Here is a 57671-nt window from a genome sequence, read left to right on the forward strand (position 1 = left end):
GGGACTGGGAGCGGCTGTTCGGGCGCGAACTGGCCGAGGCGCACTGGCGCGACGTCCTGGCCCGCTGGTGGCCGCGGCTGCTGCCGGGCCTGTTCTCCGGCCTGACCCACGGCCTCATCCGCACCGCCCACGCGGTGCGCGGCCTGTACGCGGCCGGGGACGCGCCGACGCGGCTCCAGCTGAACGAGCTGGCCCGGGGGCTGGCCTACTGGGCCGCCCGCTACACGGAACTGCCCGGCACGCCGGCACTGCGCGGCAGCCACGGGCTGTCCACGGCGGTTTCGACGCTGCCCCGCACGGTGCCGGACGGCCCGATGGGTCCGGACACCGTGCTCCGGCGCCTGGCGACGCTCGACGAAGTCCCGGTCTACGGCGAAGCCTTGGGCTGGCTCGCCCCGGAGCAGGCGCCGCGGCTGCTGAGCGAGATGACGCTGCAGTTCGCCGACGTCTATCTGGGCCACCCGGAGGTCTACCCGGTGCCGCTGGTCCACGGCGTCACCGCGCCCGCCGCCGTACGCATCGTGCTGCCGCACCTGCCGCAGGCGCTGCACGAGCCGACGCTGGCCCGGATCTGGCAGGTGCAGACGGCGTTCCTGCTGGCCTTCACGGTCGACCGGCGCGGGGAGGGCACGACGGCCTGGCGGTCGGAGGTGGCGGACCTGCCGCCCGTGGACGAACTCGGCGCACGGGCCGCCGAACACGGCGACGAGCACGTCATCAAGTTCACCGAGGCGTGCCTGCGCGAGTACGCCCTGCGGCCCGACCCCCGCTACCCCGCCGCCGCGTTCGCCGCGCAGCGACGCATCCTCCCTCTGGACGCCGGCGGGGGCGTGGCCAACGTGACCACCGGCCCCCGGGCGCCTCTGGCCGCCAAGCGCCCCTAGGCGCCTCTGCCTCTAGTCGTCGGCCGTCAGCACCGGCGTCGACCGCGTCAGCACCTCGCCCCGGAAGAACGCCGGGCTGCGCCGCCGCATCAGCTCCATGAGCACCGCACCCGCGACCAGCAGGCCCACGCCGATGACGAAGACCGAGCCGACCCCGAACACCGCGCTGCCGCTGCCGTACTCCGGGTCCCACATGTCGTAGAGGGTCTTGCAGAAGACGGCCGCCAGCAGCAGGCCGCCTATCAGTGGGAAGACGCCCTTGAAACATGCGTCGCGCAGGGACGTGCGCAGCTCGCCGCGGAAGAACCACGCACATGCGAACGCCGTGATCGAGTAGTAGAAGCAGATCATCAGGCCGAGCGCGTAGACCGTGTCGATGAGCACGTTCTCGCTGAGGAAGCTCATCACGGCGTAGAAGACGCCGGTGGCCGCTCCGGCCGCGATCGTGGCCCGGCCGGGGGACTTGAAGCGCGGGTGGATGCGGGCGAACGACGGCGGCAGTGCCTGGTACGCGCTCATCGCCAGGACCGTGCGCGCCACCGGCAGGAAGGTGGTCTGCAGGCTCGCGGCGGCCGAGGCGAGCACCGCCACGAACAGCAGGACGCCCAGAGCCGTGCCCATGACGGGGTCGGCGAGAGCGGCGAAGACGTTGCCGGAGGTGTCGGGGTTGCCCAGGCCGGTGCCCTTGTCGCCGACGCCGGAGTACATCTGCGCGGCGACCGCGGTCAGCAGGTAGGAGCCGACGAGCACGACCATGGCGAGGAGGGCGGCGCGGCCGGGGGTCTTCGCGCTGCCCTCGGTCTCCTCGTTGACGGTCAGACAGGCGTCCCAGCCCCAGTACATGAAGATCGACAGGCTCAGCCCGGCGGTGAAGGCGCTGAAGGACTCCACGCCGAAGGGGTTCAGCCAGGTCCAGGAGAAGTCGATGGAGCCGGACAGTTCGCCGGAGCGGGCCTTGCCGATGGCCATCGCGACGAACACCGCCAGCACGGCCAGCTGCAGGCCGACGAGCGCGTACTGCACACCCTTGGTCGCGGTCATGCCGCGGTAGCTGACGGCGGTGGCGACGGCGATGAAGGCCAGGCAGGTCCCGACGTGGGCGAGCCGGTTGCCGTCGAGGGCCGCCACCGCGTCGCTGCCGGTGATCTCGCCCAGCAGGAGATAGAAGAAGGAGGTCGCCACGCCCGCGAGATTGGACAGCACGATGATGGTGGCGATGACGAGGCCCCAGCCGCACATCCAGCCGATCCGGGGCCCGAAGGCCCGTACGGTCCAGGTGAAGGACGTGCCGCAGTCGGGCAGCGCGCCGTTCAGCTCGCGGTAGGCGAAGGCGACCAGCAGCATCGGGAGGAAGCCCGCGAGGAAGACGGCGGGCATCTGCACCCCGACCTGGCCGACGGTCGGACCGAGGGTGGAGGTCAGGCAATAGACGGGCGCGACGGTGGAGATCCCGATGACGGCGCTGCCCAGCAGGCCGACGGAATTGCCGCTGAGCCCCTTGGCGCGCACTTCTCCGCCGTCGCCGCCCGCGACGCTCATTACCGTGTCTCCGGCCTGTGGCCGCGGATGCACCTGAACCATGGCGAGGACGTTAAGCGCTGCTGTTTCCGCATCCGGAGGTTCTGCCTCCGAGCCCCACACCTTGAACATGCCCACCAATGCCACCAGTTGACCTTGCAAAGAAAGTCACCCAAGGAGTTACGGCCGGTAACACCAAGGCGTATTCGACTCTGCCGCCCCTGCGGCATCCGCAGCGGCATCCCTTTTGTCCCGGTTCAAAAATTTCCCGTCGTCACCGTCTCCGTGTCCCGCCCCGACCGCAGCACCCGCCCCGGCACCGCCCCGGTGACCACGTCGTGCCGGACCGTCTCCACGCCGTTCACGCGCACGCTCACCACCCCCACCGCCCGGGAATCCAGGCGCGCCCCGTCCCCCGGCAGGTCGTGCACCAAGGTCGCCGGGGCCGCCTCGATCCGCTCCGGGTCGAAGAGCACCAGGTCCGCGCACCAGCCCTCGGCGATGCGTCCCCTGCCGCGCAGTCCGAACAGCCGCGCCGGCTCGTCGCTCAGCATCCGCACCGCCCGCTCCAGCGGCACCAGCTTGCGGCCCCGCAGGCAGTCCCCGATGAAGCGCGTCGTGTACGGCGCCCCGCACATCCGGTCCAGGTGGGCGCCGGCGTCCGAGCCGCCGAGCAGGACGTCCTCGTGGTCCCAGGCGCGGCGGCGCAGCTCCCAGCTGGCGGGGTCGTTGTCCGTGGGCATCGGCCACAGGACCGTGCGCAGTTCGTCGGCGGCGCAGACGTCGACGAGCGTGGCGAAGGGATCGGTGCCGCGCTCGGCGGCGATGTCGTTCACGACGCGGCCGGTGAGGCCGTCGTTCTCCTTGGCGTAGGTGTCGCCGATGACGTACCGGCCGAAGTCGGTGAGCCGGCGGAAGCCGGCGGCCGCCGGGCTCGCGGCGCCGCGCAGCAGGGCCGCCCGGACGGCCGGCTCGCGCAGCCGGCCGATGCGCTCGGGCACCGGCAGGGAGAGGACCTCGCCCCAGCCGGGGAGGAGGTTCAGGGCGCAGAAGGTGCCCAGCGACATGTTCATGGGCGTGAGGATCGGCATGGTCAGCGCGACGATGCGGCCGCCCGCCGCGCGGGCGCGCTCGCTCGCGGCCAGCTGGTGCGGGACCCGTTCCGGGGCGGCGGACTCGATGGTCAGGACGTTCCAGTTCAGCGGGCGCCCGGCGGCGGCCGTCAGCTCCACCAGGAGGTCGGCCTCCTCCCGGCTGAAGCGGTCCAGACAGCCGGCCACGATGGCCTCGAGCTGGGTGCCCTCGTGCTCGCCGACCGCGCGGGCGAGGGCGAGGAGCTCCCCGGGGAGGGCGTGGCGGGAGGGGACGGGATTGCCGTCGCCGTCGGAGTGGGTGGTGGAGCGGGTGGTGGACAGTCCCCAGGCGCCGGCGTCCATGGCGTCGTGGAGCAGGGCGGTCATCTGCCGCAGCCGGCCCTCGTCGGGCGTGCCGCCGACGGCGTCCGGTCCCATCGCGTACCGCCGCAGGGCGCAGTGCCCCACCATGAATCCGGCGTTGACGGCGATGCGGCCGTCCAGCGCGTCGAGGTAGTCGCCGAAGGACGACCAGGTCCAGGGCGCGCCTTCCTCCAGGGCGGTCAGCGACATGCCCTCGACCTTGCTCATCATCCGGCGCGTGTAGTCGGCGTCGGCCGGCCGCGCGGGGTTCAGCGGGGCGAGGGTGAAGCCGCAGTTGCCGCCGACGACGGTGGTGACGCCGTGGCTCATGGAGGGAGCGGCGTAGGGGTCCCAGAAGAGCTGGGCGTCGTAGTGCGTGTGCGGGTCGACGAAGCCGGGGGCGAGGACGAGCCCGGCGCCGTCCTCCTCGGTGCGGGCCCGCTCGCCCAGCCGGCCGCCCGCCTTGACCGTGGCCCTGCCGCGGTCGATCAGGGCGATCCGCCCGTCCCGTATGCCGACGTCGGCGACGTAGGAGGGTGCTCCGGTGCCGTCGACGACGGTGGCGCGGCGGATGAGGTGGTCCAGCACGGTCGCTTCCTCTCACTCGACGTTCCGGCGGTACGGGCCTGGGGACGTGCGGCGAGCGGGGCCGGGGCGGCGGCCCGGGAGGCGCCGCCCCGGTGTGCGGGGGCGCCGGCTCAGGCCCTGGCGGCGGCCTGGCGGTAGCGCGTGGTGCGGTGGACCGGGTCCGTGTCTATCTTCGGGATGACGTGCTCGCCGATCAGCCGGATCGTCCTCAGGGTGTCCTCGCGGGGCATGCCGATCGGCAGCCCGAAGGAGAGCTGGTCGGCGCCCGCCTGCTCCCAGCGCTTGCACTGCCGGAAGACCTCGTCCGGGTCGCCGCAGATCATCAGTTCCTCGGCGATGAGCAGCTCGATGATCTCCTCGGTGTACTCGGGCAGCAGCTCCGGCCACTCGGGGATGCCGTCGGGGCGCGGGAAGGTGTCGTGGTAGCGGAAGAGCAGCGACTGCAGGTAGTGCAGCCCGCCGTTCACAGCGACCTCGACGGCCTTCTGGTGCGTCTCCGCGCAGATGGCGGTCGAGGTGACCATCACGTTGTCGTTGACGAAGTCGCCGACGGCCCGCGCCTGCTCGACGGCCGTCTTGTACGAGTCGACGACCCACTCCATGTCGGCGACCTTCTGCACGCTGAAACCGAGGACGCCCAGCCCCTTGCGGGCCGCCATCGCGTACGAGGAGGGCGACCCGGCCGCGTACCACATGGCGGGGTGGGAGGGGCCGTACGGCTTGGGCAGGACGGTGCGCGGGGGCAGCGACCAGTGCTTGCCCGTGAAGCCCGGGTACTCGCCCCGGCGCCACATCCTGGGGAACTCGGCGATCGTCTCTTCCCAGATCTCCTTGGTGGCGTCCATGTCGGTGACGCCCGGCAGGAAGCCGAGGATCTCGTGGCTGCCGGCGCCCCGTCCGGTGCCGAACTCGAAGCGGCCGCCGGAGAGGTGGTCGAGCATGGCGGCCTTCTCGGCGACCTTGACGGGGTGGTTGACCTGGGGCAGCGGATTGAAGATGCCGGAGCCGAGGTGGATGCGCTCGGTGGCGTGGGCGAGGTAGCCGAGGAAGACGTCGTTGGCGGACAGGTGCGAGTACTCGTCCAGGAAGTGGTGCTCGGAGGCCCAGGCGTACTTGAAGCCCGACCGGTCGGCCTGGATGACGTATTCGGTCTCCTCCATCAGCGCGTGGTGCTCGGCCTCGGGGTCGGTGCGCGAGCGACTCGCCGGCACATAGCCCTGCACGAAGATCCCGAATTCCACGGAGGTCACCGCCCGTCTTCGAGGTTTCTGACGATGCGTCAGATGATGAGGCGACTCTGGCACCGGCCCCCGGGGCCGTCAAGGGCCCCGAAGGGCCGTCACGTGCGCACCTGGCCCACCGCGAGCCAGCCGCCGTCCACGACGACCGGCTGTCCGGTGATGTAGGAGGAGTCGTCGCAGGACAGGAACAGCGCCACCCGCGCCATCTCCTCCGGCCGTCCGACCCTGCCCAGGGGCACGAGCGTGCCGAAGTACGCGTCCATCTCCTCCCGGGACGCCCGCCCACCGGGGTTGATCATGGCGGTGTCCACGCCGCCGGGACACAGGGCGTTGACCCGGATGCCCTGCCCGGCCAGCTCCAGCGCCGCCACCCGGGTCATCGCCACGATCGCGCCCTTGGTCGCCGCGTACGCGGCACACAGAGGCAGGCCCGACAGGGCGACGTACGAGGCGGTGTTGACGATCGTGCCGCCGCCGGCCGCCGCCAGCTCGGGCGCCGCCGCGCGCATGCCCAGGAAGGCGCCGGTCTGGTTGACCCGGACCACCTCTTCGTACTGGGCCAGCGAGGTGTTCACGAGGTCGCTGCGGGGCGCGATCCCGGCATTGTTGACGAGCCCGTCGAGTTTGCCGAAGACCCTCTTGGTGAAGGCGACAGCCTCGTCCCAGCCGTCTTCCTCGCCCACATCCAGAGGGAAGTAGCGTGCCGTGGCGTCCCCGAGCTCCTTGGCGAGGGCCTCCCCCGCCTCGTCCAGCACGTCGGTCAGGACGACCTTCGCGCCCTCGGCGGCGAAGAGCCGCGCCTCCTGTTCGCCCTGTCCGCGGGCCGCGCCCGTGATGAGCACGACCCGGCCGTCCAGCTTGCCCATGCCCCTCCTCCTCGCCTGCCGATCTCTCCCGTGCGTTTCCTACGCGCGTGTGTCTCCTACGCGCCCAGCCCCGGCGCCACGTCGGCGGCGAACGCGGCCATCTGGTCGAGCAGCTCGTCCACTCCCCGGCAGCGGAAGCGCACCTGTATCTGGTCCACTCCCATGTCCCGGTACGCGCGCAGCGACGCGGCGAGCGCGTCCGGATCGCCGGTGAGCGTGCGCGGGCCGGTGTCCCAGGAGGGCGTGCCGACGTACAGCGCCTCGGTGATGGCCCCGACCGCGAACGGGCCGCGGAGCCCGGCCTCCTCGCGCAGCTGTCTGAGGTCCGCGATCCGCCGCGGCAGCCTCTCGCGCGCGTCGCCCTGCGACAGCCAGCCGTCCCCGCGCTGCGCCGCCCGGCGCAGCGCGGCGGGCGAGGAGCCGCCCACCCACAGGGGCGGGCGGGGCGTGCGGACGGGACGCGGCGCCTGGCCCAGGTCGCGGAAGGCGAACCGCTCCCCCTGGAACGCGGGGAACTCCTCCGGCCCGAGGGCCGCCTTCAGGGCGTCGACCGTCTCGTCCAGGATCGCCCCGCGCCGCCCGAAGTCCACGCCCAGCGCCTCGAACTCCTCCCGTACGTGCCCGGCGCCGACCCCCAGGACCAGCCGCCCGCCCGCGAGCCGGTCCACCGTCGCGTACTGCTTCGCCGTGAGCAGCGGGTGGCGCAGCGCGGCCACGGCCACATGGCTGAGCAGCAGGACGCGCTCGGTGACGGCCGCGAGGTGGGCGAGCGTGGCCACCGGGTCGTACCAGACGGTGCCCATCGCGGCCGCCAGCCGGCCCGGGACGGCCACGTGGTCGCAGGTGGCGACGTAGGCGAAGCCGAGCCGGTCGGCGGCCCGGGCCGTCCGGCGCAGCTCGGCGGGGCCGGCCGCGGCCTCCCAGGGCTCCGCGTAGAGGGTGCTCTGCGACTGGACGGGCAGCTGGAGCCCGTAGGACAGCCGCCCCTCCGGCAGGACCCTCAGGCCCCGCGGCGGCCCGCTCTCACGCACCGGGCCAGAGCCCTTCCGGCGTCAGGCCGAGCAGCTCGATGGCGTTGCCGCGCACGACGCGCTCGACGGTCGCCGGCTCCAGATGGGCCATCTGCTCCTCGGCGACCTGCCGGGACCTGGGCCAGGTGGAGTCGGAGTGCGGGTAGTCGGTCTCGTACAGGACGTTGCCCGCTCCGATGGCGTCGAGGTTGCGCAGGCCGGTGGCGTCGTCGAAGAAGCAGCCGTGGACGTGCCGGGCGAAGAGCTCGGAGGGCGGGGTGCGCACCTTGTCCGCGATGCCGCCCCAGCCGCGGTTCTCCTCCCACACCACGTCCGCCCGCTCCAGGACGTACGGGATCCAGCCGATCTGTCCCTCCGCGTACATGATGCGCAGCCGGGGGAAGCGGTCGAACTTGCCCGACATCAGCCAGTCGGCCAGGGAGAAGCAGCAGTTGGCGAAGGTGAGCACGGAACCGACGGCGGGCGGCGCGTCGGCGGAGGTCGACGGCATCCGGGACGAGGAGCCGATGTGCATGGCGATCACGGTCCCGGTCTCCTCGCAGGCGGCCAGGAAGGGGTCCCAGTCGTCGCTGTGGACCGACGGCAGGCCCAGGTGCGGCGGTATCTCGGAGAAGCACACCGCCCGCACGCCCCGCGCCGCGTTGCGCCGCACCTCGTCGGCTGCCAGGCGGGCGTCCCACAGCGGGACGATGATGAGCGGGATCAGCCGGCCCTGCGCGCTGGGCCCGCACCATTCCTCGACCATCCAGTCGTTGTAGGCGCGCACGCACAGCAGGGCCAGTTCGCGGTCGGCGGCCTCGGTGAAGGTCTGGCCGCAGAAGCGCGGGAACGTGGGGAAGCAGAGCGCGGACTGGACGTGGTTGAGGTCCATGTCGGCCAATCGCTCGGGAACGCTGTACGAACCCGGCCGCATCCGTTCGTAGGTGATTCCTTCGAGCCGGATCTCGTCCCTGGAGCATCCGACGGCGGTATCAAGCCGCGTGAGAGGGCGGAACAAATCCTCATAGACCCACCAGTCCGCCACCGGACCGTCGTCCCCGGGGGCGCCCATGACGGGCGCGAAGCGTCCGCCGGCGAACGTCATGTCCTTCACGGGAGCCCTGACGATCCGCGGTCCGACATCGTGGAATTTCGCCGGAAGCCGGTTCCGCCAGACGTCGGAGGGCTCGACCGTGTGGTCGTCCACCGAGATTATCTTGGGGAAGCTCACCATGGCCGACACGGTAGCGCCGATCTGACGAGTCGTCAGCAAACTGGTGGAGCGGCCCCCGAAAGGCCCTTGCGAGAGGCCGGACCCCTGCTGACGCAGAGGCCCTGGACAAGGCAGACTGGCCGGTGCGACCGAGCAGGACAGGCAGGGGGTCACGATGGCCGGCGACACAGGGCACGGGCAGCAGCTGCGCTTCACCGTGCTCGGCCCCGTCCGCGCCTGGCGCGGAGACGAACCGCTCCACACCGGATCGCCCCAGCAGCGGGCACTGCTCGCCGCCCTGCTGCTGCGCGGCGGACGCACCGCCACCGCGCCCGAACTGGTCGACGCCCTCTGGGGCGAGGAACCCCCGCACGCGGCGCTGGCCGCGCTGCGCACCTACGCCAGCCGGCTGCGCAAGGCCTTCGGCCCCGACGCCGACGCCTTGGTCAGCGAGTCGGGCGGCTATGCCATACGGGTCGGGCTCGACGGACTCGACATCGACACCGCCGAGCGGCTGGCCGCCGAGGCCGACAAGGCCCGCGGCGCGGGCGACCGCGGCCGCGCCCGTGACCTGACCAACCAGGCGCTGGGCCTGTGGGACGGCGAGCCGCTGGCGGGCCTGTCCGGCCCGTACGCCGACACCCAGCGCGCCCGCCTGGAGGAGTGGCGCCTGAGCCTGCTGGAGACCCGGCTCGACCTCGACCTCGAGGTCGGCTGCCACGCCGAGGCCGTCTCCGAGCTCACCGCGCTGACCGCCGCCCACCCGCTGCGCGAGCGGCTGCGCGAGCTGCTGATGCTCGCCCTGTACCGCAGCGGCCGCCAGGCCGAGGCCCTGGCCGTCTACGCCGATACGCGACGGCTGCTCGCCGAGGAGCTGGGGGTGGACCCCTGCCCCGAGCTCTCCGAGCTCCAGCAGCGCATCCTCAACGCCGACACCGACCTCAACGTCCACTTCTCCGCCGACCGCCCCACCGCCGGGCCCACCTTCATCCGGCCCGCCCAGCTCCCGGCGACGGTCTCCGACTTCACCGGCCGGACCGCCTTCGTGGACGAGCTCAGCGACCAGCTCGCCACATCCGAGGGCCGCGTCATGGCGGTCTCCGCCGTCGCCGGCATCGGCGGCGTCGGCAAGACCACCCTCGCCGTGCACGTCGCCCACGCCGCCCGGCACCACTTCCCCGACGGCCAGCTCTACGTCGACCTGCAGGGCACCGGGCCCGTGGTCGCCGAGCCCGAGGCCGTCCTGGGCTCCTTCCTGCGCGCCCTGGGCATACCGGACTCCGGCATCCCGGACGGGGTGGAGGAGCGCGCCGCCCTCTTCCGCTCCACGCTCGACGGCCGCCGCGTCCTGGCCCTGCTGGACAACGCCCGCGACGCCGCCCAGGTCCGCCCCCTGCTGCCCGGCAACGAAGGCTGCGCCGCCCTCGTCACCAGCCGCTCCCGCATGGTCGACCTCGCCGGCGCGCACCTGGTCGACCTGGACGTGATGAGCCCGGAAGAGGCGCTCGTCCTGTTCACCCGCATCGTCGGCACCGAGCGCGTCGGCGCCGAGCGCGACGCCGCCATGGACGTCGTCGCCGCCTGCGGCTTCCTGCCGCTCGCCATCCGCATCGCCGCCTCCCGGCTGGCCGCCCGGCGCACCTGGACCGTCTCCGTCCTGGCCCGCAAGCTCGGCGACGAACGCCGCCGCCTGGACGAGCTGCGCGCCGGCGACCTCGCCGTGAAGGCCACCTTCGAGCTCGGCTACGGCCAGCTGGAGCCCGGCCAGGCCCGCGCCTTCCGCCTCCTGGGCCTGGCCGACGGCCCCGACATCTCGCTGGCCGCCGCGGCCGCCGTCCTCGACCTGGACCCCGACGCCACCGAGGAGCTGCTGGAGTCCCTGGTCGACACCTCGCTCCTGGAGTCCGCCGCACCGGGCCGGTACCGCTATCACGACCTCGTACGCCTCTACGCGCGTTCCTGCGCCGAGCGCGACGAACAGCCGCCCGCCGAGCGGACCGCCGCGATGTCGCGCCTGCTCGACTTCTACCTCGCCACGGCCGCGGGCGTGTACGTCCTCGAACGCCCCGGCGACCAGCTCCTGGCCCACCTGACGCCCACCACCCACCCGGGTCTGACCTTCACCGACCGCAGCGCGGCCGGCGACTGGCTGTTCGCGGAGGCCGGCTGCCTGTTGGCGTGCGTGCGCCAGCACTCCGGCGCCGCGGGCGAGACGCTGCGCCGCGCCGTGGACCTGCTGCTCGCGGCGAAGGACCTGGCCGAGTCGGGCGCCGACTCCCGGCAGTACGAGCAGGCCGCCACCGCCCTGCTGCACGCCACGCAGGCCGCCGGGGACACCCGCGCCGAGGGGCGTGCGCGGACGGTCCTGACGCACGTGCACAGCCTTGCCGGGCGGTTCGCCCAGGCCGACGAGCAGGCGCGGCACGCGGTGCTGCTGGGGCGGGCCTGCGAGGACCCGATCCCCTGCTGCTACGCCGCCAACAACCGCGGCATCATCTCCATCTACCAGCACCGCCACGAGGACGCGGAGGCCTACATCGGCCAGGCGCTCGCCGCCTTCCGCGCCGACGGCAACCGGCCGGGCGAGGCCAGCGCGCTGAGCAACCTCTCCCGCACGCACCTGGCCACCGGACGCGTCCAGTCGGCGGTGCACCTCGCCGAGCAGGCGATCGACCTCTACCGCGAGTCCAACGTCTCCTGGCGGCTCGCCAACGCCCTGTACGCCTACGCGGTGGCCCTCACCCACGCCGGGCGCCACGAGGAGGCCATGGCGCGGCTCATGGAGGCCCTGCCGGTCTTCCGGGACAACAGGCAGCGGCTGTGGGAGGGCATGACGCTCTTCCGCATGGCCGAGCTGTACCTCGCCACGCGCAAGCCCGCCAAGGCCGCGGCCGCCGCCGAGCAGGCGCTGGCACAGCTGCGGGGCATCGGCGGCGAATGGCGCCGGGCCAACATCCTGACGGTCCTGGGCCGTTCCCTGGACGCCTTCGGGCAGTCGGGGCGCGCCCACGCCTGCTGGACCGAGGCGCTGGCCATCTTCGAGCAGCTGGGTTCGTCCGAGGCGGCCGAGGTGCGCGGGCTGCTGGCGCCGGTGGCGGCCGCGTAGCGTCCCGCGAATCCGCGGCGGCGGCTTCCCGTGGAACCCGCGTGAAGGTCCGTACAGTGGTCCGCACGGGCGCGCCGCGCCCGCACGCGGAGCCCGTGAAACCGCGGCCCGTTCCCGTGCGAAGGCCCGTAAAAACCCTTTCACGTGCCCGTTCATCGATCGTTTATCGCGATCCTTCACTCTTAGGGATGTCGATCCGTCGCGTCGGGGGGCAGGCGGGTCGTGGGTGAGGCCTCACCTCTAGGGTGAACAACCCTAATGTGCCCGTCCGGCGGTCCTCGGGGGAGTCGCCGGGCGGGTTCTGCAGTCCCCACTAGCCCGAACGACTCGCACTGCATCGGAGTTGAACACCATGAGCGATGACAAGCTCACGTCGCCCGTAGTGGCCACGCCACAGGACGACCACGCCACCGGCACTCCGCTCACCGTGGCGCAGTCCGTGGCCGCCGCCGGCGAAGCGCCGCTCACGCCGCAGGACGACCACGCGACGGGCGCCCCGGCGTTCGCCCTCAAGGACGACCACGCCACCGGCACTCCGGCGTTCGTCATGAAGGACGACCACGCCACCGGCGCACCGGCGTTCGTCATGAAGGACGACCACGCCACGACGGAGAAGCCGTTCTGATCGATCCGGCCTGTGTGTCGGGGAGCTTCCGCCAGACATCGGCCGGAAGCTCCCGGACCCACCGGATCCCGGGGGCCACGGGGGAACGGGGGAACGGCCCCAGCGGGAAAGCCGACGGGTAGTGCTACGGGGGTAGCAACGGGGGCCCGTCGGGAAACGGGGGACACGGTCCAACGGGGGAGCACGAACTGCCCGGGGGGACGGACACGGTCCAACGGGGGTACCCGCAACGGGGGATCGACAGGGGCCGGCGACGACGGCGCGGAGGGGGAGCCGTCGACGCCGGCCCTTGCGGCTGCCCGGAAGTTTTCGGCCAAAACCCCGTACGCCCGCCCCGTCAACCGGTACTTTCACTGACAAAGCACCACGACCAACCCATGCACCATCCCCCCGAGCAGAGGAGCCGCAATGAACCAGACGATGACGCACCGCACCAAGGGCCGGGGCGCCAAGGCCCTCGCCGTACTCGGCGTCGCGGCGGCCGCGGCCATCCTCGGCGCGTTCCCCGCGGCGGCCGACGACCACTCGACCTCCGTACCGTCCCTGCAGGCGCCCACGTCGGCCGTGGAGATATTCGACGACCACTCCACGGACATGGACCGGCTGAACGGCGGCGCCGACGACCACATCACCGGCGCCACCGCGCTGCAGCGCCTGCGCTGACCCGGCGGCCGTACGGCGGAGGCGTGCCGCACGGCACCCCCGCCCGCGAGGCCGCGGCCCGCCGGGAGCGGCGGCCGCGGCCTCGCACCGGGCCCTACCGGGGGGCCTGCCCCCGCAGCAGCGTCTTGCGTACCTTGCCCGAGGCGTTGCGCGGCAGTTCCCGGACGAACTCCACCTCGCGCGGCACCTTGTAGTTGGCCATCTCCCGGCGGGCCCAGGCGATCAGCTCCTCCGCCGTCACCCCGGCCTCCCCTGCCGTCCCCGCGCTCCGCACCGCGAACGCCTTGCCGACCTCGCCGAGCCGGGCGTCCGGCACGCCCACGACGGCGACCTCCGCGATACCGGGGTGCCGCAGCAGGACCTGCTCTATCTCGGCGGGGTAGGCGTTGAAACCCCCCACGATGAACATGTCCGTGACGCGGTCGGTGATGCGCAGATTTCCCTCGGCGTCCAGGACGCCGATGTCGCCCGTGCGCAACCACCCGTCGGCGCCCAGCACCTGTGCCGTGGCCCGCGGGTCCTCGAAGTAGCCGGACATCACCTGGTAGCCGCGCACCAGGATCTCTCCGGGCTCGCCGGGCGGCAGTGCGGCCCCGCCGGGCCCGGCCACCTTGACCTCGGTGTCCGGCAGGGCCCGGCCCGAGGTGCCCGCGACCGTCTCCGCCGCATCGCCCCGCCGGCACATCGTGACCACCCCCGTGGCCTCGCTCATGCCGTACGCGGTCAGCACGGTGGGGATGCCCAGCTCGCCCCGCAGCCGGTCGATCAGCCGCCGGTCCACCACCGCGGCCCCCGTCACGACCACCCTCAGCGACGAGAGGTCGTGCGCCGCCCGGGCCGGGTGGTCCAGCAGCGACTGCAGGAGCGTGGGCGGACCGGGCAGGACGGAGATGCGCTCGCCGGCGATCGTGAGCAGCGCGGCCCAGGGGTCGAAGACGGACTGCGGCACCATCGTCGCGCCCCGCATCAGGCACGCGATGATCCCCGCCTTGTAGCCGAAGGTGTGGAAGAACGGGTTCACGATCAGATAGCGGTCTCCTTCCCGCAGCCCGGCCAGCTCGCTCCAGACGCCGAACGCGCGCAGCGTCTGGGCGTGTGTGATCACGGCCCCCTTGGGCTCGCCCGTGGTGCCCGAGGTGAAGAGGATGTCCGAGGCCGCCCCCGGCCCGACGGCGTCGGCGCGGGCCCGTACGGCCCGGGCGGGCACGGCGTCCCCGGCACCGAGGAACTCCTTCCACGTACGGAAGTCGGCGGGCGCGTCGTCCGCCAGGACGACCACGTCGCGCAGGTGCGGCAGTCCGGGCAGCGGGCCCACTTCCCCAGCCGCTGCCGCGCCCCCGGCGGGTGGCTGCGCCGCGGCGCTGCGCAGAGCGGCCACGTAGGAGGTGCCGAGGAAGGTGCCGGTGACGAAGAGCAGCCGGGCCCGCGTGCGCTCCAGCACCCGGACCGCCTCGGCGCCCTTGAAGCGGGTGTTGACCGGCACGAGCACGGCTCCGGCCGTAACGGCGCCCAGGGCGGAGACGATCCAGTCCGCGGTGTTCGGGGCCCAGACGGCGACCCGGTCACCGGCCTCGACGCCGGTGGCGAGGCACGCGGCGGCGGCCCGCTCGACCCGCTCGCCGAGCTGCCGGTAGGTGATCCGGACCCGGCCGTCGACCACGGCCTCGCGGTCCGCGTGCCGCTCGGCGGCCGCACGGACGAGGCCCGGAAGGGAGCCGAACTCCAGATCACCGCGCATGGCACGTCCTCCCCCACCCGCGGCCGGCGCCGCATCGCGCCCACTAGCTGACGTGGCGTCAGATTAGCGATAGCCTTCCGCGCTGTCAGCACCGACAGCACGGAGGTGGCGATGACGGCAACGCTCAAGGACACCACTGCGATCGTCGGCATCGGTCAGACCCCCTTCGCCCGCCAACTCCCCGAATCCGAGAAAACCCTGGCCTGCCGCGCCGTCCTGGCCGCCCTGGACGACGCGGGCCTTTCCCCCTCCCAAGTGGACGCCTTCGCCTCGTACACCATGGAGACCACCGACGAGGTGGAGATCGCCAAGGCCATCGGCGCGGGCGACGTGACCTTCTTCTCCCGGGTCGGCTACGGCGGAGGCGGCTCCTGCGCGACCGTCGCCCACCTCGCCGCCGCGCTCACCACCGGCCAGGCGACCGTCGGCGTCGCCTGGCGCTCACGCAAGCGCGGCTCGGGCCCGCGCCCATGGCGCGACACCCACACACAGCTGCCCATCCCCGGCCAGTGGACCCGGCCCTACGGGCTCCTGCGCCCGGCCGACGAGATAGCCCTGCTCGCACGGCGCTATATGCGCGAGTACGGCGCGAGCCGCGACCACTTCTTCAACGTCGCCCGGGCCTGCCGCAACCGCGCCAACCAGAACCCCGCCGCGATGATGTACGAGCGCCCGCTGACCCGCGAGGCGTATATGGCCTCGCGCTGGATCAGCGAGCCGCTCTGCCTCTTCGACAACTGCCTGGAGACCGACGGCGCGCTGGCGTGCGTCCTCGTCACGGCCGAACGCGCCGCCGACTGCCGGCGCCGCCCGGTCTATGTGCACTCCGCGGCCCAGGGGCTGCCGTCCCAGCACCACGGCATGGTCAACTACTGGACGGACGACCCGCTGTCCGGCCCCTCCTGGACCGCCGCCCGGCAGCTGTGGAAGAGGGCCGACTTCGGCCCCGACGACATCGACGTCGCGCAGATCTACGACGCCTTCACGCCGCTCATCCCGCTGTCCCTCGAGGGCTATGGCTTCTGCGGACGCGGCGAGGGCGCGGCCTTCTCCGAGGGCGGCGCGCTCGAACTCGGCGGCCGGCTCCCGATCAACACGGCCGGCGGCGGACTCAGCGAGGCTTACGTCCATGGCTTCAACCTCATCAACGAGGGGGTCAGACAACTGCGCGGCACCTCCACGGCGCAGGTGCCCGGCGCCTCGACCTGCCTGGTCACGGCGGGCGAGGGCGTCCCCACGTCGGCACTGCTGCTGAGGAGTTGACCGCTCATGTCCCCCATGATGAGGGGCACCACTGACAATGGCCTCCTGCTGCCCGTCGCGGACGAGGACGGGCAGCCCTTCTGGGACTTCGCCGCCCGCGGTGAGCTGCGCGTTCAGGCCTGCGCGGACTGCCACCGGCTCCGCTTCCCGCCCCGGCCCTGCTGCCCGCACTGCCAGTCCTTCGCCGGCGAGTGGCGCCGGATGTCCGGGCGCGGCCACATCTGGTCGTACGTCGTGCCCCACCCGCCCCTGCTGCCCGGCTACGCCGAACAGGCCCCGTACAACGTCATCGTCGTCGAGCTCGCGGACGCCCCCGGCATCCGCCTCGTCGGCAATCTCGTGGCCCACGCCGACGCCGCGCTCGACTCCGTCGACCCGGCCGCACTGCGGATCGGCGCCCCCGTCCAGGTCGCGTTCACCGAGATCGCGCCGGGTGTCACCGTGCCCCGCTGGCTTCTGGAGCGCCCATGACCCTGCACACGGAGCGACGCCCGGACGGCGTCGCGCTCGTCACCCTGAACCGGCCCGAGCGGCACAACGCCATCGACCTGGCCACCGCACGCCAACTGCAGTACGCCTGGCGGGACTTCCGCAGCGACGACACCGTACGGGCCGTCGTGCTCACCGGCGCCGGGGACCGCGCCTTCTGCACCGGCATCGACCGCTCCGCCGACGTCCCGCAGCCGCGCTCCCCGTACTCCGTGGACGACCCGCTGCGCACGGTCGGGCCGAAGGCCGCCGATCTGTGGAAGCCCGTCGTGGCCGCGGTCGGGGGCATGGCGTGCGGCGGGGCGTTCTACCTGCTGGGCGAGGCCGAGTTCATCGTCGCCTCCGAGAACGCCGCCTTCTTCGACCCGCACACCTCCTACGGCATGGTCAGCGCGTACGAGTCCGTGCTCATGGCGCAGCGCATGCCGTCGGGCGAGGCTGCGCGGATGGCCCTGATGGGCACCGCGGAACGCCTCTCGGCGCGCCGGGCCCACGAGATCGGCCTGGTCTGCGAGCTGACGCCGCCCGGCGGGGCCACGGCCGCCGCCCTGCGCGCGGCCGCCGTCATCGCCTCCTACCCCACGGAAGCGGTCCAGGGCACGGTCCGGGCCCTGTGGGCGGCCAAGGAGGCCGCCCGCGCGCACGCCCTGGCCCTGGCGCCGCACCTGGTCTCGCTGGGGAACCTGCCCCCCGCCGACCAGGCGGCGCTCTTCGCCGCCCGCGACCGCTCCCACGACCACCGGCTGCGCTGACCGCCGGCCTGGGGCCGGGGGGCCGAAGGCGTGTGACGGCCGGACGTCAGCGCCGCGAGTGCCCCGTGCCCTTGGCCGCGTCCAGGGCGTAGACGCACCGGTCCTTGCTGCAGGCGTAGACCACACCGGCCACGGCCACGGGCGAGCCCGTGATCTCGCCACCGGTGGCGAGCTTCCAGCGGAGCTGACCGCCCGCCGCGTCCACCGTGTAGAGGCAGTGGTCCGCGGAGCCGAAGTGGACCCGGCCGTCGGCGACGACGGGGGCGCCGACGATGTCGCCGCCCGCCGCGAAGCGCCACTTGGGCGTGCCGGTGACCGCGTCCAGCGTGTAGAGCGCCCCGCCGCTGCCCAGATGCACGGCGCCCGACGAGACGAGCACGGGCTCGGTCGACTGGCGGGCCTCCGTCGCGATGCGCCAGCGGTCGCGGCCGGTCGTCGCGTCCAGGGCGTACACCGTGCCCAGATAGTCGGCGATGTAGACGCCGCCGCCCGTCACCGCGGGCCCGGGGGCGAACGCGGGCGGGCTCAGGAAGACCGCCGGCGCCTCGAACCGCCAGCGCACGTCGCCGCGCGCCACGTCGATGGCGAGCACCCGCGTCCCGGCCGCGACGTAGACCATCCCGTCCGGCGCGGACAGCAGCCGTACCGGCACTCCTCCGCAGGACGCCGCGTCGCCGACCGGGTAGGACCAGCGCTCCACGCCCGTACGGGCCTCGAGCGCGCGCAGCCGGGCGTCGGCCCAGACGTAGACCGTGCCGTCATGGACGGCCGGACCGCAGTCGGGGGTCTCGAAGTCGGTCTGGGCGCCGGTCATCTCCCACAGCAGTTCGCCGTTGGCGGCCTCCCACGCCTGGACGCCGCCGCCGCGCGTACCCGTGACGATCGTTCCCCGGTCGGCCTTGAGCGAGTAGACCCAGCCGTCCGTGGCCAGGCGCCACCGCTCGGCGCCGTCGGCGGCGTCGAGCGCGTACAGCGTGGGGCCGTCGGAGGCGTGTATGCGGCCGTCGGCGACGGCCATCGCCCAGGCCACGTCCCGGGTCTTGAACTGCCGGCGCCCGCTCGCCACGTCGAGCGCGTGCACCTCGAAGGACGTGACGTACAGCAGGTCCTCGGAGACGACGGGCGTGCCCCAGACGTCGTTGGACATGCGGAACCGCCACGGCCGCCAGCGGCCCGGGTCGCTGTGGGCGCCGGTGGCGCCGTCGGGCGCCGGCGCCGGAGCGGGCGCCTGCCCGGGCACCACGGCCGCCGAGGCCCCGGCCGGGGGCCGTACCCAGCCGGTGGTGGGGCCGGCTCCGGTCTGGGCGTGCGGCTCCCGCGCGTCGGCGACCCGCGGCCCGGGCCCGATCGGCACCTGCGATCCGGCCAGCCGCACGGTGCCCTCGGGCGCGGCGGCGGGAGCCCCGGCGTGCCGCCCCTGGGCAGCGGCGGCGCCCGCGGGCCGTACACCGTGCGGGCCGCTCAGGCCACCCCGCGGATCGGGCGCCACGACGCCGGAGCGCCCGGCGCCCGAGCCCACGTGGCCGTCGCCCCAGCCGGTGCCGCTGCGGGCACCCGAGGGCGGTTCGTAGCCCGCAGCCGGCTCCGGGGCGGGCGGCTGGACGGGGCGGGGCGGGGGGGCCGAACGGCCGCGCCCGCCGCCCCGGGGGCCGCCGGCGGCGGCCGGGGGACGGTGTCCGGCGCGGCGCTGTTCGATCAGGGTGACCGCGTTGTCGGGCAGCCACGCCGAGGCCGTACCGCTGTCGTCGCCCCCGCCGGAGGCGAACAGGTGCGGTGCCAGCTGCGACTGCAGGTCGGCCGGGCTCGGCCGGTTCTCCGCCGCCATCTGCATGCAGGAGTCGATCAGGGGCCGCAGCTCGTCGGGCAGGCCGCTCAGATCGGGGCCCTCCCGCAGCAGCATGAAGACGGTCTCGACCGGATTCGCGCCGTGGAAGGGCGCGTGCCCGGTCGCGGCGAAGACCAGCGTGGAGCCGAGGGAGAAGATGTCGCTGGCCCCGGTCACACTGCGGGAGTCGCGCGCCTGTTCGGGTGACATGTAGGCGGGCGTGCCGACCGCGACGTTGGTCATGGTCAGCCGGGTGTTGGAGACGCCGGAGGCGATGCCGAAGTCGATGACCCGGGGGCCGTCCTCCACCACGAGCACGTTGGACGGCTTCAGGTCGCGGTGGACGAGCCCCGCGCCGTGGATGGACTGCAGCGCCTCCGCGATGCCCGCGGCCAGCCAGCGCACCGCCTGGGCCGGCAGCGGCCCGCACTCGTTCACGATCTCCTCGAGCGAGGGCGCGGGAACGTAGGCGGTGGCGAGCCACGGCACGGCGGCCCTCGGGTCGGCGTCCACGACCGCGGCCGTGTAGAAGCCGCTGACCGCCCGGGCCGCTTCCACCTCACGGGTGAACCGGACCCGGAAGAGCTGGTCCTCCGCGAGCTCCGTGCGCACCGTCTTGATCGCGACCCGTCGGCCGGACGCCGAGCGGGCGAGATAGACCAGCCCCATGCCGCCCGCACCGAGCCGGCCGAGCACCTCGAACGGGCCGATCCGTCTCGGGTCGTGCTGCGTAAGCTGCTCCACCACTGACCTGCCACCTCCCCGTGGGGGCTTGAAGGGTTTCAGCCCCGTGCAGCGCGTCACCGCGAATTATCCCGGGGTACGCACCCTGATTCTTCCTGGCGAAGCCCGCGGTTGCGAACCCGGGGGCGCTTCGCCGTGTCTCCGCCAAATAGGTGCATATCCCGCTATACGCGGACTCACCCGCCTCATGCCCTCCTCCTACCCCCTCCCGCCCTGCCCGCCCCCGCCCTGCCGGCTACGCCTGCACCGGCTGCGAGACGTCGATGACGGCGAAGTCGGCGCCCTGGTCGTCGGCGAGCACCGCGAAGCGCCCGTACGGGGTGTCCTGGGGCTCCCAGCGGAGCCGGCCGTGCAGCCGCAGCGTCGCCTGCACGACGGCGTCGCAGTCGTCGACCACGAAATAGGCCAGAAAGTGGGCGGGCATCTCCCGGGGGAACCGGTCGTCCATGACGGCACGGCCCGCGACCGCGTGCTCGGGCGTGGCCGGCGTCCCGGCGGGCGTCCAGATGGCGAACTCGATACCCGCCTCCTCGCTCAGGTCGTGGACGTTGAGCCCGAAGACCTCCTCGTAGAACGGGTCGATCGCCGCGGCGTCCCACGTGTACACCTCGGCCCAGCCGTACGCGCCCGGCTCGCCCCGCTTCTCGAACCCCTTGTGGGTGCCGGCCTCCCACACCCCGAAGACGGCGCCTCCGGGGTCGGCCGCCATCAGCATCGTGCCGAACGGGCCGATGGCCATCGGGCCCATGACGATCTGCCCGTGCGCGGCCCGGATGCGGTCGGCCGTGGCCGCCGCGTCCGGCGAGGCGAAGTAGACGGACCAGGTCGTCGGCATCCGGCCGTCCGGCTTGGGCGCCAGCGCGGCGACGTTCTTCCCCTCGTGGAACGCGTGGGTGTAGTGCCCGTACTCCCCTCCGCTGTCCTCGAACGTCCAGCCGAATATCTCGCCGTAGAAGCGCTTGCCCGCCGCGACGTCCGGCAGCATGACGTCCACCCAGCACGGGGCGCCTTCCGGGAATGCGTCCGTGGCTGTGCTCATGGTCCGCCCTCCTTCCGCGGGTGGGCACGGCGCCCTGTCCGCTCGGAGTGTTCTCGCTGCCACGGTAGAGGCGGAACGCGGATCCCGCGCGGCCTGTGGATAACCGCCGGGCGGCCTCGCGGACGACCCCCGGACGCCTCGGCGGGACCGCCGTCCACAGCTCGTTGATAGGACAATTCACCGGTACGGGCCAATCCGCTCCTACCGTCTACGAACCCCTTCACACCCCCTCTGACCTGCGCTTACACCCCATCGAACACCCCCGCCCCCATTTGCATGCGGCCGAATCGCGCTCCGATCACCCCTCGGTAAGCTGACGGCATGACAGGACAAGTACGCACCGTCGACGGCCGCGTGGCCGGTCGACGCGGTCAGGCGACGCGGCAGAAGCTGCTCGACTGCCTCAGCGAAATGCTCAGCTCATCCCCGTACCGCGATGTCAAGGTCATCGATGTCGCCCGCAGGGCCGGCACCTCCCCCGCGACCTTCTACCAGTACTTCCCCGACGTCGAGGGTGCCGTCCTCGAGATCGCCGAGGAGATGGCGAAGGAGGGCGCGAGCCTGACCGACCTGGTCGCCGGGCGCTCCTGGGTCGGCAAGTCCGGCGCGCAGGCGGCCGAAGAACTGGTCGACGGCTTCCTCGGGTTCTGGCGCAAGCACGACGCGATCCTGCGCGTCGTCGACCTGGGAGCGGCCGAGGGCGACAAGCGGTTCTACAAGATCCGCATGAAGATCCTCAACGCCGTCACCAACTCCCTGACGGAGTCGGTCAAGGAACTGCAGTCCAAGGGCAAGGTGGACAAGGACGTCAGCCCGGCCGCGGTGGCCGGTTCGCTCGTCGCGATGCTCGCGGCCGTGGCCTCGCACCAGAAGGGCTTCCAGAGCTGGGGCGTCAAGCAGGCCGAGCTCAAGCCCAACCTCGCACTGCTCGTGCATCTGGGCATCACCGGCAAGAAGCCGACGAAGTAACCCACAGCGCGACCGCGCACCACATCGCACCACTCGCACGTCCTGTCATCGCAGCGGCGGGCCGCTCGGGCTCGGCCCCGGGCGGCCCGCCGCGGCGCACCGCGACGCGTCCGCCGGCCCTACCGCCTCTCGAGCCGGAACAGCCGGATCTCACGCTCCACACGCGCCTGATAGCGCGCGTACGGCGGCCAGAAGGTGAGCACCGCCGCCCACGTCTCCTCCCGCTCGGCTCCGCGCAACAGCCGCGCCCGTACGGGAATGTCCCGCCCCTTCCAGCTGATCTCCGCATCCGGGTGCGCCATCAGGTTCGCCGTCCAGGCGGGGTGTCCGGGGCGTCCGAAGTTGCTGCCGATCAGGGTCCAGGCGTTGCCGGTGCGGTCGTCCGGCATGCAGGCGAGCGGTGTCCGCCGCGGCAGGCCGCTCTTGGCTCCCGTCGAGGTCAGCAGCACCGAGGGGAGCATGTACCCGCTCAGCAGCACCTTGCCGTGCGTGATCCGGTGAATCGCCCGGTCGGCCGCGGGCACGAAGTGCGGTGCGATCCGCGCGAACGTACGGGTCGAGGAGACGGAGCGCACCAGGCGCTCGACGGCTGCCATCACAGCACCACCGCTTCCCGGGACCCGGTGGCGTCAAACAGCCCCGACACGCCTGCCGAGCGCTCCCGGAGCCGGTGTACGGGCCCGAACAGCAGCTCGTCCGACGCCGCCCGTTTGAAGTACCTCTGCACATCGTGTTCCCACGTCACTCCGATGCCTCCATGCAGTTGGATCGCCTCCCCGGCGACCGTCCGGGCCGTTTCCAGGGCCTGTGCGAGCGCGAGCCCTCCCACGGCGGCCCGAGCGGACCATGCCGCGTAGTACGCCGCCGAACGGGCCGCCTGCACGGACACGTACAGCTCCGCCAGGCGGTGCTTGACGGCCTGGAAGGAGCCGATCGGCCTGTCGAACTGTTCCCGCACGCGCGCGTACTCGACGGTTTGCTCCAGCACCCGTTCCGCCGCACCCACCGCTTCGGCCGCGAGAACGGCGGCCACCCGGCCGCCGAGCGCGGCCAGCGCGGCCCGTACGTCGGCCTCCGGCGAGCCGAGCGGTTCCGCCTCGGCGTTGCGCAGCTCGAGGCGCGCCTGGGGCCGTGTCTCGTCCAGTGCGGTCAGCCGCGTACGGGTCACCCCGCGCGACGTCTCCGGGTGCAGGGCGAACACCATGGTGCGGCCGCGCGCGTAGCCGCCGGTGTGCGCGGCGACCAGCAGCAGACCGGCACTGTGCCCGTCGAGCACCTGCCCGGCCTCTCCGTAGAGCCGCCAGCCGTCGCTCGTCCGGCGGGCCTGCACACCACCGGCCCGGCCGCCACCGGACCAGTGGGCGCTGTCGGGGCCGGTCAGGGCGAACGCGTCCGGCAGTGTGCCGTCCGGCACCACGAACGTGCCGGTGAGCCGTCCCGAGGCAAGGCGGGGCAGCAGCCTCGCGCGCTGCTTCGGCGTGCCCAGGGCGGCGACGAGGGGCACGGCCACCGCCGCGGTGGCCGTCAGGGGCGAGGGAAGCAGCGCCCGCCCTGCCTCCTCGGCGGCCAGGGCCAGCTCGATGAGGCCGCAGCCGACCCCGCCGTACCGCCGCTCCACCGCCAGGCCCGGCAGCCCCAGCTGATCGGCGAGGCGGAGCCACAGTCTCCCGTCGTAACCGGCGGGGGTCAGTACGGCCGCCCTGCTCTCGCCCGGACCGGCCTCCTTGAGCAGGACCTCGCGCAGGGTGCGCCGGATCTCCCCCTGCTCCACGCTGAACGCGGCGTCCATCGGCAGCCTCTCCTTCAGCACTACTGACGGGCCGTCATATTAGGTTCAGGGGATCGGGTTTCCCAGAGGCGGGCGCAAGTTGGGCACGGCCGGTGCCGCATTGATCTGATGTACCGTCAGCTCCATGACTCCAGGCAAGCGCAAGGTCGCTGTCGTCGGCGTCGCCCTCTCCGACTGCGGCCGGCTCGACACGGTCACGCCGTACGCCCTGCACGCACAGGCCGCCCGCCGTGCCGTCGCCGACTCGGGGCTCGACAGATCCCTGGTGGACGGCTTCGCCTCGGCCGGGCTGGGCACGCTCGCCCCCATCGACGTCGCGGAGTACCTGGGGCTGCGGCCCACCTGGGTGGACTCGACGTCCGTCGGCGGCTCGACCTGGGAGGTGATGGCCGCCCACGCGGCCGACGCCATCGCGGCGGGTCACGCCAACGCCGTCCTTCTCGCGTACGGCTCCACCGCCCGCGCCGACATCAAGGCCGGCCGCCGCACCGCCGGCCTGTCCTTCGGCACCCGCGGCCCGGCCCAGTTCGAGGCTCCGTACGGGCACACCCTCATCGCCAAGTACGCGATGGCGGCCCGGCGCCACATGCACCAGTACGGCACCACGCTTGAACAGTTGGCCGACATCGCCGTTCAAACCCGCGCCAACGCCGCCCACAATCCCCACGCCATGTACCGCACCCCCCTCACGGTCGACGAGGTGCTCGGCGGCCCGGTGATCGCCGACCCGTTCACCCGGCTCCAGTGCTGCATACGCTCCGACGGTGGCTGCGCCGTGCTGCTGGCCGCCGAGGAGTACGTCCCGGACACGGCCAAACCACCGGTGTGGATCGCCGGCACCGGTACCACCGTCTCGCACACCACGATGTCCGAGTGGGAGGACTTCACCACCACCCCGGCGGCCGTCTCCGGGCGCCTGGCCTTCGGGCGCGCCGGAGTCACGCCGCAGGAGATCGAGGTGGCGCAGCTGTACGACGCGTTCACCTATATGACCCTGGTGACGCTGGAGGACCTCGGCTTCTGCGCCAAGGGCGAGGGCGGCGCCTTCGCCGCCCGGGGCAGGCTGACCATCGGAGGCGATCTGCCCGTCAATACCGACGGTGGCGGCCTCTCCGCCTGCCACCCCGGCATGCGGGGCCTGTTCCTCCTCGTCGAGGCCGTGCGCCAGCTCCGCGGCGAGGCGGAGGAGGGCCGCCAGGTCCGCACGGCAGGCGGACGGCCGCCCCGGCTGGCCGTCGCCTCGGGCACGGGAGGCTGGTTCTGCTCGTCGGGAACGGTGATCCTGGCCCGCGACTGACACATGCGAGGGCCATGCCTGGCGTCGGGGGCCGCGTCGGGGTGCCGGGACCGCCGCAAGGCCGGCGCAGGCGATGCGGTCCCGCGCCGACAAGCGGCTATCCGGCTTCCGCCGCCGGCCGGAAGACCGGCACCGCAGGCAGGACGCCCTCAGGTTCACCGCGGTAGGCGACCCGCAACCGCATGCCGATCCGCAGCTCGCTCCCCAAGCAGTCGATCACCTCGGTCATCATGCGCGGCCCCTCCTCGAGGTCGACCACCGCCGCGACGTAGGGGACGCGCGCACCGAAGGGCGGGAGGTCGTTCACGTGGACGACGGACCAGGTGTAGAGCGTGGCGCGGCCGCTCGCCTCCTCCCAGACGACGTCCTCGCTCCAGCAGCGCGGACAGAACTCCCGCGGATAGTGATGCGCCTTCCCGCACCCGCCGGCACGGCACCGGCGTATGAGCAGCCTCCCCTGGGTCGCGGCGTCCCAGTAGGGCCGCGTGAAGTCGTCGACCTCCGGAACGTCGAAGCGCGGCAGCCCTCGCATCGATCCCACCTCCCGACAGCGGCGTGGTTCCGGCGCACAACCATTCCTGACGGCTTGTCAGATCGGTAATCTGACTCCACGTCAGCTTATCGGCCATTGAGCAGGAGTGGGCGAGAACGATGCTCGGATCGACTCACGGCACCCTCACCACCACCTCCCGTCCGGCCCGCGTAGTGGCCTGTGGCCGACGACCAGGCCCCATGGTCCACGGCACGGCCTCTCCCGCCGGCGACGACCTGGACGTCAGCGGGCGCCCCCTGCGCTCCGACGTCCCCGACCTGGACCGCTTCTTCCGCCCCGAGACCGTGGCCGTCATCGGCGCCTCGGAGACCGAGGGCCGGCCCAACACCCGGATCACCCAGCAGCTCATCGCCTGGGCCAAGCGCGTCGGCGCCCGCGTCCACCCCGTGCACCCCACCCGTGCCACCGTTTTCGGCCTCCCCTGTCATGCGTCGGCCCGCGACGTGCCGGGCCGGATCGACGTCGCCGTCGTCCTCGTCGGCGACCCGGTCCCGGTCGTCGAGGAACTGGCCCACTGTGACGTGGCGTTCGCCGTCGTCTTCGCTTCCGGCTTCGCCGAGACGGGCAGCGAGGGGGCCGCGGCACAGGCCCGGCTCGCCGCCGCCCTCCAGGGCACCGGCACCCGTCTGCTCGGGCCCAACACCAACCTCAACGCCTTCGAGCCCGTCCGCGACGACCTCAACGGACCGGCCATCGCGCTGATCACCCAGTCAGGCCACCAGGGCCGGCCGGTCTTCAGCCTGCAGGAGCTGGGCATCCGGCTCTCGCACTGGGCCCCCACCGGCAACGAGGCGGATCTGGAGTGCGCCGACTTCATCTCCTACTTCGCCACCCGGCCCGAGGTCGGAGCCATCGCCACCTATGTGGAAGGGCTCAAGGACGGCCGCGCCTTCCTGCTCGCCGCCGACCGGGCCGCCCGCCACCACGTGCCGGTCGTCGCCGTCAAGGTGGGCAGGACCGAGGTCGGGGCCCGCACCGCCGCGACCCACACCGGCAAGCTGACCGGCGCCGACGACGTGGTGGACGCCGCCATGCGGCAGTTCGGCGTGATCCGCGTGAACGGCCTGGACGAGCTCCAGGACACCTCCGCCCTGCTCGCCCGCGCCCGCCCGCCCCGGGCCGAGGGCATCGCCGTGTATTCGATCTCCGGCGGCACGGGGGCGCACTTCGCGGATCTCGCCACGGCGGCCGGGCTCGAGCTCCCCGTCCTGCCGGCCGCCAAACAGGCCGAACTCCACCAGTGGATTCCCGACTATCTGAGCACCGCCAACCCCATCGACAACGGCGGTCACCCTGTGGGCGACTGGCGCGGCCGCAAGATCATCGATGCCGTCCTCGCCGACCCCTCCGTCGGCATCCTCGTCTGCCCGATCACCGGCCCCTTTCCCCCGCTGAGCGACAAGCTCGCCCAGGACCTGGTGGACGCGGCGGAGAAGACGGACAAGCTGGTCTGCGTGGTCTGGGGCTCCCCGGTCGGCACCGAGGACGCCTATCGCAGCACCCTCCTCGGCTCTTCCCGCGTGGCCACCTTCCGCACCTTCGCCAACTGCGTCACCGCCATCCGCGCCTACCTCGGCCACCACCGCTTCACCGCCGGCTACCGCTCCCCCTTCGACGAGGCGCCCCGCGCCCTGTCCCCCTCGGCCCGCAAGGCCCAGGCACTGCTGCGCCCAGGTGAGCAGCTCAGCGAGCACGCGGCGAAGCAGCTCCTGCGCGCGTACGGCATACGCGTGCCCCGCGAACACCTGGTGACCAGTGCCGCCGCGGCCGTGCGCGCGGCCGCCCAGATCGGCTACCCGGTCGTCATGAAGGCCTCGGGCCCCCACCTGGCCCACAAGTCGGAACTGGGCCTGGTCAAGATCGGGCTGACCTCCGCCAGCCAGGTCCGCGACGCCTATCGCGAGCTCACCGACATCGCCCGTTACGAAGGGCTCCCCCTGGACGGCATCCTCGTCTGCCAGCGGGTCGGGCGCGGTGTGGAGATGGCCGTCGGCATCACCCACGACCCTCTCTTCGGTCCCACGGTGACGGTGGGCCTGGGCGGCGTTCTCGTGGAGGTCCTGGACGACACGTCCGTGCGCGTACCGCCGTTCGGCGAGGACCACGCGCGGGCGATGCTCGGCGAACTGCGCGGGCGGGCCCTGCTCGACGGGGTCCGGGGGGCTCCCCCGGCCGACGTGGACGCCCTCGTCGAGACCGTCCTGCGCGTCCAGCGCATGGCCCTGGAACTGGGCGACGACCTCGTCGAGGTGGATCTCAACCCGCTGGTGGTCCTCGAGCGCGGCCAAGGGGCCGTGGCGCTCGACGCGCTGGCCTTCTGCCGCTGACGCGGCAGCCGTGCCCCGGCCCCTCCCCCGGCCGGCCGACCGCGCGCGAGGCGCCCGTAGGAAAAGGAGCTCCCCCATGAATCTCTCCCCCCGTGAGACATCCCCCGAGCCCGCTGGGCACGGCGAGCCGGACGGCTCCGTCGCGCCCAGCGGCTCCGATGACTCATTGGTACGGCACGCCACTGACAACGGCGTCGTCCTGATCACCCTCAACCGGCCCCAGGCGCTCAACGCCATCACCCCTGACCTGCGCGAACGTCTTGTTTCGGAATTCATCGGGATCTCCGCCGACCCGGCCGTCCGGGCCGTGGTCCTCACCGGCGCGGGCAGGGGATTCTGCTCGGGCGCCGACCTGCGGGCGGCCCCCGCAGCGGCCGCCGCCGCGCGCGTTCCGGGCGATGTGGCCCGCACGATCCGCGTCGGCGCGCAGCGGCTGATCAGCGCGGTGCTGGACTGCGAGAAGCCCGTGATCGCCGCCGTGAACGGCGCCGCGGCGGGGCTCGGCGCGCATCTCGCGCTGGCCTGCGACCTGGTCCTGGCCGCCGAATCCGCGCGGTTCATCGAGGTGTTCGCCCGCCGCGGTCTGGTGCCCGACGGCGGCGGCGCGTATCTGCTGGCCCGGCTGGCCGGGCCGCAGCGGGCGAAGGAGCTGATGTTCTTCGGCGACGCGCTCTCGGCGACCGAGGCGGAACGGTTCGGCCTGGTCAATCGCGTGGTGGCGGATGCGGAGCTGAGCGGGACGGCACGGGCGTGGGCCGAGCGACTGGCGGCAGGGCCCACGCGCGCGCTCGCCCTCACGAAACAGCTGGTCAACGCCTCGCTCGAGGCCGATCGGGCGACCGCCTTCGCCGCCGAGGCGGCCGCGCAGGAGATCAACGCGACGACGGCGGACGCGGCCGAGGGCGTGCTCGCCTTCGTCGAGCGCCGGAGCCCCGCCTTCCGGGGGCGGTGACGGCTTCGGCGCCGGCGGTGTACGCGCGAACCCTTCCGATCTGACGGCGCATCAGATTCAATGGGGTTCATGATGGGACACGCCGGGATGGCGGCCATCGCCGTGCGCCGCCTGCGCTCGACGGGCGCGCCGGCCACCGCTCCGCCTTTCGACCCGCTGCCTCGACCGCGACTGCGCGCCGTCAGGGCGGACGAGCGGCCGCCGCCCGCCCCGGAGGAGTTCCGGAACGTACTCGGCCACTTCGCCAGCGGGGTCACCGTCATCACCGCTCCGGGCATGGAAGGACAGCCGCCCGCGGGCTTCGCCTGCCAGTCCTTCTCCTCGCTGTCCCTCGACCCGCCGCTGGTCGTCTTCATGGTGGCCCGTACGTCCACCACCTGGCCGCGCATCGCCCGTGCGGGAGTGTTCTGCGCCAACATCCTCGGCTCCGGGCAGGGGTCGCTCTGCCGGGGTTTCGCGGTCAGAAGTTCTCAAACAGCCGACAAGTTCACCGACGTGCCCTACGAAGGGGCTCCGGTGACCGGTTCGCCGAGGATCGCGAACGTACCGGCCTGGGTCGACTGCACGATCCACACGGTCCACACGGCCGGGGACCACCTCATCGTCGTCGGACGCGTGGAGGCCCTCGGAGTGGACGACAGCGCGGCGGGCGCCGGGCCGTTGCTCTTCCACCGTGGGGCCTTCGGAACGTTCGACGGGTTCGGCCCGTCCGGCGACTGAGGGGCGAGCTGCGAGGGCGGCCTCACCGCTTGTGCTTGACCACCTTGGTCAAGGTGTAGCGCTTGCCGGAGCCGGGCTTGCCGATCTCGTGGTAGATCCGCGGCTCCTTCTCCGAACCGATGACACTCCAGTCCCGGGAGAGCTCGCAGGCGCTGATCCGCAGGGAGACGCCCTGCACCCGCCCGTCCTCCTTGACCGCCTTCCACGTGCCGGAGCCGTCGCAGTCCTTGGGCTTGTCCTTGCCGGTGCCGTCCCAGATGAAGTTGTCGAGCCCGTCGGCGACCGCGTTGCCGTCGGTGGCGAGCCGGACGGTGCCCCCGCGGCCGTCGGTCCAGGTGCCGGCGAGGTCCGACTTGGTCAGCCGCGGCGGCTCGTACACCTTCACCAGGCCGGTGGCGTAGGCCCCGCCGCCCAGTGTCGCGACGGCCAGCCAGGCGATCGCCCCGACGCGCGTCACTCTCCGGGCCACGCTCCCCTGGCGGGCCTCGCGGACCCGTCGCGCCGCCGCCTGACCCGCCAGGGTGGCGGGCAACAGGCCGACCGTGAGGAACACCCACCACAGCAGGTAGCTGAGGACGGGTGCGAAAGAGAGGCTGCCCAGCGCCGCCACGGCGCCGAAGACGGCCACCGCCGCCGCCGCGACCACCGGAACGGCGGCGAGGACCCACAGCCGGCTCTCGCCCCGCCACCTGGCCGCAGCGGCCCGGCGGGCCAGCGTCAGGCCCGGCATCACGGCGGCAGCGGTTACGAAGCCGCTGACCAGAACGGTCAGGAGAAGGACACCGCATACGAGCGCGGTGATCAGGAGGGGGCTGCTGGGGATGCCGTCGTGCTCACGCGAGAGCAGGACGAGCACACCGGCCGTGCCGGCGATGAAGACCTCCGCACAGAGCGTGGCCATCGACGCGCAGAACGCGGCGCCGAAGCCGTCGCCGTTCGTCAGCCGCTTCGGCGTCGCGGCGGACCTCTCGGGTACGGCGTCGGTCGCCTCGTCCGGTATTGCGTGCGGCTCAGCCTTCTGTGTCATTTGCGCCCCTCTCTCCAAGAATGAGTCCCCCGGAGGCCGAGAGGTTCCGTCGTGAGAGGCCCAAGACCGCACTCACCCCACCGGTCCACCGAATCCATCGACAACGAGGTCCGGACATACCGCCACGCCAACCCCACACTCAGGCAGCGGCCGGCGCAAGACCTACGGCAGGGATCACATAAGGGGCGGACCGGGTCACCGATCGAACGAAAGGACGCCGCGAGCCACCGTACGGTTGTTCACGTCGCTCGCCGCCCGCTCGAAATCCTCGACCGGATAGACCCTGGTGACCAACTCGTCGAGCAAGAGCCGTCCTTCGCGGTAGAGCTGCGTGTAGAGCGGAATGTCGCGCTGCGGACGGGAGGAGCCGTAGCGGCAGCCGAGTATCGACTTGTCGAGGTAGAGGGACGAGACGAGGAAGGACGCCTCCGCGTCGGCGGGCGGGACGCCGAGCAGCACCGCCTGACCGTGCCGGTCGAGGAGATCGACCGCCGTCCGGATGAGGCGGGTGTCGCCGACGCACTCGAAGGCGTGGTCGACGCCCGTCGGGAGGATCTCCCGCACGGCGGCCCGGATATCGGGGACGACGGAGGCGTCGACGAAATGGGTCGCGCCGAAGCGCCGCGCCGTCGCGCCCTTCGCCGGATTGGCGTCCACGGCGACCACGGTGGAAGCGCCGGCGAGCCGGGCCCCCTGCAGGACGTTGAGCCCGATGCCTCCCGCGCCGATGACGAGGACGGATTCGCCGTGGCCCACCCGGGCACGGTTGAGGACGGCGCCGACGCCGGTCAGGACGCCGCAGCCGATAAGTGCCGCCGAGACCAGCGGAACGTCGTCGGGGATCTTCACCGCCTGGACGGCCTTGACGACCGTGCGCTCCGCGAAGGCGGAGTTGGAGGCGAAGTGGAAGAGTTTCTCCCCACGGCGGGAGAAGGGCCGGCCCGGCCTGCCGATCGACTGGCGGCACATGGTCGGCCGGCCACGGTCGCAGTCCGCGCAGACTCCGCAGGCCGCCAGAGTGGACAGTGCGACATGATCTCCGGGAGTGAGGTGGGTGACGCCTGAGCCGATCGCCTCGACGATCCCGGCGCCCTCGTGGCCGAGGACCACGGGGACGGGGTAGGGGATGGTGCCGTAGATGACCGACAGGTCGCTGTGGCACAGTCCCGCGGCGACGACGGCGACGAGCACCTCGCCGGGGCCGGGAGCGCGGACGTCCAGGTCGTCGACGACCTGCGGCCGCTTCCCGTCGAAGATGACGCCTCTCATGATGTGGTCCTCTCCGGCAGCGGGGATGGGGCGGTCAGGACGGCCAGACGACCGACTGGAGCTCGCTGTACGCCTCCAGGGCGAAGGAACCTCCGTCGCGGCCGACCCCGCTGTCCTTGAAACCGCCGAAGGGCGTCTCGGGGTGGCGCTGGGCGGTGTTGATGCCGACGTTCCCGCTGCGCAGGCGCGCTGCGAGCGCCCAGGCCCGCGCGGTATCGGCGCTGAAGACGTAGTCGTAGAGGCCGTAGGACGTGCCGTTGGCGATACGGACCGCCTCGTCCTCGTCGTCGAAGGCCATGGCGGCCACCACGGGGCCGAAGAGCTCCTCACGGGCGACGGTCATGCCGGGCGCGACATCGGCGATGAGGGTGGGAGCGACGTAGAACCCGGTCCGGGTGCCGGGGCGGGCGCCGCCGACGACGATGCGGGCCCCTTCCTCGCGAGCTCCGGCGATGTGCGCCTCGACGCGGTCGCGCTGCGCGGCGGAGATCAACGGGCCGACGATCGTGGAGTTATCCACAGGGTCCCCGACTGTCAGTGACTCCGCGTACTGTTTGAGACCGGCGACGACCCGCTCGTACAGCGATCGGTGGACGAGCACCCGGGTCGGCGCCGTGCAGATCTGCCCGCTGTGGAACGACCAGACCGAACCAACGGCTGTGATCGCCGACTTGAGCACCGTGTCGTCGGCGTCCCCCAGGACGATGGCCGCGCCCTTGCCGCCCAGCTCCATCAGGGTGCGCTTCATCGACCTCCCCGCGGCTTCGGCGATCTTCTTTCCCACGGCGGTGGAGCCGGTGAAGCTGATCATGTCGACGGCCGGGTGCGCCACGAGCGCCTCGCCGGGCGCCGGTCCCGAGCCGGTGACCACGTTGAACACCCCGTCCGGGAGGCCGGCTTCCCGGAACAGCGGGCCCAGCTCCAGGCAGCACAGGGGGTCCTGCGGCGCTGGTTTGGCGACGACCGCGTTGCCCATGGCCAGGGCGGGGGCCACCTTGCCCGCGAGATTGACGATCGGGAAGTTGTAGGAGGTGATGCAGCACACGACGCCCACGGGGCGACGGACCGCGGCGGCACCGATCAGGCCGCCGGGCGCGAGCGGGCCGGAGGCGACGGCCCGCGGCGCGAGGGGGATGACCTGCGGCTCCATCGCACCGCGCGCGTAGCGCCGGAAGCGGTCGGCCGCCGGGAGCACCTGCAGGGACGAGGCGACGCGCATGGTCGCGCCCGTCTCGGCCTGGAGGAGGGGGACGAGGTCTCCCTTGCGTTCGGTGAGCAGATCGGCGATCCGGTCCAGCACGGCCGCGCGTTCGCGCGGATCGGTACGGGACCAGCCGCCCTGTGCGGCCTGTGCGGCGGTCACGGCGTCGGCGACTTCGGCGGGAGTCGACTCCGGGGCCTCCCCGACGACCTCTTCGGTCGCCGGATTGACAATTGGATAGTGCCCCTTTTCCGGCGCGCGCCAGGCGCCGGCGATCCAGTGCCCGTACGCCGTCATGGTCGTGGCTCCTTCGGCAGGCCGAGGACGCGCTCGGCGATGATGTTGCGCTGGATCTCGTCCGAGCCGCCGTAGATCGTGTCGGCCCGGCTGAAGAGGAACAGGCGTTGCAGGGCGTCCAGTCGGTACGGCCTGTCGGCGCGCCAGTCGTCCGGTCCCAGGGCGGCGGACGCGCCCCGCACCTGCATCGCCAGTTCGCCGAGCCGTCGGTGCCAGCCGCCCCACAGCAGCTTGGCGACACTGGGCACCCCGGGGTCGTCGGTCGCTCCCAGGGTCCGCAGGGCGTTCCAGCGCATGATCTGCAGGTCGGCCCATTGCCGTACGAGCCGGTCCCGTACCGCCGGCTCCGCTGCGGCTCCACCCTCCACGGCGACACGGATCACGCGGGCCAGCTCGGCGGCGAAGCCGATCTGCTGGGCCAGGGTGGACACCCCGCGCTCCCGCGCCAGAAGTCCCATGGCCACCCGCCAGCCGTTGCCCTCGCCGCCGACGAGGTGCTCGGCCCGGGCCTCGGCGCCGTCGAAGAACACCTGGTTGAAGTCGGCGGCCCCGGACATCTGCCGGATGGGACGGACCTCGATCCGGCCGGGCTGGTCCATCGGCACAAGGAGAAAGGAGAGTCCGTGGTGGCGCCGGGACCCCTCGGTGGAGCGGGCCAGCACGAAGCACCAGTCGGCCTCATGGGCGAGGGAAGTCCAGATCTTCTGTCCGCTGATGCGGTACGTGCGGCCGCCGTCGGTACGCACGGCCGCGGTGCGCACGGCTGCCAGGTCGGATCCCGCTCCGGGTTCGCTGTAGCCCTGGCACCAGAGCTCCTCGCCCCGGGCGATGGCGGGGAGGAAGCGGGCGCACTGGGCGTGGTCGCCGTGGGCGAGGAGGGTGGGGCCCAGGAGGTTCTCGCCGAAGTGGCCGAGGCGGGCGGGCGCCTGGGCGCGGGCGTACTCCTCGGCCCAGACGACCTGCCCGGTCAGGGTGGTGGTGCGGTTGCCGTAGGTGCCGCGGGCGGGGTTCCAGCCGAGGCCGATCCAGCCGCCGTCGCCGAGCTCGCGTTCCCAGGCGCGGCCGGCGGCACGGGCCGGCTCACCGGCGGTGTGCTCGGCCAGCCAGGCCCGCGCCTCCTGGCGGAACGCCTCGTCCTCCGGTCCGAATGCGAAGTCCATGCCCTCTCCCGTCGGCGCTCGGCGCGTCACGCGTTGGGGCGTTGTCCGGCGGCGGCCGCGTCGGCCATGGCCTGGAGCCGGTCCAGCATCGGCATCGGGTCGGTGCCCACCGTTCCCGGGAGGATGTCGGCGATCCGCTCGGGGGTCCAGGGCCCTTCCGCGTAGGCGGCACGCAGTTCGCGCGGCTGCGCCCAGACCGCGATCTTGGGGCCGGCGACCGTGTAGACCTGTCCGGTGATCCGCTCTTCGCGGGCGCGCTCGCTGAGCAGGTAGACCACCAGCGCGGCCACGTCTTCCGGCTCGCCGATCTCCTTGAGTTCCATCGGCACGTTGGCGGACATGCGGGTACGGGCCACGGGCGCGACGCAGTTGGCGGTGACGCCGTACTGGTGCAGGCCCAGTGCGGCACTGCGGACGAGGGAGATGACGCCTCCCTTGGCGGAGGCGTAGTTGGCCTGCGCCACGCTGCCCTGGTGGTTTCCGCTGGTGAAGCCGATGAGGGTGCCGCTCCGCTGTCGGCGCATGACGGCGGAGGCGGCGCGGAAGACGGTGAAGGTGCCCTTCAGGTGGGTGGCGATGACCGGGTCCCACTCCTCTTCAGTCATGTTGAAGAGCATGCGTTCGCGGAGGATTCCGGCGACGCAGACGACGCCGTCCAGGCGCCCGTACCGCGCCAGTGCCGTATCGACGATCCGCTGTCCGCCGGCCATGGTCGACACGTCGTCCGCGAGCGCGGTCGCCTCGCCGCCCGCGGCTTCGATCTCCTTGGCGACGACGGTCGCGACCTCACTGGTGGGCTTGTCGCCCGCGAGGGACACGCCGTGATCGTTCACGACGACCTTGGCGCCCTCGGCGGCGGCGGCCAGGGCGACGGCTCTGCCGATGCCGCGCCCCGCACCGGTGATGGCGACCACCTTGCCGGCCAAGAAGTTCCCCACGGTGTGCCCCTTCCCGCAGTTTCTGACGGCCCGTTAGATTTTTGGGCAGCGCGGGCGCGAGCACAAGACCTGTAGGCAAGCAAAGGCGAACGACGAAAGATCGCGATCCGGGAGGATTCCATGCCGTTGCCGGGCGAGTTCCATGAGCTGGCCAAGCGAGTCAACAACTGGGGGCGCTGGGGGGCGGACGACGAGATCGGCACCCTCAACCTCATCACCGACACGGTCGTCCGCACGGCGGCCGCGACCGTCACCACCGGACGACGCGTCCCACTGGCCCTTCCGCTGCAGCAGGACGGAGTGCAGACGGGGGTGATACCCGGCAGGGTCAATCCGCTGCACACCATGGTCGCGATCAATGTGGAGCTGTTCGGGCCCGGGACGGTTGCCACCAGCGATGACACCGTGACCATGGGCCTCCAGGCGGGCACCCACTGGGACGGGCTCTGCCACGTCTCGCACGGCGGGAAGCTCTACAACGGACGCCCCGCGGACTCGATCACCGCACGCGGGCGCGCCGCCTTCAGCGGCATCGAGAAGGCGGGACACATCGCCTCACGCGGCGTGCTGCTCGACGTAGCGCGCGCCAGGGGCGTGGACCGGCTCCAGGACGGCCATGCCGTCACGCCCGAGGATCTCGAGGCAGCAGAGGAACTGGCCGGGGTCACGGTCGGGTCCGGCGACATCGTGCTCGTGCGAACTGGCCAGATCCAGCGGTATCTGACGGGTGACAAACAGGCGTACGCCTACCCTTCGCCCGGCCTGTCGATCCGCACTCCCGAGTGGTTCCACGCCCGCGATGTCGCGGCCGTCGCCAACGACACCCTGACCTTCGAGATCTTCCCGCCGGAGATCGAGGACCTCTGGCTGCCCGTGCACGCGCTGGACCTCGTGGAAATGGGCATGCCGCAAGGCCAGAACTGGAACCTGGAAGTGCTCTCGGAAGCCTGTGCGGAGGAGCGACGCTACGCGTTCTTACTGGTGGCCATGCCCGAGCCGTTCGTCGGCGGGGTCGGGACACCGGTCTCGCCCGTGGCGATTTTCTGAAGGGAGGCCACCGCGCGTCACACCCCTCCGACAGGCGGGCGCTTGGACCCCGTCAACGGTTCGGGCGGGCGGCGGCGTACAGATGCGCACCCCGAGCACGGCACCGTACGCCGCCACCCAGCTCCGGCGCCTGAGCCCTGCTGTCGCGCCGGGCCGCGACCCGCACTCGCCAAGGCAGCCCTGGGCACATGGGCCTCTCGACGTCCCCTCGCAACGAATCGCTGCATCCAAGGGTGATCACGTGAACACTTCACGTCAACACCTGGTCTGGACTTTGTCGACTAAGCCCGATTTGTCACGGCGTGTTGTGGCTCAAAAGCGCCGCTCCAGAGGGGAGCCCCGCGATCGACCTCGCACCAGATGCGCTTGCCGGCGCCCTCCCGGTGCCACCCCCAGCGGTCGGCCAGGCCGTCCACGAGCTCCAGACCCCTGCCGCCGGTGTCGTCGCCCTCGGCGCACCGCCGCCGCGGCGGGCGGGCGCTGATGTCGGCGACCTCGACCCGGACGGTGTCGATGCGCGGCCCCGCGGCCGCGCCGACGGTGGCACCCGCGCCAGGGAAGAGCATGCGCAGGACGGCCGGACAGCCGGTGTGGACGACGGCGTTGGTGACCAACTCCGAGATCAGCAGGACCAGCGTCTCGGCGAGGGGCTCATCGGCCCCTATGCCCGATCCGGCGAGCCGCGACCGCGCCCACCTGCGAGCCCGCCCCACCTCCGCGGGGTCGGCCCGAACCTCCATCTGCATCTGAAGCACCTGCACCGCTCACACCATCCGAACCGGCGGACACAACGCCTCGCGTCTCAGGGGGATCACGGAACGTGAGCCCCGTCCGAGACAGCATGGTTGACGTACAGTTACCCCAACAAGCGCTTCAGGCATATTCCGGCGCAAAGGAGTATGCGTGCTGCATACTGTGCGACGCGCGCTGTTGGGACTCGAACAGCAGGGTCTTTCGAACCCCGCACGGACATGAGCGAAGGGCATTCCCGCGCCCGGCACGATCGCTTCCGCGACGCCGGTTTTGTTGAGCCCCTGAACCACTCGCATCCCACGGAGAGTACCCGAGGCTCGGCCCGACTCCGCACTGTGACGAGTAACGCGAAGAACACAACTCGATATCGACGCAGCGTGATCAGTTATCGGCCGTAAGGCGTATATTTCACCCGCACCGATTACGCAGCGCCATTCGGGTGATTCGCGATTTCCATCGAGCAATTTTCCGGACGGACGAGGAGCGCGGCCGCCAACTCCTCCTCGGCCTCCGCCCTCGGCTGCCACTGTTCGACCCTCAGCCATGCCCTCTTCAGGTGTGGATGGACGTCACCGTCCCATGTGAATCCCATGCCTCCATGCAGTTGCAAACAGTCACGGGCATTACGGACGGCAGCCTCATCAGCGAGCAGTTTGGCCTCAGATATGTCACGGAGCGTCATAAGAAAGGACGCGGCGTACACGCTAGTGCGTGCGAGTTCCGTACGGACGAGCATTTGTGCACACAGGTGCTGCACCGCTTGGAAAGCCCCGATAGGGCGGCCGAACTGGGTACGGCTTTTCGCATAGGAGACCGCCATTTCCAGGGTGCGAGCGGCACTGCCGAGTTGCTGGGCGGCGGTCAGCAGCATGGCCACCTGGCGCAGGCCGGCGGTGCAGCCGGCTCCGGCGACCGACTTCGTCTCCTGGGGGGCGGGCAGCCGCTGTACGAGATGCAGCGGCGTCGTGGGGTCGACCGACCGTATGCTCCGCGCCGCGAGCCGGCGCGGGCCCCTGCCACCGCTCGTCTCCAGCATCCGGGGCGCGGGGCCGTCGAGAAGCAACACGGCGTCGGCCGCGGCGAGGTGTTCCACCGCGCCGGGCCGGTCCAGCGCCGTCACCACGGCCGCGCCTTCGGCGGCGCCGGGCACGAGGCCGGCCGCCAGATGCGTGGCGACCAGCGGGCCGGTCAGCTGGGCACGCCCCGCCTCCTCGAAGACGAGCACCGCCTCCGCCGGCCCGAGACCGACGCCACCGGCCTCCTCGGGCAGTCTCAAGGCGAAGAGACCGGCATGGCCCAACTCCCGCCAGAGCGCGCGGTCGACGCCGGTTCCCGGCTCCTCGGCATCCACCGCCGCGCGATGCCTCTCCCGCGGAAAGCGTGCCGCGAGGAGTTCGCGCATTCCTTCCCGCAGGGCGCGTTGATCGTCGCTGAGCCGGAAATCCATGGTCCCTTTCACCGTCCCCGGGGCAGGCCGAGGATGCGCTCGGCGATGATGTTGTGCTGGATCTGGGAGGTGCCCGCGGCGATGGTGTACGCGAGGGACGACAGGCGCTCGGCGGTCCACTCGTGATCGGCGTCCAGGGCCAGAGGGCCGAGGATCTCGGCGGCAGCGTCGTACAGCTCCTGCCGTGCCTGGGAATAGCGCAATTTGAAGACCGACCCGCCGACGCCCGGCACGCCGTCGCCTCCCGAGCGGAGTGAGGCCTCGGCTTCGCTCGCATTCCACTGGACGAGGCGCCACAGGGCCCCGAACACGGCGTTCAGGTGCCCGAGGCGGCGGCGCAGGACGGCGTCGTCCCACCGGCCGTTCTCCCGTGCGGCCCGGGCCAGCCGGGCCAGGGTGCGGCGGCAGGCGGCGACCTCTCCGGCGAACGCGGTGCCGCGCTCGTAGGAGAGGGTGACCATGGTGACGCGCCAGCCGTCGTTCTCGGCGCCCACACGGTTGCCGACCGGCACCCGCACGCCGTCGAGGAACACCTCGGCGAACTCCGTGGATCCCGCGAGGGTCCGCAGGGGGTGGACGCTCACTCCGGGCGCGTCCATCGGCATGGCCAGCCAGGAGATCCCGCGGTGGCCGGGGACCGAGGGGTCGGTACGCACGAGCAGCTCGCACCAGTCGGCGACCTCGGCGTGCGACGTCCAGATCTTGCTGCCGGTGACGACGTACACGTCGCCGTCACGGACCGCGCGGGTGCGCAAGGAAGCGAGGTCGGAGCCCGCCTCGGGTTCGGAGAAGCCCTGGCACCACACCTCCTCGCCGCGCAGGATCGGCGGCAGCCAGCGGGCGCGCTGGGCGGCCGTGCCCTCCGCCGCGATGGTGGGGCCGGCGTGCAGCAGGCCGACGAAGTTGGCGCCCACGTACGGCGCGCCCGCCAGCTCGGTCTCCTCCAGGAAGATCAGGTGCTGGGTGGGCGTGGCGCCCCTCCCGCCGGCGTCGGCGGGCCAGTGCAGGCCGGCGTATCCGGCGTCGTACAGCGCCCGTTGCCAGGCGCAGTCATAGGCGCGGCGGGCGGGCCAGTCCGTCGCGGCCGGCTTGTCGGGCAGGCTGGGCAGCGTCTCGTGCAGCCACGAGCGCAACCGGTGCCGGAAGTCGTCCTCTTCCGTGGTGCTGCTGAGGTCCATGGGGTCACGCGGCCGGGTCGTCGAGGTCCAGGCCGAGCATCCGGATGGCGTTGCCGCGCATGAGCTTGTAGGTGGTCTCGTCGTCCAGGCCCCGCACATGCTCGAGGGCGACGCGCTTGGTGTGGGGGAAGGTGGAGTCCACGTGCGGGTAGTCGGTCTCGAAGGTGGCGTTGTCGCGGCCCACCGCATCGAGTGAGGCGATGCCGTGTTTGTCGCGGAAGAAGCAGCAGAAGATCTGCCGGTAGTAGTAGGTGGAGGGCGGTTCGGGGATGACGTCGCGCACCCCGCCCCAGGCACGGTGCTCCCGCCAGACGTCGTCCGCGCGTTCCAGGGCGTACGGGATCCAGCCCATCTGCCCCTCGCTGTAGGCGAGGGTGAGGCGGGGGAAGCGTACGAGGACGCCGCTGAAGAGGAAGTCCGACATCGAGGCCATGGCGTTGTTGAAGGACAGGGTCGCCTGGACGGCGGGTGGGGCGTCGGGAGAGGCGGCGGGCATCTGCGAGGAGGAGCCGATGTGCATGTTGACGACCGTCCGCGTGTCCTGGCAGACGGCGAAGAGGGGGTCCCAGTAGCCGGTGTGGATGCTGGGCAGGCCCAGGTGGGTGGGCAGCTCGCTGAAGGTCATGGCCCGTACCCCGCGCGCGGCGTTGCGCTCGATCTCCGCTACGGCGAGGTCGATGTCCCAGAGCGGGATGATGCACAGCGGGATCAGCCGGCCGCCGCTGTCGCCGCACCACTCCTCGACCATCCAGTCGTTGTAGGCCCGCACACAGGCGAGGGCGACCTCCTTGTCGTGCGCCTCCGCGAAGGTCTGTCCGCAGAACCGGGGGAACGTCGGGAAGCACAGGGAGGCCTCGACGTGATTGAGGTCCATGTCCTTCAGGCGCGCGGCCGGGTCCCAGCAGCCGCGGCGCATCTCGGCCCGGGTGATGCCCTCCAGGGTCATGTCGTCCCGGTGGAAGCCGACCGCCGCGATGTTGCGCTTGTACGGGAACCGCAGGTCCTCGTAGATCCACCAGTCGGCGGGCGGGCCGTCCGGATCCATGGTGATGCGGTACTTCCCGCCGACGTACGCCAGCTCGCCGATGCCGGTGGTCAGGGGGCGGGGGCCGCGGTCGCGGTACTTGGCGGGCAGCCAGGTCTCGAAGAGGTGGGCGGGCTCGATCACGTGGTCGTCGACACTGACGATGCGCGGCAGGTCCATGGGGCTCCCTCGCTATTCTGACGACCCGTCAGTTCATTGAGGAGGCTAGCCCCGGCCCCCTGGACCGACAAGCACGCCGGGCCTACGCTCCCGCAGCACATGACACATCGTCAGCTTGCAGGGGGACCGCCATGCAGCCCGCCACCGTCTCCGGGGAACCGGCCCGCTCGCGCACCCTGTGGGAGCTCCTCGAACGCCGGGCGGCCCTCACACCGGACTCCCCCGCGCTCATCCAGGCCGACGAACCCGCCGGGCCGGGCGGCGCCGACCGCCGGGTGACCTTCGCCGAGCTGCACGGACGGGCCGAGCGGGTGGCCGCCTGGCTGCACACCCTCGGCGTCCGGCCCGGCAGCCGGGTCGCCTGGCAGCTGCCCACCCGCATCGAGACCGTCGTCCTGGCCCTCGCCCTGGCCCGCCTGGGGGCCGTCCAGACACCCCTGATCCCCCACTACCGCGACCGCGAAGTCGGCCACGTGCTGCGGGCCACCGAGGCCGGGTTCTTCGCCGTACCGGGCGTCTGGCGGGGCTTCGACCACACCGCCATGGCCCATCGACTCGCCCGGACCCTGCCCCACCCGCCCCTGGTGTTCCCGGCGTACGACGCCCTTCCGGAGGGGGATCCCGCCGGACTTCCGCCCGCACCGGCCGACGGCACGGCCGTGCGCTGGGTCTACTGGACGTCCGGCACGACGTCCGACCCCAAGGGCGCCCTGCACACCGACCGCAGCCTCATCGCCGCCGGTGCGTGCCTCGCCGAGGCGCTCGGCCTGACGCCCGGCGACGTCGGCTCCATGGCCTTCCCGTACGCGCACGTGGCCGGGCCCGACTACACCGTGATGGCCCTGCTGTGCGGCTTCCCGGCGGTGCTCCTGGAGCACTTCACGCTGCCGGGTTCGCTCGAGGCCTACCGGCGGCACGGCGTGACCGTCGCGGGCGGGTCCACCGCCTTCTACGCGATGTTCCTCGCCGAGCAGCGCAAGGACCCCGCCCGCAGGCTCCTCCCGGCGCTCCGGCTCATGGCGGGCGGCGGAGCGCCCAAGCCGCCAGAGCTCTACTACGAGGTCGTCCAGGAACTGGGGTGCCGGCTCACCCACGGCTACGGCATGACCGAGGCGCCCATGATCACCATGGGGTCTCCGGAGGATCCGCAGGAGAAGCTGGCCGGCACCGAGGGCAGACCCGCGGCGGGCATGGAGATACGCGTCGTGGGAGCGGACGGCCGGCCCGTCCCGGCCGGCACGGACGGGGAGATACGGCTGCGCGGCGAAGCGGTGTGCCGGGGCTACCTCGACCCGGCCCAGACCGCCGAGGCGTTCGACACGGACGGCTTCCTCATCACCGGCGACCTCGGCCATCTCACCGAGGACGGCTATCTGGTGCTCACCGGGCGCATGAAGGACGTCATCATCCGCAAGGGAGAGAACATCTCCGCGCAGGAGATCGAACAGCTGCTCTACGGGCACCCGGGTGTCGAGGACGCGGCCGTCATCGGCCTCCCCGACGCCGCCCGCGGGGAGCGGGTGTGCGCGGTGGTCCAGCAGCCCGCCGGAGCCGTGGCACTGACCCTTGACACCGTGACGGCCCATCTGCGGAACGCGGGACTGGCCGTGCACAAACTGCCCGAGCAGCTGGAGCTGGTCGACGCGCTGCCGCGCAATGACACGCTCCGCAAGGTACTGAAGTACAAGCTGCGCGAACGCTTCTCCGACTGATCAGCCGGCTCAGCCGTGCGTCCGGTAGGTGGCCGTGGCCTGCTCGAAGAAGCGGTCCACCGAGCGCTGTTCGTTCATCGGACCGCGCACCTGGATGAGGTGGTAGCGACCGCCGAGGATCATCGCCGCGTTGCGGACATACAGCTGGCGACCGCTGCTGTCGTTCCAGTGGAACGTGCCCTCCGCCGTCGCCGTACCGCCGACGTCGGTGCGGCGCAGGCCGGAGGCGCCCGACCAGGAGGAGGTGCGGTACGAGGCCAGTTCGGGCTCCTTGTCCTGCTGGTAGGCCATCGGGTCGCTACCGAACTCCGCGGTCTTGTCGCGGCCCGGGACCACGATCAGTTCGTAGTCGCCGCCGACGTAGACGACCTGGCCGCGGTCGTTCTCGCCGCGGCGCTGCCAGTCCTCGGCGACGGCGACAGTGAAGCCCTTGGCGTCCTTGCGGGAGACGAACCCCTTGGCGTCGCCCTTCGCGTCACCCTTGCCGTCCCCCCTGGCATCGCCGCGCTCCTCCACCCGGTCGGTCTGCGCGCCGGTGGCGGCGGTCTGGCCCACCCTGCCGTTGGAGCCCGGGTTGTTGGGTGCCGCGCTCAGCGCCCCCGCGGAGCCCGTACGGTCCGACGGCGTCCGGCCGGCGCTCTCCTCCGCGCCCGGCATGAACAGCAGGGCGTACAGCACGGCCCCGATCAGGGCGAGCAGGATCAGACCGAGGAGCAGTCGGCCCAGGCGCTGCGGGGCGGGCGCCGTGGCGACGCGCTGCTCCTGCAGATGTCCCGTGCTGTGGAAGCCGGTCTGCTCATGGGCCTGGGGCGCCCTGCCGCGTTCCCTGACCGGCTTCTTGTGCCGCCCATGGCCGACTGCCGCCGCCGGTTCGGCGAACGCGGCGGAGGAGGCGGAGGTGCGGGCGCGACGGCGGCGGACCAGTTCGCCGCGCCGGCGGATGACGGGCAGCCGGCGCGGGTCGGCAGGGGCGGGGGCCCCGATCGAGGGCACGGTGACCGTACGGCTGCCGATGTCCGGCTCCGGCGCGGACCGGATCAGTGAGCGCAGCCAGCCGCGGAGCTCCTCGAATTCCGGGCGCTCGGTCGGGTCCTTGCGCATCAGCGATTCGACGACGGGCCGCAGCGCGCCGCATTCCTCGGCGTAGGCGGGCGGTTCGGCGCAGACGACCTGGACCAGCTCGGCCGTGCTGTCCTCCGGGTAGGGGGCGTGCCCCTGCACCACGCGGAAGAGCAGCGCACCCAGCGCCCACAGGTCGGCCGCGGGGCCCACGGGGGGTGCGAGCTGCCAGTTCTCCTGCACGGGCCAGGCCTGCTCGGGGGCCCAGCGCTCGGTGACGGCGCCCACCACGACCATGCGGGCCTGCCGGGCGCGTTCGGCGGCGACGGCGCTGCCGGGGCCGCCCGTCTGCGCCCAGCCGCCCGAGGGGTCGCCGGCCGCGGGCGCCGTGCCGGCGTCGGCCTTCCGCTCGCCCTGGGCGGGGGGAGCGCTCTGCGGTGCGGCAGCGCCCTGGCCCGCCGCACGGCCCGGGGCGGCGCCGGTCATCAGGGCGTCCGCGCTCCACGGCGGAGTGGAGCCGGGCGCCGGTGCGGTGCCGCTGGCGGCGCTGCCGCCGCCCCAGGTGGACGCCCCGGCCGGGGGGCGGGGTTTGGCGTCGGCCGCCACGCGCGCGGCGGCGGCACGGGCGGCCGCGTGGTAGGCGGCGATCGCCCCGGACCGCACCGCTCTCGGGTTCCGCGTTCCGCTCTGCTCGGTCGCGCCGGCGGTGTCCGGGCGTACGAACCCGCCCGCGGGGCCCTGGTCGCGGTACGCGGGACCGCCCTGTGCCGGCACGCCGGCCCCCCGCGCCGCAGGGCCGCCGGCAGCACCGGTGGCACCGGCGCCGCCACCCGCAGCCCGTGGCCCGGGAACATGCCCCGCGCCCGAAGCCCCAGGAGCCCCCGGAGCCCCAGCGCCTCCCGAAGCACCCGAAGCCCCCGGAGCCGCGGGCACCGGGTCGTATCCGCACAGCGCCTCCTCCGCCGCGCCGGCGGCCAGGCCCGTGAGGATGGCGCGGCCGTCGTCGCAGATGAGGACCGTGCGGGCGGTGATGTTGCGGTGGGTCCAGCCCTGGGAGTGGAGGGCGCGCAGGGCGGTGAGGACGTCCGCGGCCACCTCGGCGGCACGGTGGGGGGAGAGGGTGCGCTCGGCGAGGAGCGCGGCGAGCGGGCGGGCGGAGACGAGTTCGCTGACGATCCAGAGGCTGCCCGCCTCGGCGAAGACGTGGAAGACCTGGTCGAGCCGGGGGTGGTCGGGCACCTGCGCGGCGGCCGTCGCGGCCACCAGCGCACGCCGCACGGCCGGGTCGCCGGCGCCCTGGCCCGTACGCCCCGCGCCACCGCCCATGGCTCTGCCACCCGCGGCGGACCCGCCCGCCGCCCCGCTCCCGGACGCGCTCCCGGCCCCGGACCCCGCCCCGGATCCGGCGACGGCTCCCCGCGCCGCGTCGTCGCCCAGGACCTCGGCGTCCACGACCTCCGGCAGCGGGATCTGACGGACCAGGACCTCCTGGCCGCTGTACGTGTCGAAGGCCCGGGTCTCCACGAGCTCGAAGGCGTCCGACGGGGGCAACGGCAGGCGGTAACGGTCGGCGAGCACCCGGCCCGCGTAGTCGTCCACGACGCCTCCCCAATCGTGCGATCCGACCCATCGTGCGATGCAGCACCATTGCCCCGAACAACCATCAAAGCCGGTCGTTCGACTGCTTATTGCGGTTGCTTACCGTCCACGACGACTCACGATACGTGCCGAACCCGCCCCTTCGGGCCCGTACGGCTCAGTACGTCCCCAGCACGCCGCCCGTTATGCACCTGAAGTGGAGCGCGGGCCGGTCCGGCGCGCGCCGTTCGCGTCAGTGTGCGCGGGGAAAGCCGTCCGGGGCGTCGAAGACGGACGTGCTCACGACCTCGGCCTTCTTGTGCGAAGGGGACGAACCGCTCTTGCCGTCCTTCTCGTCGCCGCCCAGGGACAGGGCGAGCACGGTGCCGATGACGGCCAGGACGACGACGACCGCCGCGATGAGCAGCACGCGGCGCGGCACGACGTCCGTGATGGACGCCCGGCCGTAGGTGCCGGTCCGCGAACCGGCGCGGCCCCGGGCGTTGGCGGCGACACTGCCCACCCGCAGCTTCACCTGCTGCGCGGAGACGTCCGACTGAGCGGTGGCCGACCCCGGGGTGTCGTCCCGCAGGGGCCTGAAGGCACCCGGCGTCCGCTGCGTGGCCGAACGGCCGTCGCCCGCACGCGAGCCCCTGGCCGAAGCCGCCGAAGCGGAGGAGCGCGAGGAGGACGAGGACGCCGCGGCGTCCGAGGACGACGACCGGCCGCCGTAGCCGTAGCCGCTCCTCTTCGCCTTGGACGAAGAGGACGAAGAAGACGGGGAAGAGGCGGCCGACGGCGCCGGGCGGGTCGGCTTCTCGGGTATCGACGGGATGGCGAGCGCCTGGGTCGCGTCCAGGTCCGGGGTGGGCGCGGGCGGCTGGGGCAGCCGCTCGTCCGGGGCGTTGACGGCGTTCGTCAGCAGGGCCCGCGCACCGGCCTCGTCGAGCCGCTTCTGCGGGTCCTTGGCGAGCAGCCCGTACATGACGCCCTCCAGCGGACCGGCGTTCCGCGGCGGCCCGAGGGGCTCGGTCATGACGGCCGTGAGGGTCGCTATGGCCGACCCCTTGTCGTACGGAGGGGCGCCCTCGACGGCGGCGTAGAGCAGGCCGCCCAGGGACCACAGGTCCGCAGGGGGGCCGGGCTTCTGGCCCCGCGCCCGCTCGGGGGATATGTACGAGGGGGCGCCGACGAGCATGCCCGTCGAGGTGACCGACGGGTCGCCCTCGACCTGGGCGATGCCGAAGTCGGTCAGGACGACGCGGCCGTCGTCCGCGATGAGCACGTTGGACGGCTTCACGTCGCGGTGCAGGATGCCCTCGCGGTGGGCGGCGCTCAGGACGTCGAGGACGGCCACGCCGACCTCGGCGGCTCTGCGCCACTTCAGCGGCCCGTCCTCGCGGATGACGTCGGCCAGCGAGCGGCCCTCGATGAGCTCCATGACGATCCACGGACGGTCGTCCTCGTGCACGACGTCGTAGACCGTGACCGCACCGGCGCTGCGGATGCGGGCGATGGCCTTCGCCTCACGCAGCGTCCGCGTGATCAGGCGGCGCTTCTCGTCCTCGTCGATGTTGGCCGGGAAGCGCAGCTCCTTCACCGCGACCACACGGCCCAGCGTCTCGTCCGTCGCCCGGTGGACCGTGCCCATGCCACCGCGCCCGAGGACATCCCCGAGGCGGTAGCGCCCGGCGAGGAGGCGCCCTGTCGTGCCCTGCGTCTGCTCCGCCTCCGACATGCGTCCCCTCATGGCAATCAGCTCTGCGACCAACCGACCCTGGCAGAGCGACCATTGTCTCTCATCCGCAGACCAGCGGAAGGCCAGGGTCCGAGAGGCCATGGATGATGGGCGCATGCCGACGTGCGCCGCCTTCCCGCGCCTCACCGCGACCATAGCCGCGCTGAGCTGCGCCGTAGCGGCGTCGGTGACCTCGGGATGCGGCGGCGTCGCCACCCGCTCCCCTCTACAGGACCTGGTTTCGCGACGGACGGTTCCCGGTGCCGCCGAGCTGTCACAAGATGCTCATGGGGAGGTCCGGTTCGCCGCGGCCGGCGTGTCGGACCTGCGGACCGGGCGCGGCATCGGGCTCACGGACCGTTTCCGGGCCGGGAGTGTCACCAAGACGGTCGTCGCCACGGTCACCCTCCAGCTGGCGGCCGAACACCGGCTGAACGTGGACGATCCGGTCACCGAGCACCTGCCGCCGGGCACCGCGGCCACCCTGGCGCGGGCCCGGTACGGCCGTTCCGTCACGGTCCGCCAACTCCTCACCCACACCAGCGGCCTGTTCTCCTACACCGACGACGGGACCTTCCGCCGCGACTTCTTCGGCCGGGGCTTCGCCGCCCACCGCTTCGTGTCCCACTCCCCGGAGGCGCTGGTACGGACCGCCCTCGCGCACCCGCCGTACGCGCCGCCCGGGGCGCGCTACCGCTACTCCAACACCGACTACCTCCTGCTCGGCATGGTCATCCGTCAGGTCACGGGCCACTCCTACGCCGTCGAGGCCCTCCGCCGCGTCATCGCCCCGTTGCGCCTGTCCGGCACCAGCTTCCCCGGCACCCGCACCACGCTGCCCTCCCCGCACGGCCGGGCCTACAGCGCGTCAGGGCCGGGCCCCGCCGGCGACGTCACCGAGCTCAACCCGTCCGCCGCCGGCGCGGCCGGCGAGATGATCTCCACCCTCCCCGACCTCAACCACTTCTTCCAGGCCCTGCTCTCGGGAGCGCTGCTGCCCCCGTCCCAGCTGCGCGCCATGCTGGACACCCGGGCCACCGGAGGCCGCTACGGCATGGGCGTGTTCCCCGTACGGCTGCCCTGCCGCCGCACGGTGTGGGGCCACAACGGCGAGATCAACGGCTCGTACGTCCAGACGCTCGCCACCGCCGACGGCCGGCACCTGGTCAGCTACCGCGTCAACAGCGACTCCCGCCTCCCGCCGCAGACGGAAGCCAGACTCCTGCGCGAGGAGTTCTGCGACTGACCCGGCGATACCGACCCGGCGATCCGGTCGTCGTACCAGTCCCGTCCTACCAGTCCCGTCGTACCGGTCGTCGTCACGGTCAGATCGGCTGGATCTCCGGCGCTCCCAGCCGCGCCGCGTCCGCCGTCAGGTCGTCGGGCTGCCGCTGGGACTCGCGCTCCGCCTCCACGCGCTTCTCGTAGTGCTCGACCTCCTTGTCGACCTGCGCCGGGTCCCAGCCCAGTACGGGCGCGATCAGCGCGGCGGCCTCACGGGCGCTGCGCGTGCCCCGGTCGAAGGTCTCGATCGAGATCCGGGTGCGCCGCGTGAGCACGTCGTCCAGATGGCGCGCGCCCTCGTGCGAGGCGGCGTAGACGACCTCCGCCCGCAGATAGTCCTCCGCGCCGGCCAGCGGCTCGCCCATCGCCGGATCGGCGGTGACGTAGGAGAGCACCTCGTCCACCAGCGAGCCGTACCGGTTGAGCAGGTGTTCGACACGCGCCACGTGCAGTCCCGTGCGCAGGGCGATCTGCGCCCGCCCGTTCCACAGCGCACGGTAGCCCTCCGCGCCCACCAGCGGCACGTCCTCCGTCACGCACTCGGCCACGCGCTGGGAGAGGCCGTGCACCGCCTCGTCCACCGCGTCCTTCGCCATCACCCGGTACGTGGTGTACTTGCCGCCCGCCACGACCACCAGCCCCGGCACCGGGTGCGCCACGGTGTGCTCGCGGGAGAGCTTGCTGGTGGCGTCCGACTCGCCGGCCAGCAGCGGGCGCAGCCCGGCGTACACGCCCTGGACGTCGTCGCGCGTGAGCGGCACCGCGAGCACGGAGTTGACGTGCTCCAGCAGATAGTCGATGTCCGCGCTGGACGCGGCCGGGTGGGCCTTGTCCAGGTCCCAGTCCGTGTCCGTGGTGCCGATGATCCAGTGCCTGCCCCAGGGGATCACGAAGAGCACGCTCTTCTCGGTGCGCAGGATCAGCCCGGTCGTGGAGTGGATGCGGTCCTTCGGCACGACCAGGTGGATGCCCTTCGAGGCCCGTACGTGGAACTGGCCGCGCTCGGCGATGAGCTGTTGGGTGTCGTCCGTCCACACCCCCGTGGCGTTGACGACCTGCCGGGCCCGGACCTCGAACTCGCCGCCCTGTTCGAGGTCGCGCACCCGGGCGCCGACCACGCGCTCGCCCTCGCGCAGGAAGCCGACGACGCGGGCCCGGTTGGCGACGTCCGCGCCGTAGGCGGCGGCGGTGCGCACGAGGGTGGTGACGTAGCGGGCGTCGTCCATCTGGGCGTCGTAGTACTGCAGGGCGCCGATCAGCGCGTCCTTGCGCAGGCAGGGCGCGACGCGCAGCGCCCTCTTGCGGGTGAGGTGACGGTGCGTGGGCAGGCCGCGGCCGTGGCCGGAGGAGACGGACATGGCGTCGTAGAGGGCCACGCCGGAGCCGGCGTAGAGGCGCTCCCAGCCTCTGTGCTGCAGCGGATAGAGGAAGGGCACCGGCTTCACCAGGTGCGGGGCGAGCCGTTCCAGCAGCAGCCCGCGCTCCTTGAGGGCCTCGCGCACCAGGGCGAAGTCGAGCATCTCCAGATAGCGCAGCCCGCCGTGGATGAGCTTGCTGGACCGGCTGGACGTGCCGGCCGCCCAGTCCCGCGCCTCGACGAGCCCGGTCGCCAGCCCGCGCGTGGCCGCGTCCAGCGCGGTGCCCGCGCCGACCACTCCGCCGCCGACCACCAGGATGTCCAGTTCCCGCTCCGCCATCCGGGCGAGCGCCGCTCCGCGCTCGGCCGGCCCGAGTGTCGCTGTCCTCACCACTGCCTCCCGCCTGGCCGCTCTCGCCGCCGTTGCCGGTGAACCACTGTCGCCGGTGTGCCGCCGGTCCCTTCCCGCCCGGCCGTGCCCGCACCGCACCGGCGTCGCGCCCTACGCCGTACCGGTGCCGCGCCGGGCGGGCACCCGTTCCCCTTCGATGCTGCCCCAGATCCGCCGCTTCGGCCGCGCCGGAGCCCACCGGGGCCCCGCCGGAAGGCAGGCCACGCCGAGGCAATACCGGATATCAGTCATATATCCGCCTAACCTGATGTAACGGCCGATCCCCGCCGGAATCCCCTCCGGGAAGGACCGCATCCCGTCATGCCCGCAGATCTCGCCGTCATCGGCCTCGGCCACCTCGGGCTCCCCCTCGCCCAGGCCGCCACCGCCGCCGCCATCCCCACCGTCGGCTACGACCCCGACCCGCGCACCATCGCCGACCTGCGCGCCGGGCGGCTGCCCTCCGAGGGCGCCGACGGCTGTCTCACCGCCGCCGGGATCCGCCGCATGCTCTCCGCCGGCTTCCGCGCCACGACCGAGGACGCCGAGCTCGGCCGGGTCCGTACGGCCGTGATCTGCGCCCCCACCCGGTTGGGCGAGGACCGGGCCCTGGACCTGAGCGCCATCGCCGAGGCCGCCCGCACCCTCGCGCCCCGGCTCCGCCCGCACACCACGGTGCTGCTGGAGTCCGCCGTCTACCCCGGCACCACGGAGGAGTTCCTGCGCCCCCTCCTCGAATCGGGCTCCGGACTGCGCGCCGGGCAGGACTTCCACCTCGCCTACTCCCCCAGCCGCTTCGACCCCGGCAACCGCCAGCACGCCTACGCCAACACCCCGAAGGTCATCGGCGGCCTCACCCCCGCCTGCACCGAGGCCGCGGCCGCCTTCTACGGGCGCGTCTGCGAACGGGTCGTCCGCGCCCGGGGCCCCCGCGAGGCGGAGGCGGTCAAGGTCCTGGAGACCAACTACCGGCACGTCAACATCGCGCTCGCCAACGAGATGGCGGTCTTCTGCCACGACATCGGCGTCGACCTCTGGGACGTCGTGCGCTGTGCCGAGACCAAACCGTTCGGCTTCCAGGCCTTCCGCCCGGGACCGGGCGTGGGCGGCCACGGGGTGCCCATCGACCCCAACTACCTCTCCTACAAGGGCCGCAGCCTCGGCTATCCGCTGCGCATGGTGGAACTGGCGCAGGAGGTCAACGGACGGATGCCGCGCTACGTCATCCAGCGCTGCGCCGCGCTCCTCAACGAACACGGCAAGTCGGCACGCGGCGCCCGCGTGCTGCTGCTGGGCGTCAGCTACAAGCCCGACCTGGGCGACCAGGAGGGCTCACCCGCCCGCGAGATCGCCTCCCGGCTGATGGAGATGGGCGCCCAGCTCACGTACCACGACCCCTACGTCCCCCAGTGGCGCGTCCTGGGCCACCCCGTGCCCCGCGCCGACTGCCCCCACGAGGCCGCGGCCGCCGCGGATCTGACGGTGCTTCTCCAGCACCACCGCAAGTACGACCTGCAGGGGCTCTCGGTCAAGGCCCAGCTGCTGCTGGACACCCGCGGGGCGAGCCCGGCGGGAGCGGCGCACCGTCTCTAGCGCACCGCTTCCCGCACCCACCCCACGGGCCCTAGAGCCGCCCGGTCGACAGCAGCCGCGGCTGCGCGTCCAGCACGGTGCGCAGGGAGGCGAAGTTCTCCACGCAGCGCCCGGTGCCGACGGCCACACAGTCCAGCGGGTCGTCCGCGATGAGCACCGGGATGTCGAGCTCCGAGCTCAGCCGCACGTCCAGCCCGCGCAGCAGCGCGCCGCCGCCCGTCAGCACGATGCCGCGGTCCATGATGTCGCCCGACAGCTCCGGCGGCGTCTCGTCCAGGGTCTGCCGCACGGCCATGACGATCGCGTCCACCGGCTCCGACAGCGCGTGCCGGATCTCGTCGGCCGTCAACTCCAGCGTCTTGGGCAGACCGCTGACCTGGTCCCGGCCGCGGATGGTGCAGCGGTCCCCGGGCCGCAGGCCCTGGGTCTCCTCCGGATCGCCGGCCGCCTCGTCCTGCTCGGCCACCCGGCGGGCGAGGGCAGCGAGCCCCGCCTCCGACCAGTAGCCCCCCGGCGAGGCGGAGCCGATGCTCATCTTGATCTCCTCGGCGGTGCGCTCACCGATCGCGAGGGCGTACTTCTTCTTGATGTACGACATGATCGCCGCGTCCATCGCGTCGCCCGCCGTACGCACCGAGCGGGCGGTGACGATGCCGCCCAGCGAGATCACCGCGACCTCGGTGGTGCCGCCGCCGATGTCGACGACCATGCAGCCGGTGGGCTCGCTGACCGGCAGGCCCGCGCCGATCGCCGCCGCCATAGGCTCCTCGACCAGGTGCACCTGACGGGCACCGGCGGAGGAGGCGGCCTCGATGACGGCCCGTCGCTCGACGCCCGTGATGCCGGACGGCACGCACACCACGACGCGCGGCCGGGAGAAGAGACGGTTGCCCATCACCTTCTTGATGAAGTGCCGCAGCATCCGCTCGGCTATCTCGAAGTCGGCTATGACGCCATCGCGCAGGGGGCGGATGGCGACGATGGTCGAGGGGGTGCGCCCGATGGTCTCCTTGGCCTCGAAGCCGACCGACAGCACGCTGCCGTCCTCGGCGTTGACGGCGACGACCGAAGGTTCGTTGAGCACCACTCCCTTCCCCCGTACGTACACCAGCGTGTTCGCGGTGCCGAGGTCGATACCCATGTCCCTGCCGCTGAACGACTTGCTTTGCGCCATAAGTCGCCAGTATTCCCTACGATCGAATGTTTATACGGCGCTAACAGGGCTGAGAGAACCGACAGGCACATGCGAAAGGCCCGGACCGCCGTGGCGGTCCGGGCCTTCGAGCCGACGAGGGGTCAGCGGTTGTCGTGCTGCGACGGCGCGACCGTCACCTCGACCCGCTGGAACTCCTTCAGGTCGCTGTAGCCCGTGGTGGCCATCGCACGGCGCAGGGCGCCGAACATGTTCATCGAGCCGTCCGGGGTGTGCGAGGGACCGGTGAGGATCTCCTCGGTGGAGCCGACCGTGCCCAGGTTCATGCGCTTGCCGCGCGGCACGTCCTCGTGGACGGCCTCCATGCCCCAGTGGAAGCCACGGCCCGGCGCGTCGGTGGCGCGGGCGAGCGGGGAGCCCATCATCACGGCGTCGGCACCGCAGGCGATGGCCTTCGGCAGGTCGCCGGACCAGCCCACGCCGCCGTCGGCGATGACGTGGACGTAGCGGCCGCCGGACTCGTCCATGTAGTCGCGGCGGGCGGCGGCGACGTCGGCGACGGCGGTGGCCATCGGGACCTGGATGCCCAGGACGTTGCGGGTGGTGTGCGCGGCGCCGCCGCCGAAGCCGACGAGGACACCCGCGGCGCCCGTGCGCATCAGGTGCAGGGCGGCCGTGTAGGTGGCGCAGCCGCCGACGATGACCGGCACGTCGAGCTCGTAGATGAACTGCTTGAGGTTCAGCGGCTCGGCGGCGCCCGAGACGTGCTCGGCGGAGACGGTCGTGCCGCGGATCACGAAGATGTCCACGCCGGCGTCGACGACGGCCTTGGAGAACTGCGCGGTGCGCTGCGGGGAGAGCGCGGCGGCGGTCACGACACCGGAGTCGCGGACCTCCTTGATGCGCTGCCCGATCAGCTCTTCCTTGATCGGCTCGGCGTAGACCTCCTGCAGACGCTTGGTCGCGGCGGTCTCGTCCAGCTCGGCGATCTCGGCGAGCAGCGGCTCCGGGTCCTCGTAGCGGGTCCACAGGCCCTCGAGGTTGAGCACGCCGAGGCCGCCCAGCTCACCGATGCGGATGGCGGTCTCGGGCGAGACGACCGAGTCCATCGGGGCGGCCAGGAACGGCAGCTCGAAGCGGTAGGCGTCGATCTGCCAGGCGATCGAGACCTCCTTCGGGTCGCGGGTACGGCGACTCGGGACGACGGCGATGTCGTCGAAGGCGTACGCCCGGCGGCCGCGCTTGCCGCGCCCGATCTCGATCTCAGTCACGTGTGTGGCCTTTCACTTTCCTTGGCGCTCCGTCTGCCGCATCCAGTATCCCCGACGCGGCGGAGCCCGCGGCCTTTCGGTCGCGGGCTCGGGTGGCGCTGTGCGAAGCTCCGACTACTACCGGCGGGAGTAGTTCGGCGCTTCGACCGTCATCTGAATGTCGTGCGGGTGGCTCTCCTTGAGACCCGCCGACGTGATCCGCACGAAGCGGCCCTTGTCCTTGAGCTCCTGGACGTCCGCCGAGCCGACGTAGCCCATGGAGGCCCGCAGACCGCCGATGAGCTGGTGGGCGACCGAGGCCAGCGGGCCGCGGTAGGGCACCTGGCCCTCGATGCCCTCGGGCACGAGCTTGTCCTCGGAGAGGACGTTGTCCTGGAAGTAGCGGTCCTTGGAGAAGGAGCGGGCCTGTCCGCGCGACTGCATCGCGCCGAGCGAGCCCATGCCGCGGTACGACTTGAACTGCTTGCCGTTGATGAAGACCATCTCGCCCGGCGACTCCTCGCAGCCCGCGAGCAGCGAGCCGAGCATCACCGTGTCGGCACCGGCGGCGATCGCCTTGGCGATGTCGCCGGAGTACTGCAGACCGCCGTCGCCGATCAGCGGCACGCCGGCGGCGTGGCAGGCCTGGGCGGCCTCGTAGATCGCGGTGACCTGCGGGACGCCGATGCCGGCGACGACGCGGGTGGTGCAGATCGAGCCGGGGCCGACGCCGACCTTGACGCCGTCCACGCCGGCGTCGATCAGGGCCTGGGCGCCCTCGCGGGTGGCGACGTTGCCGCCGACGACGTCGACGTTGATGTTGGACTTGACCTTGGAGATCATGTCGAGGATGCCGCGGCTGTGGCCGTGGGCGCTGTCGACGACCAGGAAGTCCGCACCGGCCTCGACGAGCGCCTGGGCGCGCTCGAAGGCCTCGGCGCCGACGCCCACCGCGGCGCCGACGACCAGGCGGCCCTCGGAGTCCTTGGCGGCGTTGGGGTACTTCTCGGCCTTGACGAAGTCCTTGACCGTGATGAGGCCCTTGAGGACGCCGGCGTCGTCCACCAGCGGCAGCTTCTCGATCTTGTGGCGGCGCAGCAGCTCGATGGCGTCCTCGCCGGAGATGCCGACCTTGCCCGTCACCAGCGGCATCGGGGTCATGATCTCGCGCACCTGGCGGCTGCGGTCCAGCTCGAAGGCCATGTCACGGTTGGTGACGATGCCGAGCAGCTTGCCCGCGGGGTCGGTGACCGGCACACCGCTGATGCGGAACTTGGCGCACAGGGCGTCGGCCTCGGCCAGCGTGGCGTCCGGGCGGACCGTGATCGGGTCCGAGACCATGCCGGACTCGGAGCGCTTGACCAGGTCGACCTGGTTGGCCTGGTCCTCGATGGAGAGGTTGCGGTGCAGCACGCCCGCGCCGCCCTGGCGGGCCATGGCGATGGCCATGCGCGCCTCGGTGACCTTGTCCATGGCGGCGGACAGCAGCGGGATGTTGACCCGTACGTTCCGCGAGACGCGGGAGGAGGTGTCCACGGCGTTCGGCAGGACCTCGGAGGCGCCCGGCAGCAGCAGGACGTCGTCGTATGTCAGACCGAGCATCGCGAATTTCCCGGGCATTCCGTCGACGTTGTCAGTCATGACACCTTCCCAAATGGTCTTGCACCGGCGAGGACTCCCATGCTAACGGCCGTCACGGGTGTCCCATTCCACGAGCACTGAGGCTCGCGTCACTTGGAGGTTCGTATGAATACGTCCGAGGATCGCCGCCCGGTCCGCCCCGCGCCGCCCGCTCACTGCTCCGCGAGGGCACGGAGCCGGCTGAGCGCACGATGCTGGGCGACGCGCACGGCGCCCGGCGACATGCCGAGCATCTGCCCCGTCTCCTCGGCCGTCAGCCCCACGGCGACCCGCAGCAGAACCAGCTCGCGCTGGTTCTCCGGAAGGTTGGCGAGCAGCTTCTTGGCCCACTCCGCGTCACTGCTGAGCAGCGCCCGCTCCTCCGGCCCGAGGGAGTCGTCCGGCTGCTCGGGCATCTCGTCGGAGGGCACGGCCGTGCTGCCCGGGTGCCGCATGGCGGCCCGCTGGAGATCGGCGACCTTGTGCGCGGCGATGGCCACGACGAAGGCCTCGAAGGGGCGCCCGGTGTCGCGGTAGCGCGGCAGGGCGCACAGCACCGCGAGGCAGACCTCCTGTGCGAGGTCGTCCACGAAGTGCCGGGCGTCGCCCGGCAGCCGCGACAGGCGCGTGCGGCAGTAGCGCAGCGCGAGCGGGTGCACCAGGGCGAGCAGGTCGTGGGTGGCCTGCCGGTCACCCTCCACCGCGCGGGCGACGAGCGCGCCAATAGCTGTGGTGTCGTCGTCGCGCATCGGTCCATGGTGCCTTGACGCCGGATTGTCCGTGGCACCGCATCCGTAGTTGTGCACCGAAGCGTTATGAGCGGGTGCGCCGGCGGTCATCTCCCGCACCTTCCCATCACGCCTGCCCGAGCCGTCCCCGAGGAACTCCATACTCCAAGGATGCGGCAGCGCGCGGGAAACGTGCAGCGGGCCGGGAAACGGCGGCTCCCGGGCGGGCGGCCACAGCGGCCCGCCCCGCCCGCTCCCCGGCGGGCGGGGTACGTCAGTCCCCCGCGTCGACGCACGGCAACTACCGTCCGGAACTGCCCGCCGCCGCCCTAGCGGACCAGGCCCCAGCGGAAGCCGAGCGCCACCGCGTGCGCCCGGTCCGAGGCGCCCAGCTTCTTGAAGAGCCGGCGGGCGTGGGTCTTGACCGTGTCCTCCGAGAGGAACAGCTCACGGCCGATCTCGGCGTTGGAGCGGCCGTGGCTCATGCCCTCGAGCACCTGGATCTCGCGCGCGGTGAGCGTGGGCGCCGCGCCCATCTCCGCCGAGCGCAGCCGCCGCGGGGCGAGCCGCCAGGTCGGGTCGGCGAGCGCCTGGGTCACGGTGGCGCGCAGCTCGGCCCGCGAGGCGTCCTTGTGGAGATAGCCGCGCGCCCCGGCGGCGACCGCGAGCGCGACACCGTCGAGGTCCTCGGCCACCGTGAGCATGATGATGCGGGCGCCGGGGTCCGCGGAGAGCAGCCGGCGGACCGTCTCCACGCCGCCCAGTCCGGGCATGCGTACGTCCATCAGAATGAGGTCCGAACGATCGGCGCCCCAGCGGCGGAGGACTTCCTCGCCGTTGGCCGCCGTGGTCACGCGCTCGACGCCGGGCACGGTCGCCACCGCGCGACGGAGCGCTTCTCGGGCAAGCGGGGAGTCGTCGCAGACGAGGACGGATGTCATGGCCGCCCTCCGCAGCTGATGCGCGTCACCTTGAGCCTCCAGAGGCTGGTACTGATCGTCACCTGTGCGATTGACGACGCCCGGGCACCTGCCACCCGCCCGACTGCTTCATGCGTCAACCGCCTCCGCACTCTCAACG

44 protein-coding genes and 1 pseudogene (1 of these 45 cut by a window edge) are annotated in these 57671 nt (G+C 72.5%); 16 read left to right on the top strand and 29 right to left on the bottom strand.

Features of this window, described 5'->3' with window-relative positions; all coding sequences use genetic code 11:
• Positions 1–884, top strand: partial view of a hypothetical protein gene (locus AB0G59_RS07575; RefSeq protein WP_360909059.1) — the 3' portion only. It extends 274 nt beyond the left edge of the window; 884 of the gene's 1158 nt are visible here — the last part of the coding sequence; the start codon falls outside the window, past its left edge; its stop codon occupies positions 882–884.
• Positions 885–896: 12 nt separating this feature from the next.
• Here the strand turns inward: AB0G59_RS07575 and AB0G59_RS07580 are convergent, their stop codons facing one another.
• The 6 genes from AB0G59_RS07580 to AB0G59_RS07605 form a co-directional block, all read right to left on the bottom strand.
• Positions 897–2465, bottom strand: a complete 1569-nt coding sequence (locus tag AB0G59_RS07580) for an APC family permease (RefSeq protein WP_360909061.1) — start codon at positions 2463–2465, stop codon at positions 897–899.
• A gap of 194 nt (positions 2466–2659) precedes the next feature.
• Complete coding sequence (locus AB0G59_RS07585; protein WP_360909063.1) at positions 2660–4426, bottom strand: D-aminoacylase; 1767 nt, start codon at positions 4424–4426, stop codon at positions 2660–2662.
• Positions 4427–4536: 110 nt separating this feature from the next.
• On the bottom strand, positions 4537–5667 hold the full coding sequence (locus tag AB0G59_RS07590; RefSeq protein ID WP_360909065.1) for an LLM class flavin-dependent oxidoreductase: 1131 nt from the start codon (positions 5665–5667) through the stop codon (positions 4537–4539).
• 98 nt (positions 5668–5765) lie between these two features.
• Positions 5766–6533, bottom strand: coding sequence for a glucose 1-dehydrogenase (locus tag AB0G59_RS07595; protein ID WP_360909067.1), 768 nt, complete (start codon positions 6531–6533; stop codon positions 5766–5768).
• 56 nt (positions 6534–6589) lie between these two features.
• On the bottom strand, positions 6590–7537 hold the full coding sequence (locus AB0G59_RS07600; RefSeq protein WP_360909353.1) for a TIGR03619 family F420-dependent LLM class oxidoreductase: 948 nt from the start codon (positions 7535–7537) through the stop codon (positions 6590–6592).
• Between the two features lie 19 nt (positions 7538–7556).
• Complete coding sequence (locus AB0G59_RS07605; protein ID WP_360909070.1) at positions 7557–8777, bottom strand: amidohydrolase family protein; 1221 nt, start codon at positions 8775–8777, stop codon at positions 7557–7559.
• Between the two features lie 154 nt (positions 8778–8931).
• Here AB0G59_RS07605 and AB0G59_RS07610 point away from each other — a divergent pair, with 154 nt between their 5' ends.
• The 3 genes from AB0G59_RS07610 (at position 8932) to AB0G59_RS07620 (ending at position 13150) form a co-directional block, all read left to right on the top strand.
• A complete protein-coding gene (locus AB0G59_RS07610; RefSeq protein ID WP_360909072.1) occupies positions 8932–11862 on the top strand; it encodes a BTAD domain-containing putative transcriptional regulator in 2931 nt (976 codons plus the stop codon).
• Between the two features lie 352 nt (positions 11863–12214).
• Positions 12215–12487, top strand: a complete 273-nt coding sequence (locus tag AB0G59_RS07615; protein ID WP_360909075.1) for a hypothetical protein — start codon at positions 12215–12217, stop codon at positions 12485–12487.
• Positions 12488–12895: 408 nt separating this feature from the next.
• On the top strand, positions 12896–13150 hold the full coding sequence (locus tag AB0G59_RS07620; protein ID WP_360909076.1) for a hypothetical protein: 255 nt from the start codon (positions 12896–12898) through the stop codon (positions 13148–13150).
• 94 nt (positions 13151–13244) lie between these two features.
• On the opposite strand, the gene AB0G59_RS07625 is transcribed toward AB0G59_RS07620, so the two are convergent.
• Positions 13245–14888, bottom strand: coding sequence for a FadD3 family acyl-CoA ligase (locus AB0G59_RS07625; protein WP_360909078.1), 1644 nt, complete (start codon positions 14886–14888; stop codon positions 13245–13247).
• Positions 14889–14999: 111 nt separating this feature from the next.
• Between AB0G59_RS07625 and AB0G59_RS07630 the strand changes: the two genes are divergently transcribed.
• The 3 genes from AB0G59_RS07630 to AB0G59_RS07640 are packed head-to-tail and all read left to right on the top strand — an operon-like array spanning position 15000 to position 17392.
• Entirely contained in the window at positions 15000–16151 is a 1152-nt protein-coding gene (locus tag AB0G59_RS07630; protein WP_360909080.1) for a lipid-transfer protein, read from the top strand.
• A gap of 6 nt (positions 16152–16157) precedes the next feature.
• Positions 16158–16622: an OB-fold domain-containing protein gene (locus tag AB0G59_RS07635; protein ID WP_360909082.1), complete on the top strand. Its 465-nt coding sequence runs from the start codon at positions 16158–16160 to the stop codon at positions 16620–16622.
• Positions 16619–17392 carry an enoyl-CoA hydratase/isomerase family protein gene (locus AB0G59_RS07640; protein ID WP_360909084.1) on the top strand — a complete coding sequence of 258 codons (774 nt, stop codon included), beginning with the start codon at positions 16619–16621 and terminating at the stop codon, positions 17390–17392. Before AB0G59_RS07635 ends, AB0G59_RS07640 begins: the two co-directional genes overlap by 4 nt.
• Positions 17393–17438: 46 nt before the next feature.
• Here the strand turns inward: AB0G59_RS07640 and AB0G59_RS07645 are convergent, their stop codons facing one another.
• Positions 17439–19964, bottom strand: a complete 2526-nt coding sequence (locus tag AB0G59_RS07645) for a PQQ-binding-like beta-propeller repeat protein (RefSeq protein ID WP_360909086.1) — start codon at positions 19962–19964, stop codon at positions 17439–17441.
• Between the two features lie 232 nt (positions 19965–20196).
• Positions 20197–21000: a VOC family protein gene (locus tag AB0G59_RS07650; RefSeq protein WP_360909088.1), complete on the bottom strand. Its 804-nt coding sequence runs from the start codon at positions 20998–21000 to the stop codon at positions 20197–20199.
• Between the two features lie 321 nt (positions 21001–21321).
• Here AB0G59_RS07650 and AB0G59_RS07655 point away from each other — a divergent pair, with 321 nt between their 5' ends.
• Positions 21322–21969 carry a TetR family transcriptional regulator gene (locus tag AB0G59_RS07655; protein WP_360909090.1) on the top strand — a complete coding sequence of 216 codons (648 nt, stop codon included), beginning with the start codon at positions 21322–21324 and terminating at the stop codon, positions 21967–21969.
• Between the two features lie 119 nt (positions 21970–22088).
• On the opposite strand, the gene AB0G59_RS07660 is transcribed toward AB0G59_RS07655, so the two are convergent.
• Positions 22089–22565, bottom strand: a complete 477-nt coding sequence (locus AB0G59_RS07660) for a nitroreductase family deazaflavin-dependent oxidoreductase (RefSeq protein ID WP_360909092.1) — start codon at positions 22563–22565, stop codon at positions 22089–22091.
• Positions 22565–23758 (bottom strand): acyl-CoA dehydrogenase family protein, encoded by a 1194-nt coding sequence (locus AB0G59_RS07665; RefSeq protein WP_360909094.1) that lies wholly within the window; start codon positions 23756–23758, stop codon positions 22565–22567. Before AB0G59_RS07665 ends, AB0G59_RS07660 begins: the two co-directional genes overlap by 1 nt.
• A gap of 124 nt (positions 23759–23882) precedes the next feature.
• Between AB0G59_RS07665 and AB0G59_RS07670 the strand changes: the two genes are divergently transcribed.
• Positions 23883–25055, top strand: a complete 1173-nt coding sequence (locus AB0G59_RS07670; protein ID WP_360909096.1) for an acetyl-CoA acetyltransferase — start codon at positions 23883–23885, stop codon at positions 25053–25055.
• 97 nt (positions 25056–25152) lie between these two features.
• Here AB0G59_RS07670 and AB0G59_RS07675 read toward each other — a convergent pair whose 3' ends face one another.
• Positions 25153–25587, bottom strand: a complete 435-nt coding sequence (locus tag AB0G59_RS07675; RefSeq protein WP_360909098.1) for a Zn-ribbon domain-containing OB-fold protein — start codon at positions 25585–25587, stop codon at positions 25153–25155.
• A 119-nt stretch (positions 25588–25706) separates the two neighbouring features.
• Between AB0G59_RS07675 and AB0G59_RS07680 the strand changes: the two genes are divergently transcribed.
• The 3 genes from AB0G59_RS07680 (at position 25707) to AB0G59_RS07690 (ending at position 29607) form a co-directional block, all read left to right on the top strand.
• Positions 25707–27935: an acetate--CoA ligase family protein gene (locus tag AB0G59_RS07680; protein ID WP_360909100.1), complete on the top strand. Its 2229-nt coding sequence runs from the start codon at positions 25707–25709 to the stop codon at positions 27933–27935.
• A gap of 76 nt (positions 27936–28011) precedes the next feature.
• Complete coding sequence (locus tag AB0G59_RS07685) at positions 28012–28887, top strand: enoyl-CoA hydratase-related protein (RefSeq protein ID WP_360909102.1); 876 nt, start codon at positions 28012–28014, stop codon at positions 28885–28887.
• Between the two features lie 60 nt (positions 28888–28947).
• Positions 28948–29607 carry a flavin reductase family protein gene (locus tag AB0G59_RS07690; protein ID WP_360909104.1) on the top strand — a complete coding sequence of 220 codons (660 nt, stop codon included), beginning with the start codon at positions 28948–28950 and terminating at the stop codon, positions 29605–29607.
• A gap of 22 nt (positions 29608–29629) precedes the next feature.
• Here AB0G59_RS07690 and AB0G59_RS07695 read toward each other — a convergent pair whose 3' ends face one another.
• The 5 genes from AB0G59_RS07695 to AB0G59_RS07715 all read right to left on the bottom strand — a co-directional run bounded on the left by AB0G59_RS07695 (position 29630) and on the right by AB0G59_RS07715 (position 35499).
• Positions 29630–30634, bottom strand: a complete 1005-nt coding sequence (locus AB0G59_RS07695; RefSeq protein WP_360909106.1) for a hypothetical protein — start codon at positions 30632–30634, stop codon at positions 29630–29632.
• 195 nt (positions 30635–30829) lie between these two features.
• Positions 30830–31903 (bottom strand): Zn-dependent alcohol dehydrogenase, encoded by a 1074-nt coding sequence (locus tag AB0G59_RS07700; protein WP_360909108.1) that lies wholly within the window; start codon positions 31901–31903, stop codon positions 30830–30832.
• Between the two features lie 34 nt (positions 31904–31937).
• Complete coding sequence (locus tag AB0G59_RS07705; RefSeq protein WP_360909110.1) at positions 31938–33401, bottom strand: aldehyde dehydrogenase family protein; 1464 nt, start codon at positions 33399–33401, stop codon at positions 31938–31940.
• On the bottom strand, positions 33398–34561 hold the full coding sequence (locus AB0G59_RS07710; RefSeq protein ID WP_360909112.1) for an acyl-CoA dehydrogenase family protein: 1164 nt from the start codon (positions 34559–34561) through the stop codon (positions 33398–33400). The genes AB0G59_RS07705 and AB0G59_RS07710 overlap by 4 nt, the downstream gene beginning before the upstream one ends.
• A gap of 26 nt (positions 34562–34587) precedes the next feature.
• Positions 34588–35499: an SDR family NAD(P)-dependent oxidoreductase gene (locus AB0G59_RS07715; protein ID WP_360909114.1), complete on the bottom strand. Its 912-nt coding sequence runs from the start codon at positions 35497–35499 to the stop codon at positions 34588–34590.
• 120 nt (positions 35500–35619) lie between these two features.
• Between AB0G59_RS07715 and AB0G59_RS07720 the strand changes: the two genes are divergently transcribed.
• Positions 35620–36546, top strand: a complete 927-nt coding sequence (locus AB0G59_RS07720; RefSeq protein WP_360909116.1) for a cyclase family protein — start codon at positions 35620–35622, stop codon at positions 36544–36546.
• A 281-nt stretch (positions 36547–36827) separates the two neighbouring features.
• Here AB0G59_RS07720 and AB0G59_RS07725 read toward each other — a convergent pair whose 3' ends face one another.
• From AB0G59_RS07725 to AB0G59_RS07740, 4 genes are all read right to left on the bottom strand, one after another.
• Positions 36828–37307 (bottom strand): ATP-binding protein, encoded by a 480-nt coding sequence (locus AB0G59_RS07725; RefSeq protein ID WP_360909118.1) that lies wholly within the window; start codon positions 37305–37307, stop codon positions 36828–36830.
• A gap of 413 nt (positions 37308–37720) precedes the next feature.
• On the bottom strand, positions 37721–38746 hold the full coding sequence (locus tag AB0G59_RS07730; protein WP_360909120.1) for an acyl-CoA dehydrogenase family protein: 1026 nt from the start codon (positions 38744–38746) through the stop codon (positions 37721–37723).
• Between the two features lie 8 nt (positions 38747–38754).
• A complete protein-coding gene (locus AB0G59_RS07735; RefSeq protein WP_360909122.1) occupies positions 38755–39924 on the bottom strand; it encodes an acyl-CoA dehydrogenase family protein in 1170 nt (389 codons plus the stop codon).
• A 4-nt stretch (positions 39925–39928) separates the two neighbouring features.
• Positions 39929–41128 (bottom strand): amidohydrolase family protein, encoded by a 1200-nt coding sequence (locus AB0G59_RS07740; protein ID WP_360909124.1) that lies wholly within the window; start codon positions 41126–41128, stop codon positions 39929–39931.
• Positions 41129–41259: 131 nt separating this feature from the next.
• Between AB0G59_RS07740 and AB0G59_RS07745 the strand changes: the two genes are divergently transcribed.
• Positions 41260–42840 carry an AMP-binding protein gene (locus AB0G59_RS07745; RefSeq protein ID WP_360909126.1) on the top strand — a complete coding sequence of 527 codons (1581 nt, stop codon included), beginning with the start codon at positions 41260–41262 and terminating at the stop codon, positions 42838–42840.
• Between the two features lie 9 nt (positions 42841–42849).
• On the opposite strand, the gene AB0G59_RS07750 is transcribed toward AB0G59_RS07745, so the two are convergent.
• Positions 42850–45498, bottom strand: a complete 2649-nt coding sequence (locus tag AB0G59_RS07750) for a protein kinase (protein WP_360909128.1) — start codon at positions 45496–45498, stop codon at positions 42850–42852.
• A gap of 325 nt (positions 45499–45823) precedes the next feature.
• Positions 45824–47215: pseudogene (locus AB0G59_RS07755) on the bottom strand (serine/threonine-protein kinase); the annotation flags it as partial.
• Between the two features lie 115 nt (positions 47216–47330).
• Here AB0G59_RS07755 and AB0G59_RS07760 point away from each other — a divergent pair.
• On the top strand, positions 47331–48461 hold the full coding sequence (locus tag AB0G59_RS07760; RefSeq protein WP_360909130.1) for a serine hydrolase domain-containing protein: 1131 nt from the start codon (positions 47331–47333) through the stop codon (positions 48459–48461).
• A gap of 79 nt (positions 48462–48540) precedes the next feature.
• On the opposite strand, the gene AB0G59_RS07765 is transcribed toward AB0G59_RS07760, so the two are convergent.
• Positions 48541–50247 (bottom strand): glycerol-3-phosphate dehydrogenase/oxidase, encoded by a 1707-nt coding sequence (locus AB0G59_RS07765; protein WP_360909132.1) that lies wholly within the window; start codon positions 50245–50247, stop codon positions 48541–48543.
• A gap of 321 nt (positions 50248–50568) precedes the next feature.
• Between AB0G59_RS07765 and AB0G59_RS07770 the strand changes: the two genes are divergently transcribed.
• A complete protein-coding gene (locus AB0G59_RS07770; RefSeq protein WP_360909134.1) occupies positions 50569–51840 on the top strand; it encodes a nucleotide sugar dehydrogenase in 1272 nt (423 codons plus the stop codon).
• A gap of 31 nt (positions 51841–51871) precedes the next feature.
• Here the strand turns inward: AB0G59_RS07770 and AB0G59_RS07775 are convergent, their stop codons facing one another.
• The 5 genes from AB0G59_RS07775 to AB0G59_RS07795 form a co-directional block, all read right to left on the bottom strand.
• Positions 51872–53014, bottom strand: coding sequence for a rod shape-determining protein (locus tag AB0G59_RS07775; RefSeq protein ID WP_360909136.1), 1143 nt, complete (start codon positions 53012–53014; stop codon positions 51872–51874).
• Between the two features lie 122 nt (positions 53015–53136).
• Positions 53137–54264, bottom strand: coding sequence for a GuaB3 family IMP dehydrogenase-related protein (locus AB0G59_RS07780; RefSeq protein ID WP_071964501.1), 1128 nt, complete (start codon positions 54262–54264; stop codon positions 53137–53139).
• A gap of 117 nt (positions 54265–54381) precedes the next feature.
• Positions 54382–55884 carry an IMP dehydrogenase gene (guaB, locus tag AB0G59_RS07785; protein WP_360909138.1) on the bottom strand — a complete coding sequence of 501 codons (1503 nt, stop codon included), beginning with the start codon at positions 55882–55884 and terminating at the stop codon, positions 54382–54384.
• Positions 55885–56036: 152 nt separating this feature from the next.
• The gene (locus AB0G59_RS07790; RefSeq protein WP_206279852.1) at positions 56037–56612 is read right to left on the bottom strand and encodes a sigma-70 family RNA polymerase sigma factor; all 576 of its coding nucleotides are present in this window, start codon (positions 56610–56612) and stop codon (positions 56037–56039) included.
• A 308-nt stretch (positions 56613–56920) separates the two neighbouring features.
• Complete coding sequence (locus AB0G59_RS07795) at positions 56921–57532, bottom strand: response regulator transcription factor (RefSeq protein ID WP_003948568.1); 612 nt, start codon at positions 57530–57532, stop codon at positions 56921–56923.
• Between the last annotated feature and the right edge of the window lie 139 nt (positions 57533–57671).

Origin of the sequence: Streptomyces sp. NPDC021096, assembly GCF_040641275.1 — a bacterium.
Lineage (GTDB): Bacteria > Actinomycetota > Actinomycetes > Streptomycetales > Streptomycetaceae > Streptomyces.

Excerpts from the sequence above, each read along its gene's own strand:
- AB0G59_RS07580 (WP_360909061.1), bottom strand. The coding sequence starts at position 2,465 with ATGGTTCAGGTGCATCCGCGGCCACAGGCCGGAGACACGGTAATGAGC.
- AB0G59_RS07595 (WP_360909067.1), bottom strand. The coding sequence starts at position 6,533 with ATGGGCAAGCTGGACGGCCGGGTCGTGCTCATCACGGGCGCGGCCCGC.
- AB0G59_RS07605 (WP_360909070.1), bottom strand. The coding sequence starts at position 8,777 with ATGGTGAGCTTCCCCAAGATAATCTCGGTGGACGACCACACGGTCGAG.
- AB0G59_RS07610 (WP_360909072.1), top strand. The coding sequence starts at position 8,932 with ATGGCCGGCGACACAGGGCACGGGCAGCAGCTGCGCTTCACCGTGCTC.
- AB0G59_RS07615 (WP_360909075.1), top strand. The coding sequence starts at position 12,215 with ATGAGCGATGACAAGCTCACGTCGCCCGTAGTGGCCACGCCACAGGAC.
- AB0G59_RS07620 (WP_360909076.1), top strand. The coding sequence starts at position 12,896 with ATGAACCAGACGATGACGCACCGCACCAAGGGCCGGGGCGCCAAGGCC.
- AB0G59_RS07625 (WP_360909078.1), bottom strand. The coding sequence starts at position 14,888 with ATGCGCGGTGATCTGGAGTTCGGCTCCCTTCCGGGCCTCGTCCGTGCG.
- AB0G59_RS07630 (WP_360909080.1), top strand. The coding sequence starts at position 15,000 with ATGACGGCAACGCTCAAGGACACCACTGCGATCGTCGGCATCGGTCAG.
- AB0G59_RS07635 (WP_360909082.1), top strand. The coding sequence starts at position 16,158 with ATGTCCCCCATGATGAGGGGCACCACTGACAATGGCCTCCTGCTGCCC.
- AB0G59_RS07640 (WP_360909084.1), top strand. The coding sequence starts at position 16,619 with ATGACCCTGCACACGGAGCGACGCCCGGACGGCGTCGCGCTCGTCACC.
- AB0G59_RS07650 (WP_360909088.1), bottom strand. The coding sequence starts at position 21,000 with ATGAGCACAGCCACGGACGCATTCCCGGAAGGCGCCCCGTGCTGGGTG.
- AB0G59_RS07655 (WP_360909090.1), top strand. The coding sequence starts at position 21,322 with ATGACAGGACAAGTACGCACCGTCGACGGCCGCGTGGCCGGTCGACGC.
- AB0G59_RS07660 (WP_360909092.1), bottom strand. The coding sequence starts at position 22,565 with ATGGCAGCCGTCGAGCGCCTGGTGCGCTCCGTCTCCTCGACCCGTACG.
- AB0G59_RS07665 (WP_360909094.1), bottom strand. The coding sequence starts at position 23,758 with ATGGACGCCGCGTTCAGCGTGGAGCAGGGGGAGATCCGGCGCACCCTG.
- AB0G59_RS07670 (WP_360909096.1), top strand. The coding sequence starts at position 23,883 with ATGACTCCAGGCAAGCGCAAGGTCGCTGTCGTCGGCGTCGCCCTCTCC.
- AB0G59_RS07675 (WP_360909098.1), bottom strand. The coding sequence starts at position 25,587 with ATGCGAGGGCTGCCGCGCTTCGACGTTCCGGAGGTCGACGACTTCACG.
- AB0G59_RS07680 (WP_360909100.1), top strand. The coding sequence starts at position 25,707 with ATGCTCGGATCGACTCACGGCACCCTCACCACCACCTCCCGTCCGGCC.
- AB0G59_RS07685 (WP_360909102.1), top strand. The coding sequence starts at position 28,012 with ATGAATCTCTCCCCCCGTGAGACATCCCCCGAGCCCGCTGGGCACGGC.
- AB0G59_RS07690 (WP_360909104.1), top strand. The coding sequence starts at position 28,948 with ATGGGGTTCATGATGGGACACGCCGGGATGGCGGCCATCGCCGTGCGC.
- AB0G59_RS07695 (WP_360909106.1), bottom strand. The coding sequence starts at position 30,634 with ATGACACAGAAGGCTGAGCCGCACGCAATACCGGACGAGGCGACCGAC.
- AB0G59_RS07700 (WP_360909108.1), bottom strand. The coding sequence starts at position 31,903 with ATGAGAGGCGTCATCTTCGACGGGAAGCGGCCGCAGGTCGTCGACGAC.
- AB0G59_RS07705 (WP_360909110.1), bottom strand. The coding sequence starts at position 33,401 with ATGACGGCGTACGGGCACTGGATCGCCGGCGCCTGGCGCGCGCCGGAA.
- AB0G59_RS07710 (WP_360909112.1), bottom strand. The coding sequence starts at position 34,561 with ATGGACTTCGCATTCGGACCGGAGGACGAGGCGTTCCGCCAGGAGGCG.
- AB0G59_RS07720 (WP_360909116.1), top strand. The coding sequence starts at position 35,620 with ATGCCGTTGCCGGGCGAGTTCCATGAGCTGGCCAAGCGAGTCAACAAC.
- AB0G59_RS07730 (WP_360909120.1), bottom strand. The coding sequence starts at position 38,746 with ATGGATTTCCGGCTCAGCGACGATCAACGCGCCCTGCGGGAAGGAATG.
- AB0G59_RS07735 (WP_360909122.1), bottom strand. The coding sequence starts at position 39,924 with ATGGACCTCAGCAGCACCACGGAAGAGGACGACTTCCGGCACCGGTTG.
- AB0G59_RS07740 (WP_360909124.1), bottom strand. The coding sequence starts at position 41,128 with ATGGACCTGCCGCGCATCGTCAGTGTCGACGACCACGTGATCGAGCCC.
- AB0G59_RS07745 (WP_360909126.1), top strand. The coding sequence starts at position 41,260 with ATGCAGCCCGCCACCGTCTCCGGGGAACCGGCCCGCTCGCGCACCCTG.
- AB0G59_RS07760 (WP_360909130.1), top strand. The coding sequence starts at position 47,331 with ATGCCGACGTGCGCCGCCTTCCCGCGCCTCACCGCGACCATAGCCGCG.
- AB0G59_RS07770 (WP_360909134.1), top strand. The coding sequence starts at position 50,569 with ATGCCCGCAGATCTCGCCGTCATCGGCCTCGGCCACCTCGGGCTCCCC.
- AB0G59_RS07775 (WP_360909136.1), bottom strand. The coding sequence starts at position 53,014 with ATGGCGCAAAGCAAGTCGTTCAGCGGCAGGGACATGGGTATCGACCTC.
- guaB (WP_360909138.1), bottom strand. The coding sequence starts at position 55,884 with ATGACTGACAACGTCGACGGAATGCCCGGGAAATTCGCGATGCTCGGT.
- AB0G59_RS07790 (WP_206279852.1), bottom strand. The coding sequence starts at position 56,612 with ATGCGCGACGACGACACCACAGCTATTGGCGCGCTCGTCGCCCGCGCG.
- AB0G59_RS07795 (WP_003948568.1), bottom strand. The coding sequence starts at position 57,532 with ATGACATCCGTCCTCGTCTGCGACGACTCCCCGCTTGCCCGAGAAGCG.